This window comes from Xenorhabdus anantnagensis, assembly GCF_028598555.1.
Lineage (GTDB): Bacteria > Pseudomonadota > Gammaproteobacteria > Enterobacterales > Enterobacteriaceae > Xenorhabdus > Xenorhabdus anantnagensis.
Genome location: NZ_JAQRFN010000023.1, coordinates 1 through 55,196 on the forward strand (window position 1 = coordinate 1; position 55,196 = coordinate 55,196).

41 protein-coding genes, 1 pseudogene and 1 riboswitch are annotated in these 55,196 nt (G+C 44.6%); of the genes and pseudogenes, 27 read left to right on the plus strand and 15 right to left on the minus strand.

From position 1 onward, the window contains the following. The 9 genes from PSI14_RS15200 to rpoC form a co-directional block, all read left to right on the plus strand. Positions 1–749, plus strand: a 749-nt coding sequence (locus PSI14_RS15200) for an elongation factor Tu (RefSeq protein WP_273576677.1), incomplete at its 5' end; no start/stop codon positions are given. A gap of 336 nt (positions 750–1,085) precedes the next feature. Next, positions 1,086–1,469, plus strand: coding sequence for a preprotein translocase subunit SecE (gene secE / locus PSI14_RS15205; protein ID WP_273576678.1), 384 nt, complete (start codon positions 1,086–1,088; stop codon positions 1,467–1,469). A gap of 3 nt (positions 1,470–1,472) precedes the next feature. Next, the gene (gene nusG, locus PSI14_RS15210; protein WP_092519796.1) at positions 1,473–2,018 is read left to right on the plus strand and encodes a transcription termination/antitermination protein NusG; all 546 of its coding nucleotides are present in this window, start codon (positions 1,473–1,475) and stop codon (positions 2,016–2,018) included. Between the two features lie 207 nt (positions 2,019–2,225). Beyond that, complete coding sequence (gene rplK / locus PSI14_RS15215; protein WP_273576679.1) at positions 2,226–2,654, plus strand: 50S ribosomal protein L11; 429 nt, start codon at positions 2,226–2,228, stop codon at positions 2,652–2,654. Positions 2,655–2,657: 3 nt separating this feature from the next. After that, positions 2,658–3,359, plus strand: a complete 702-nt coding sequence (gene rplA, locus PSI14_RS15220; RefSeq protein ID WP_273576680.1) for a 50S ribosomal protein L1 — start codon at positions 2,658–2,660, stop codon at positions 3,357–3,359. A 336-nt stretch (positions 3,360–3,695) separates the two neighbouring features. After that, positions 3,696–4,193: a 50S ribosomal protein L10 gene (gene rplJ / locus PSI14_RS15225; RefSeq protein WP_273576681.1), complete on the plus strand. Its 498-nt coding sequence runs from the start codon at positions 3,696–3,698 to the stop codon at positions 4,191–4,193. Between the two features lie 63 nt (positions 4,194–4,256). Further along, positions 4,257–4,622 carry a 50S ribosomal protein L7/L12 gene (gene rplL, locus PSI14_RS15230; RefSeq protein WP_273576682.1) on the plus strand — a complete coding sequence of 122 codons (366 nt, stop codon included), beginning with the start codon at positions 4,257–4,259 and terminating at the stop codon, positions 4,620–4,622. Positions 4,623–5,004: 382 nt separating this feature from the next. Further along, the gene (gene rpoB, locus PSI14_RS15235; RefSeq protein ID WP_273576683.1) at positions 5,005–9,033 is read left to right on the plus strand and encodes a DNA-directed RNA polymerase subunit beta; all 4,029 of its coding nucleotides are present in this window, start codon (positions 5,005–5,007) and stop codon (positions 9,031–9,033) included. A gap of 148 nt (positions 9,034–9,181) precedes the next feature. Further along, positions 9,182–13,405, plus strand: coding sequence for a DNA-directed RNA polymerase subunit beta' (gene rpoC / locus PSI14_RS15240; protein WP_273576684.1), 4,224 nt, complete (start codon positions 9,182–9,184; stop codon positions 13,403–13,405). A gap of 780 nt (positions 13,406–14,185) precedes the next feature. On the opposite strand, the gene malM is transcribed toward rpoC, so the two are convergent. The 3 genes from malM to malK are packed head-to-tail and all read right to left on the minus strand — an operon-like array spanning position 14,186 to position 17,611. Beyond that, positions 14,186–15,190, minus strand: coding sequence for a maltose operon protein MalM (gene malM / locus PSI14_RS15245; protein WP_273576685.1), 1,005 nt, complete (start codon positions 15,188–15,190; stop codon positions 14,186–14,188). Further along, the gene (locus tag PSI14_RS15250) at positions 15,190–16,467 is read right to left on the minus strand and encodes a maltoporin (RefSeq protein WP_273576686.1); all 1,278 of its coding nucleotides are present in this window, start codon (positions 16,465–16,467) and stop codon (positions 15,190–15,192) included. Before PSI14_RS15250 ends, malM begins: the two co-directional genes overlap by 1 nt. A 34-nt stretch (positions 16,468–16,501) precedes the next feature. Beyond that, the gene (gene malK / locus PSI14_RS15255) at positions 16,502–17,611 is read right to left on the minus strand and encodes a maltose/maltodextrin ABC transporter ATP-binding protein MalK (protein WP_273576687.1); all 1,110 of its coding nucleotides are present in this window, start codon (positions 17,609–17,611) and stop codon (positions 16,502–16,504) included. A gap of 427 nt (positions 17,612–18,038) precedes the next feature. On the opposite strand from malK, the gene malE reads away from it, so the two are divergent. The 3 genes from malE to malG all read left to right on the plus strand — a co-directional run bounded on the left by malE (position 18,039) and on the right by malG (position 21,816). Next, positions 18,039–19,238 carry a maltose/maltodextrin ABC transporter substrate-binding protein MalE gene (gene malE, locus PSI14_RS15260; protein WP_273576688.1) on the plus strand — a complete coding sequence of 400 codons (1,200 nt, stop codon included), beginning with the start codon at positions 18,039–18,041 and terminating at the stop codon, positions 19,236–19,238. 118 nt (positions 19,239–19,356) lie between these two features. Beyond that, positions 19,357–20,913 (plus strand): maltose ABC transporter permease MalF, encoded by a 1,557-nt coding sequence (malF, locus tag PSI14_RS15265; RefSeq protein WP_273576689.1) that lies wholly within the window; start codon positions 19,357–19,359, stop codon positions 20,911–20,913. A 12-nt stretch (positions 20,914–20,925) separates the two neighbouring features. After that, entirely contained in the window at positions 20,926–21,816 is an 891-nt protein-coding gene (malG, locus tag PSI14_RS15270) for a maltose ABC transporter permease MalG (RefSeq protein WP_273576690.1), read from the plus strand. Positions 21,817–21,961: 145 nt separating this feature from the next. Here malG and malQ read toward each other — a convergent pair whose 3' ends face one another. Together malQ and malP are read right to left on the minus strand one after the other, a co-directional pair. Next, the gene (gene malQ / locus PSI14_RS15275; RefSeq protein WP_273576691.1) at positions 21,962–24,130 is read right to left on the minus strand and encodes a 4-alpha-glucanotransferase; all 2,169 of its coding nucleotides are present in this window, start codon (positions 24,128–24,130) and stop codon (positions 21,962–21,964) included. Between the two features lie 9 nt (positions 24,131–24,139). Beyond that, complete coding sequence (malP, locus tag PSI14_RS15280; protein WP_273576692.1) at positions 24,140–26,605, minus strand: maltodextrin phosphorylase; 2,466 nt, start codon at positions 26,603–26,605, stop codon at positions 24,140–24,142. A 356-nt stretch (positions 26,606–26,961) separates the two neighbouring features. On the opposite strand from malP, the gene malT reads away from it, so the two are divergent. From malT to PSI14_RS15310, 6 genes are all read left to right on the plus strand, one after another. After that, complete coding sequence (malT, locus tag PSI14_RS15285) at positions 26,962–29,676, plus strand: HTH-type transcriptional regulator MalT (RefSeq protein WP_273576693.1); 2,715 nt, start codon at positions 26,962–26,964, stop codon at positions 29,674–29,676. 375 nt (positions 29,677–30,051) lie between these two features. Continuing rightward, complete coding sequence (locus PSI14_RS15290) at positions 30,052–31,308, plus strand: class-III pyridoxal-phosphate-dependent aminotransferase (protein ID WP_273576694.1); 1,257 nt, start codon at positions 30,052–30,054, stop codon at positions 31,306–31,308. Further along, the gene (locus tag PSI14_RS15295) at positions 31,302–32,363 is read left to right on the plus strand and encodes a zinc-dependent alcohol dehydrogenase (RefSeq protein ID WP_273576695.1); all 1,062 of its coding nucleotides are present in this window, start codon (positions 31,302–31,304) and stop codon (positions 32,361–32,363) included. Before PSI14_RS15290 ends, PSI14_RS15295 begins: the two co-directional genes overlap by 7 nt. A 78-nt stretch (positions 32,364–32,441) precedes the next feature. Further along, positions 32,442–33,125, plus strand: coding sequence for an HAD family hydrolase (locus tag PSI14_RS15300; RefSeq protein WP_273576696.1), 684 nt, complete (start codon positions 32,442–32,444; stop codon positions 33,123–33,125). Positions 33,126–33,277: 152 nt separating this feature from the next. Then, positions 33,278–34,393 (plus strand): MFS transporter, encoded by a 1,116-nt coding sequence (locus PSI14_RS15305; protein ID WP_370688867.1) that lies wholly within the window; start codon positions 33,278–33,280, stop codon positions 34,391–34,393. 14 nt (positions 34,394–34,407) lie between these two features. After that, the gene (locus tag PSI14_RS15310; protein WP_273576698.1) at positions 34,408–35,007 is read left to right on the plus strand and encodes a DUF1349 domain-containing protein; all 600 of its coding nucleotides are present in this window, start codon (positions 34,408–34,410) and stop codon (positions 35,005–35,007) included. A gap of 114 nt (positions 35,008–35,121) precedes the next feature. On the opposite strand, the gene thiH is transcribed toward PSI14_RS15310, so the two are convergent. The 6 genes and pseudogenes from thiH to thiC all read right to left on the minus strand — a co-directional run bounded on the left by thiH (position 35,122) and on the right by thiC (position 40,890). After that, a complete protein-coding gene (gene thiH / locus PSI14_RS15315; RefSeq protein ID WP_273576699.1) occupies positions 35,122–36,246 on the minus strand; it encodes a 2-iminoacetate synthase ThiH in 1,125 nt (374 codons plus the stop codon). Then, positions 36,243–37,010, minus strand: coding sequence for a thiazole synthase (locus tag PSI14_RS15320; protein WP_273576700.1), 768 nt, complete (start codon positions 37,008–37,010; stop codon positions 36,243–36,245). The genes thiH and PSI14_RS15320 overlap by 4 nt, the downstream gene beginning before the upstream one ends. A 20-nt stretch (positions 37,011–37,030) precedes the next feature. Beyond that, on the minus strand, positions 37,031–37,231 hold the full coding sequence (gene thiS, locus PSI14_RS15325; protein WP_273576701.1) for a sulfur carrier protein ThiS: 201 nt from the start codon (positions 37,229–37,231) through the stop codon (positions 37,031–37,033). Next, complete coding sequence (locus PSI14_RS15330; RefSeq protein WP_273576702.1) at positions 37,228–38,037, minus strand: HesA/MoeB/ThiF family protein; 810 nt, start codon at positions 38,035–38,037, stop codon at positions 37,228–37,230. Before PSI14_RS15330 ends, thiS begins: the two co-directional genes overlap by 4 nt. A 104-nt stretch (positions 38,038–38,141) precedes the next feature. Beyond that, a pseudogene (gene thiE / locus PSI14_RS15335) lies at positions 38,142–38,795 on the minus strand (thiamine phosphate synthase); the annotation flags it as partial. Between the two features lie 31 nt (positions 38,796–38,826). Next, positions 38,827–40,890, minus strand: coding sequence for a phosphomethylpyrimidine synthase ThiC (gene thiC / locus PSI14_RS15340; protein ID WP_273576703.1), 2,064 nt, complete (start codon positions 40,888–40,890; stop codon positions 38,827–38,829). 164 nt (positions 40,891–41,054) lie between these two features. After that, positions 41,055–41,179, minus strand: a riboswitch (TPP riboswitch). Between the two features lie 369 nt (positions 41,180–41,548). Between thiC and PSI14_RS15345 the strand changes: the two genes are divergently transcribed. The 4 genes from PSI14_RS15345 to nudC all read left to right on the plus strand — a co-directional run bounded on the left by PSI14_RS15345 (position 41,549) and on the right by nudC (position 45,353). Then, complete coding sequence (locus PSI14_RS15345; RefSeq protein ID WP_273576704.1) at positions 41,549–42,544, plus strand: ABC transporter ATP-binding protein; 996 nt, start codon at positions 41,549–41,551, stop codon at positions 42,542–42,544. Next, a complete protein-coding gene (locus PSI14_RS15350; RefSeq protein WP_273576705.1) occupies positions 42,528–43,334 on the plus strand; it encodes an ABC transporter permease in 807 nt (268 codons plus the stop codon). Before PSI14_RS15345 ends, PSI14_RS15350 begins: the two co-directional genes overlap by 17 nt. 4 nt (positions 43,335–43,338) lie before the next feature. Further along, positions 43,339–44,121 (plus strand): ABC transporter permease, encoded by a 783-nt coding sequence (locus PSI14_RS15355; protein ID WP_273576706.1) that lies wholly within the window; start codon positions 43,339–43,341, stop codon positions 44,119–44,121. Between the two features lie 464 nt (positions 44,122–44,585). After that, positions 44,586–45,353, plus strand: coding sequence for an NAD(+) diphosphatase (nudC, locus tag PSI14_RS15360; RefSeq protein ID WP_273576714.1), 768 nt, complete (start codon positions 44,586–44,588; stop codon positions 45,351–45,353). A gap of 185 nt (positions 45,354–45,538) precedes the next feature. Here nudC and dcp read toward each other — a convergent pair whose 3' ends face one another. Then, positions 45,539–47,746, minus strand: a complete 2,208-nt coding sequence (gene dcp, locus PSI14_RS15365) for a peptidyl-dipeptidase Dcp (protein WP_273576707.1) — start codon at positions 47,744–47,746, stop codon at positions 45,539–45,541. Positions 47,747–48,138: 392 nt separating this feature from the next. Between dcp and hemE the strand changes: the two genes are divergently transcribed. The 5 genes from hemE (at position 48,139) to PSI14_RS15390 (ending at position 51,801) form a co-directional block, all read left to right on the plus strand. Then, positions 48,139–49,203, plus strand: a complete 1,065-nt coding sequence (hemE, locus tag PSI14_RS15370; protein ID WP_273576708.1) for a uroporphyrinogen decarboxylase — start codon at positions 48,139–48,141, stop codon at positions 49,201–49,203. 4 nt (positions 49,204–49,207) lie between these two features. Continuing rightward, entirely contained in the window at positions 49,208–49,897 is a 690-nt protein-coding gene (gene nfi / locus PSI14_RS15375; protein ID WP_273576709.1) for a deoxyribonuclease V, read from the plus strand. 76 nt (positions 49,898–49,973) lie between these two features. Next, entirely contained in the window at positions 49,974–50,564 is a 591-nt protein-coding gene (locus PSI14_RS15380; protein ID WP_273576710.1) for a YjaG family protein, read from the plus strand. 185 nt (positions 50,565–50,749) lie between these two features. After that, the gene (gene hupA, locus PSI14_RS15385) at positions 50,750–51,022 is read left to right on the plus strand and encodes a nucleoid-associated protein HU-alpha (RefSeq protein WP_273555742.1); all 273 of its coding nucleotides are present in this window, start codon (positions 50,750–50,752) and stop codon (positions 51,020–51,022) included. Between the two features lie 47 nt (positions 51,023–51,069). Beyond that, the gene (locus PSI14_RS15390) at positions 51,070–51,801 is read left to right on the plus strand and encodes a DUF1481 domain-containing protein (protein WP_273576715.1); all 732 of its coding nucleotides are present in this window, start codon (positions 51,070–51,072) and stop codon (positions 51,799–51,801) included. Between the two features lie 42 nt (positions 51,802–51,843). Here the strand turns inward: PSI14_RS15390 and purD are convergent, their stop codons facing one another. From purD to PSI14_RS15405, 3 genes are all read right to left on the minus strand, one after another. Continuing rightward, the gene (purD, locus tag PSI14_RS15395; RefSeq protein WP_273576711.1) at positions 51,844–53,142 is read right to left on the minus strand and encodes a phosphoribosylamine--glycine ligase; all 1,299 of its coding nucleotides are present in this window, start codon (positions 53,140–53,142) and stop codon (positions 51,844–51,846) included. A 31-nt stretch (positions 53,143–53,173) separates the two neighbouring features. Further along, positions 53,174–54,763, minus strand: coding sequence for a bifunctional phosphoribosylaminoimidazolecarboxamide formyltransferase/IMP cyclohydrolase (purH, locus tag PSI14_RS15400; protein ID WP_273576712.1), 1,590 nt, complete (start codon positions 54,761–54,763; stop codon positions 53,174–53,176). A 90-nt stretch (positions 54,764–54,853) separates the two neighbouring features. Next, on the minus strand, positions 54,854–55,196 hold a 343-nt coding region (locus tag PSI14_RS15405), incomplete at its 5' end, for a hypothetical protein (protein ID WP_273576713.1).

Genomic DNA, 55,196 nt, shown 5'->3' on the forward strand with positions numbered 1-55,196 from the left:
TGCTGGAACTGGTCGAAATGGAAGTACGTGAGCTGCTGTCTCAGTACGATTTCCCAGGCGACGACACTCCAATCATCCGTGGTTCTGCTCTGAAAGCGCTGGAAGGCGAAGCAGAGTGGGAAGCGAAGATCATTGAACTGGCTGAAGCGCTGGATTCTTACATCCCAGAACCAGAGCGTGACATTGACAAGCCATTCCTGCTGCCAATCGAAGACGTATTCTCCATCTCCGGTCGTGGTACGGTTGTAACCGGTCGTGTAGAGCGTGGTATCGTTAAAGTTGGTGACGAAGTCGAAATCGTGGGCATCAAAGAAACCACGAAAACCACTTGTACTGGCGTTGAAATGTTCCGCAAACTGCTGGACGAAGGCCGTGCTGGTGAGAACGTTGGTGTTCTGCTGCGTGGTACTAAGCGTGATGACGTTGAGCGTGGTCAGGTTCTGGCGAAACCAGGTTCTATCCACCCACACACTCAGTTCGAATCAGAAGTGTATATCCTGAGCAAAGATGAAGGTGGCCGTCATACTCCATTCTTCAAAGGTTACCGTCCACAGTTCTACTTCCGTACTACTGACGTAACCGGTACTATCGAACTGCCAGAAGGCGTTGAGATGGTCATGCCAGGTGACAACATTAACATGATCGTTAACCTGATTGCCCCAATCGCAATGGATGACGGTCTGCGTTTCGCCATCCGTGAAGGCGGCCGTACTGTAGGCGCTGGTGTTGTTGCTAAAGTGATCGCATAATTTTTTTAATGTGTTCATTTTGGAAGGGCATCGACAGATGCCCTTTTTATACGTTGTCTTAAGAAGAACCTATCTCATCAATATTTGCTCATAATTAGCCATTTGATGGCAGATAAATTGCTATTTGATTGCTATTCTTAATTATTGGTGAGATAGGCTCTGATACAACGGGTGGACTTAAATATCATTAAGGTATAAAAGTCCTACTGAATTATGGCGCCGAGTCAGATACAATTACAATTATCTTTGGGTTCGGTCTGATTTGTTTTGCTCTTGCGAGGCAAGCTGGCTATCTATTTACATCATAGTTACTTACATAGAGTTACAGGTTGGTTTATGAGTGCGAATAGCGATGCTCAACAAAGCGGGCGTGGTCTTGATATAGCAAAATGGCTATTGGTAGCAGTGCTGCTGGTGGTTGCTATTGTGGGTAATTACTATTACCGAGAGTATAACCTGCCTCTGCGCGCGATAGCCGTGGTTGCTATTGCTGCCCTTGCAGGAGCAGTTGCATTGTGGACTGTAAAAGGTAAATCTGCATTAGCATTTGCCCGTGAAGCCCGCATTGAAATGCGTAAAGTCATTTGGCCAACTCGCCAGGAAGCACTGCAGACAACGTTGATTGTTGCAGTTGTGACGGCTGTCATGTCTCTTATTTTGTGGGGGCTTGATGGTATTCTGGTGCGTTTAGTTTCATTTATTACAGGCCTGAGGTTTTAAAAAATGTCTGAATCCCCAAAAAAGCGTTGGTATGTCATCCAGGCATTTTCTGGGTTTGAAGGTCGCGTCGCTCAATCTCTGCGTGAACATATCAAATTACAAGAGATGGAAGATTCTTTTGGCGAAGTGATGGTGCCGACAGAAGAGGTTGTTGAGATCCGCAGTGGTCAGCGCCGTAAAAGCGAGCGTAAATTCTTCCCGGGCTATGTCTTGGTACAGATGGTAATGAACGATGCGACTTGGCATTTGGTTCGTAGTGTACCTCGCGTAATGGGTTTTATCGGTGGCACTTCTGACCGCCCAGCACCAATCAGCGATAAAGAAGTTGATGCGATCATGAATCGTCTTCAACAGGTTGGTGATAAGCCAAGGCCAAAAACTCTGTTCGAACCAGGAGAAATGGTTCGAGTCAGCGATGGTCCGTTTGCAGACTTCAATGGTGTGGTGGAAGAAGTCGATTACGAGAAGAGCCGTTTGAAAGTATCGGTTTCTATCTTTGGTCGTGCTACACCAGTTGAGCTGGATTTCAGTCAGGTAGAGAAAGCCTGATCTGACGCTTAATTAAGCTGCTCTGCTTGCAAAGGGTGTGAAATTAGCATACAATTTCGCGCCTTTTGTTTTTATCTAGGTGTCATTTTAGATGATGTTTCCTAGGTAATTTAGGTAATATTTTAAGTGGCTTGGTCTTTTAGACGGGGCCTAAATTGTCAGGGGAGCCTCATTTTGAGGCGATAACACCCACACAGAGGAAATATAATGGCTAAGAAAGTACAAGCCTACGTTAAGCTGCAAGTTGCAGCTGGTATGGCTAACCCAAGCCCACCAGTTGGCCCAGCTCTGGGTCAGCAGGGTGTTAACATTATGGAATTCTGTAAAGCGTTCAATGCTAAAACTGAAAGCATTGAGAAAGGCTTGCCAATTCCAGTTGTTATTACTGTTTATGCAGACCGTTCTTTCACTTTCGTTACTAAAACCCCACCAGCGGCTGTTCTGCTGAAAAAAGCAGCAGGCGTCAAATCTGGTTCCGGCAAACCGAACAAAGATAAAGTTGGTAAAGTAACCAGCGCTCAGGTTCGTGAAATTGCTGAAACTAAAGCTGCGGACATGACTGGTGCTGACGTTGACGCGATGATGCGTTCAATCGAAGGTACTGCTCGTTCCATGGGCCTGGTAGTGGAGGATTAATCAATGGCTAAACTGACCAAGCGCATGCGCACTATCCGTGAAAAAGTTGATGCAACTAAACAATATGACATCAACGAAGCTGTTGCTCTGCTGAAAGAACTGGCTACTGCTAAGTTTGTAGAAAGCGTTGACGTAGCTGTTAATCTTGGCATTGATGCTCGTAAATCTGACCAGAACGTTCGTGGTGCAACTGTACTGCCACACGGTACTGGTCGTTCAGTACGTGTTGCTGTATTTGCTCAGGGCGCAAACGCTGAAGCGGCTAAAGCTGCTGGCGCTGAACTGGTAGGTATGGAAGATCTGGCTGAACTGGTTAAGAAAGGCGAGATGAACTTCGACGTAGTTATCGCATCTCCAGATGCAATGCGCGTTGTTGGCCAGCTGGGCCAAATCCTGGGTCCACGTGGTCTGATGCCAAACCCGAAAGTGGGTACTGTAACTCCTAACGTTGCTGAAGCTGTACAGAACGCTAAAGCAGGTCAGGTTCGTTACCGTAACGACAAGAACGGTATCATCCACACCACTATCGGTAAAGTTGACTTCGACGCTGACAAACTGAAAGAAAACCTGGAAGCTCTGCTGGTTGCGCTGAAAAAAGCTAAACCAGCTTCCGCTAAAGGCGTTTACATCAAGAAAGTTAGCCTGTCTACTACCATGGGTGCAGGTGTTGCGGTCGACCAGTCTGGTCTGAACGCATCAGCTTAATTATTTAAGCTGAGAATAACGCTTTACCTTAGCGTCAGATTTGTCTAAAATCTGACGCTTCAAATTTGCCTGATAGTGTGCTCTATGACACACAACCTTTGAAAGACAAGGCTGTATCGGCAAATAACAAGTTTTCGGTTGGAGCTTGGCCTAATCCAAGCCCCGTCCAAGACCGCAGGCGTAAGTAATTACTTAATATCCTGCGTAGACGGTGACAGAGCCAAATGAAATTTATTTTCTGGATTCTGCTCACCGTGTTTTAGCGCTCATGCACATTTTGTGCCTTGAGTGAAGTGAGTTCCGGGTTTTCCCGGTTAATCCAGGAGCAAGAAGCTAATGGCACTAAATCTTCAAGACAAACAAGCGATTGTTGCTGAAGTCAGCGAAGTAGCCAAAGGTGCGCTGTCTGCGGTTGTTGCGGATTCTCGTGGCGTTACCGTAGATAAAATGACTGAACTGCGTAAAGCATGCCGTGAAGCTGGCGTTAACGTACGTGTTGTACGTAATACTTTGCTGCGTCGTGCTGTTGAAGGTACTGAGTATGAGTGCCTGAAAGAAGCGTTTATTGGTCCAACCTTGATTGCTTTCTCTTTTGAACATCCGGGCGCAGCTGCTCGCTTGTTTAAAGATTTCGCGAAAGCGAACCCAGCATTCGAGATTAAAGCGGCAGCCTTTGAAGGTGAGTTTATCCCAGGATCAAATATCGATCGTCTGGCAACACTCCCAACTTACGAAGAAGCAATCGCACGCCTGATGGCAACCATGAAAGAAGCCTCTGCAGGCAAATTGGTTCGCACTCTGGCTGCGCTACGCGATCAGAAAGAAGCAGCTTAATTGTCTATTTCCTTCGTTGCTTTTTAACGTATAAACTTTTTCTGAATTTTAGGAACACTTGTTATGTCTATCACTAAAGAACAAATTCTGGACGCAGTTGCAGAAATGTCTGTAATGGACGTTGTTGAACTGATCAGCATGATGGAAGAAAAATTCGGCGTTTCTGCTGCTGCAGCTGTAGCTGTAGTGGGTGCTGCTGCTGAAGCTGTTGAAGAACAAACTGAATTCGACGTCATCCTGACTGGCGTTGGCGCTAACAAAGTTGCTGTAATCAAAGCAGTACGTGGCGCAACTGGCCTGGGTCTGAAAGAAGCTAAAGATCTGGTTGAAAGCGCACCAGCAGCTCTGAAAGAAGGCATCAGCAAAGACGACGCTGAAGCTCTGAAAAAATCTCTGGAAGAAGCAGGTGCTTCTGTTGAGATCAAGTAAGATCTGTTTGAAGTTCGCAGCCTGATTCATTAAGGCTGGCGGCTGGCGATTTTTTAATCGCCAGCCTTTTTGCGCTGTAAGGGCATTGCCTACAGCCATATTGCCTGAAAGGCATTATGTAGGGAGTTAGTAGCATTTCACACTGTTTGGCTACTAATGAACCCAGAATACTTTTTCCTATTGACGCCTTAATATACTGCGTTCTCAGCTACGATCCACTCGGGTAGCTCGGTAGTAAGGTAACGCAATGAAATGATTTAAGAGTAATAGCAATGAGTATTACGGAAAATATTCTATTTTCTGTTCGAAAAAATAGTGTTGCAGAGCGCTGTCCTTCAAGGGCGGGCAGAGTGGGTCACTTGTCAGCGAGCTGAGGAACCCTATGGTTTACTCCTATACCGAGAAAAAACGTATTCGTAAGGACTTTGGTAAACGTCCACAAGTTTTGGATGTTCCATACCTTCTTTCTATCCAACTTGACTCGTTCCAGAAGTTTATCGAGCAAGATCCTGAAGGCCAGAATGGACTGGAAGCGGCCTTCCGTTCAGTGTTTCCAATTCAGAGCTACAACGGCAATTCTGAGTTGCAGTATGTAAGCTACCGTCTTGGCGAGCCTGTCTTTGATGTTAAAGAGTGTCAGATCCGTGGTGTGACATATTCAGCACCGCTGCGCGTTAAGCTGCGCCTAGTGATCTATGAGCGCGAAGCGCCAGAAGGCACAGTTAAAGCCATCAAAGAACAAGAAGTCTACATGGGTGAAATTCCACTCATGACTGATAACGGTACTTTCGTTATCAACGGTACTGAGCGTGTTATCGTATCTCAGTTGCATCGTAGCCCAGGCGTTTTCTTTGACAGCGATAAGGGTAAAACCCATTCATCCGGTAAGGTACTGTATAACGCACGTATTATCCCTTACCGTGGTTCATGGTTAGATTTCGAATTCGATCCAAAAGATAACCTGTTTGTGCGTATCGACCGCCGCCGTAAGCTGCCGGCTTCGATTATTCTGCGTGCGATGAATTATTCTACTGAAGACATTCTAAATCTGTTCTTCAACAAAACCGTATTCGAAATTCGTGGCAATAAATTGCAGATGGCTCTGGTACCAGAACGTCTGCGTGGCGAGACTGCTTCATTTGATATCGAAGCAAACGACAAGGTCTATGTTGAAAAAGGCCGCCGTATCACAGCTCGTCATATCCGCCAGTTAGAAAAAGATCAGGTAGACCGTATTGAGGTACCTGTTGAATATATCGCGGGTAAAGTTGTAGCAAAAGATTACATTGACCAGAACACAGGTGAAATCATCTGTGCTGCTAACATGGAACTCTCTTTGGATCTGCTGGCACGTTTGAGTCAGTCCGGTCACAAATCTATCGAGACCCTGTTTACCAATGATCTGGACCACGGTGCGTACATTTCCGAAACTCTGCGTGTTGACCCGACCAATGATCGTACTAACGCATTGGTTGAAATCTATCGCATGATGCGTCCGGGTGAGCCACCAACACGCGAAGCCGCAGAAAACCTGTTTGAGAACCTGTTCTTCTCTGCAGATCGTTATGATCTGTCTGCGGTTGGTCGTATGAAGTTCAACCGTTCGCTGGATCGTGAAGAGATTGAAGGTGCTGGTATCCTGAGCAAAGAAGACATCACTGATGTGATGAAGAAGCTCATCGATATCCGTAACGGTAAAGGTGAAGTCGATGATATCGACCACTTGGGTAACCGTCGTATCCGTTCCGTTGGTGAAATGGCCGAAAACCAGTTCCGCGTTGGTCTGGTTCGTGTAGAACGTGCAGTGAAAGAGCGTTTGTCTCTGGGCGATCTGGATACTCTGATGCCTCAGGACATGATCAACGCCAAACCAATTTCTGCGGCGGTGAAAGAGTTCTTTGGTTCCAGCCAGTTGTCCCAGTTCATGGACCAGAACAACCCACTGTCTGAAATTACCCATAAACGCCGTATTTCTGCGTTGGGTCCAGGCGGTCTGACCCGTGAGCGTGCAGGCTTTGAAGTTCGAGACGTACATCCAACTCACTACGGTCGTGTATGTCCAATCGAAACGCCTGAAGGTCCAAACATCGGTCTGATTAACTCATTGTCCGTTTATGCGCGTACCAATGAGTATGGTTTCCTTGAAACGCCTTATCGCTTAGTTCGTGATGGTGTAGTGACTGATGAAATTCATTATCTGTCTGCGATCGAAGAAGGTAACTATGTCATTGCACAGGCGAACACCGTATTGGATGAAGAAGGTCACTTCGTTGAAGAATTGATCACTTGCCGTCATTACGATGAATCCAGCTTGTTCAACCGTGATCAGGTTCAGTACATGGACGTTTCGACACAACAGATCGTGTCCGTCGGTGCTTCTCTGATCCCATTCCTTGAACACGATGACGCCAACCGTGCATTGATGGGTGCGAACATGCAACGTCAGGCAGTTCCAACTCTGCGTGCTGATAAGCCGCTGGTCGGAACAGGCATGGAACGTGCGGTAGCGGTTGACTCCGGTGTAACCTCTGTTGCTAAACGCGGCGGTATGGTTCAGTACGTTGACGCATCCCGTATTGTAATCAAGGTTAATGAAGATGAAATGTACGCGGGTGAAGCGGGCATTGATATCTATAACCTGACCAAATATACCCGTTCCAACCAAAACACCTGTATCAACCAGATGCCATGTGTTTCTTTGGGCGAATTGGTAGAACGTGGCAACGTACTGGCTGATGGCCCATCCACCGACTTGGGTGAACTGGCTCTGGGTCAGAACATGCGCGTGGCATTCATGCCATGGAATGGTTATAACTTCGAGGACTCCATCCTCGTATCTGAACGTGTTGTTCAGGAAGACCGTTTCACTACCATTCACATTCAAGAACTGGCTTGTGTGTCTCGTGACACCAAACTGGGGCCTGAAGAGATCACTGCTGACATCCCTAACGTGGGTGAAGCTGCGCTGTCTAAACTGGACGAATCCGGTATCGTTTATATCGGTGCGGAAGTGAAAGGTGGCGACATTCTGGTTGGTAAAGTGACACCAAAAGGTGAAACTCAGCTGACACCAGAAGAAAAACTGCTGCGTGCGATCTTCGGTGAGAAAGCGTCTGATGTGAAAGACTCCTCACTGCGCGTACCAAATGGTGTTTCTGGTACTGTTATTGACGTACAAGTCTTTACCCGTGATGGTGTAGAGAAAGACAAGCGTGCGTTGGAAATCGAAGAGATGCAGTTGCGTGAGGCTAAGAAAGACCTTACAGAAGAACTGCAAATTTTCGAAGCTGGCCTGTTTGCTCGTATCCACTCTGTACTGGTTGCCGGCGGTGTTGAAGCGGAAAAACTCGCTAAACTTCCTCGTGGGCGTTGGTTGGAACTGGGTCTGGCTGATGAAGAAAAACAGAATCAGCTGGAGCAGCTGGCAGAACAGTATGACGAACTGAAAATTGAGTTCGAGAAAAAACTGGATGCTAAACGCCGTAAGATCACCCAAGGCGACGATCTGGCACCTGGCGTGCTGAAAATTGTCAAAGTGTATCTGGCTGTGAAACGTCAGATTCAGCCTGGTGACAAGATGGCAGGTCGCCACGGTAACAAAGGTGTTATCTCCAAGATCAACCCGATCGAAGACATGCCTTACGATGAAAACGGCACACCAGTAGACATCGTACTGAACCCGCTGGGTGTACCATCACGTATGAACATCGGTCAGATTCTGGAAACTCACTTGGGTATGGCGGCAAAAGGCATTGGTGACAAGATCAATGCAATGCTGAAACAGCAGCAAGAAGTTACCAAACTGCGTGAGTTTATCCAGAAAGCTTATGATCTGGGTGATGATACTCGTCAAGAAGTTGACTTGAACACTTTCACCGACGAAGAAGTAATGCGTCTGGCAGAAAACCTGAGAAAAGGTATGCCTATCGCAACGCCTGTCTTTGACGGTGCAAAAGAAACCGAAATCAAAGAGTTGTTGAAACTGGGTGGCTTGCCGACTTCCGGTCAGATCACTTTGTTCGACGGCCGTACAGGTGAACAATTCGAGCGTCAAGTAACCGTCGGTTACATGTACATGCTGAAATTGAACCACTTGGTTGATGACAAGATGCACGCCCGTTCTACCGGCTCTTATAGTCTGGTTACTCAGCAGCCGCTGGGTGGTAAGGCACAGTTCGGTGGACAGCGCTTCGGTGAGATGGAAGTGTGGGCATTGGAAGCATACGGTGCGGCGTACACCCTGCAAGAAATGCTCACAGTTAAATCCGACGATGTTAACGGTCGAACCAAGATGTATAAAAACATCGTGGATGGTAACCACCAGATGGAACCAGGCATGCCGGAATCTTTCAACGTATTGCTGAAAGAAATCCGTTCGTTGGGTATCAACATCGAGCTGGAAGACGAATAAATCGTTTTCCCGCTGGTACTGTCCGGCATGAAAATGTCGGGCGGTTTACCAGCCAGTGGTTGCACTGGTCCCAGTGGTTATACTGGTTATAGAGGGGAGTGGCATGGGCCACTCACCTAACAGGTCTAACTCCGACAGGAGCCATTTCGTGAAAGACTTATTGAAGTTTCTGAAAGCGCAAACCAAGACCGAAGAGTTTGATGCGATCAAAATTGCTCTGGCCTCTCCAGATATGATCCGTTCGTGGTCATTCGGGGAAGTAAAAAAGCCGGAAACCATTAACTACCGTACGTTCAAGCCTGAGCGTGACGGTCTTTTCTGTGCGCGTATTTTCGGGCCAGTAAAAGATTACGAATGTTTGTGTGGTAAATACAAACGTTTAAAACACCGTGGTGTGATTTGTGAGAAGTGTGGCGTTGAAGTAACCCAAACTAAAGTTCGTCGTGAACGTATGGGACACATTGAGCTGGCATCTCCGACCGCCCACATCTGGTTCCTGAAATCTCTTCCATCCCGCATCGGTTTGCTGCTGGATATGCCTCTGCGTGACATTGAACGCGTACTGTACTTCGAATCCTATGTTGTTGTCGAAGGTGGTATGACTAATCTTGAGCGTGGAAAAATCCTGTCTGAAGAAGAGTATCTGAACGCACTGGAAGAGTTCGGTGATGAATTTGATGCAAAAATGGGTGCAGAAGCAATCCAATCTTTGCTGAAAAGCATCGAATTAGAAAACGAATGTGAAAACTTGCGTGAAGAGCTGAACGAGACTAACTCTGAAACCAAGCGTAAGAAGCTGACCAAGCGTATTAAACTGCTGGAAGCTTTCATTCAGTCTGGTAACAAGCCAGAGTGGATGGTTCTGAACGTTCTGCCAGTTTTGCCACCGGATTTGCGTCCACTGGTTCCACTGGATGGTGGTCGTTTCGCTACATCAGATCTGAATGATCTGTATCGTCGCGTCATTAACCGTAACAACCGTCTGAAGCGCCTGTTGGATCTGGCTGCGCCAGATATCATCGTACGTAACGAAAAACGTATGTTGCAGGAAGCGGTTGATGCATTGCTGGACAACGGTCGCCGTGGTCGTGCGATTACGGGTTCCAACAAGCGTCCTCTGAAATCCTTGGCAGATATGATCAAGGGTAAACAGGGTCGTTTCCGTCAGAACCTGCTGGGTAAACGTGTTGACTACTCAGGCCGTTCTGTAATTACCGTAGGTCCATACCTGCGTCTGCATCAGTGTGGTCTTCCTAAGAAGATGGCACTGGAGCTGTTCAAGCCATTCATTTATGGCAAGCTGGAATTGCGTGGTCTGGCGACGACCATCAAAGCAGCCAAGAAAATGGTTGAGCGTGAAGAAGCCATTGTATGGGATATCTTGGATGAAGTTATCCGTGAGCATCCGGTTCTGCTGAACCGTGCACCGACTCTTCACCGTCTGGGTATTCAGGCATTTGAACCGGTCCTGATTGAAGGTAAAGCGATCCAGTTGCACCCATTAGTGTGTGCGGCTTATAACGCCGACTTCGATGGTGACCAGATGGCTGTTCACGTACCGTTGACTCTGGAAGCCCAGTTGGAAGCGCGTGCGTTGATGATGTCTACCAACAACATCCTGTCTCCTGCGAGTGGTGAACCAATCATCGTTCCATCTCAGGACGTTGTATTGGGTCTGTACTACATGACTCGTGACTGTGTTAACGCGAAAGGCGAAGGCATGGTTCTGAGCGGTCCTAAAGAAGCAGAGCGTGTTTACCGCGCAGGTCTGGCTTCTTTGCACGCTCGTGTCAAAGTTCGTATCCATGAAGAAGTGAAAGACGGTGAAGGCAATGTAACTGTCAACACAGGTCTGGTTGATACGACTATCGGTCGTGCCATCCTGTGGATGATTGTACCGAAAGGTCTGCCATACTCACTGATTAACCAGGCGCTGGGTAAAAAAGCAATTTCCAGAATGCTGAACACCTGTTACCGCATACTGGGCCTGAAACCAACCGTTATCTTAGCTGACCAGACCATGTACACCGGTTTTGCTTACGCTGCCCGTTCCGGGGTTTCCGTAGGTATCGACGACATGGTAATTCCTGAGAAGAAAGAAGGCATCATCGCGGAAGCAGAAGCAGAAGTGGCCGAAATTCAGGAACAGTTCCAATCAGGTCTGGTAACTGCTGGCGAACGCTATAACAAAGTTATCGATATCTGGGCTGCGGCGAACGAACGTGTTGCTAAGGCGATGATGGAAAACCTGTCTACTGAAACTGTTATTAACCGTGACGGTGAAGAAGAGCAGCAGGTTTCTTTCAACAACATCTTTATGATGGCCGACTCAGGTGCGCGTGGTTCTGCTGCCCAGATCCGTCAGTTGGCGGGTATGCGTGGTCTGATGGCAACTCCAGATGGTTCCATCATCGAAACCCCAATTACCGCGAATTTCCGTGAAGGTCTGAACGTACTCCAGTACTTCATCTCAACCCACGGTGCTCGTAAAGGTCTTGCGGATACCGCATTGAAAACCGCGAACTCCGGTTACCTGACTCGTCGTCTGGTTGACGTTGCTCAAGACTTGGTCGTGACTGAAGATGACTGTGGTACTCACGACGGTATCATGATGACTCCGGTTATCGAAGGTGGTGATGTTAAAGAACCACTGCGTGAACGTGTATTGGGCCGTGTGACGGCTGAAGACGTTCTGAAACCAGGCACAGCGGACATTCTGGTTTCACGTAACACCTTGCTGAACGAAAAATGGTGTGATCTGTTAGAAGAAAACTCCGTTGACAGCTTGAAAGTACGCTCCGTAGTAAGCTGTGAAACTGACTTCGGTGTTTGTGCTAAGTGTTACGGTCGTGACCTTGCTCGTGGTCACCTGATCAATAAAGGTGAAGCTGTTGGTGTTATCGCGGCACAGTCAATCGGTGAGCCAGGTACACAGCTGACGATGCGTACGTTCCACATTGGTGGTGCGGCATCTCGTGCGGCAGCAGAATCCAGCATTCAGGTACGTAACAAAGGTCATTTGAAACTGAGCAACGCGAAATTCGTTACGAACTCAGCAGGCAAACTGGTTATTACTTCTCGTAATACCGAATTGCGTCTGATCGACGATTTCGGTCGTACCAAAGAAAGCTATAAAGTACCTTACGGCTCGGTATTGGCGAAAGGTGATGGTGAGACAGTAACCGGCGGTGAAACCGTTGCGAACTGGGATCCACATACCATGCCAGTTGTGAGTGAAGTATCCGGTATTATCCAGTTCTCTGACATAGTTGATGGTCAAACCATTACCCGTCAGACGGATGAACTGACCGGCTTGTCTTCACTGGTGGTTCTGGATAGTGCAGAGCGTACCGGTAGCGGTAAAGACCTGCGTCCAGCACTGAAAATCGTTGACGCTCAGGGTAATGATGTTCTGATCCCAGGTACTGATATGCCTGCTCAGTACTTCCTGCCGGGTAAAGCGATTGTTCAGCTGGAAGATGGTATATCCATCTCCGCGGGTGATACATTGGCGCGTATTCCTCAGGAATCTGGCGGTACTAAAGATATCACCGGTGGTCTGCCACGCGTTGCGGACCTGTTCGAAGCTCGTCGTCCGAAAGAGCCTGCTATCTTGGCAGAAATCAGCGGTATTGTTTCCTTCGGTAAAGAAACTAAAGGTAAGCGCCGTCTGGTAATCAGTCCATTGGATGGCGGTGATGCTTACGAAGAGATGATCCCTAAATGGCGTCAGCTCAACGTATTCGAAGGTGAGGTTGTTGAACGTGGTGACGTGATCTCCGATGGCCCAGAATCTCCACATGACATTCTGCGCCTGCGTGGTGTTCACGCGGTTGCTCGTTACATCACTAACGAAGTACAGGAAGTTTACCGTCTACAAGGCGTTAAGATTAACGATAAACACATTGAAGTTATCGTTCGTCAGATGCTGCGTAAAGCAACTATCGCGAGCACGGGAAGCTCTGAATTCCTTGAAGGTGAGCAAGTCGAATACGCACGTGTTAAAGTTGCAAACCGTAAACTGGAGCAGGATGGTAAAGTAGCAGCTATCTTCCATCGTGATCTGTTGGGTATCACCAAAGCATCACTGGCAACAGAATCCTTCATCTCTGCGGCGTCGTTCCAGGAAACAACCCGCGTACTGACTGAAGCAGCTGTTGCAGGTAAACGTGATGAACTGCGTGGCCTGAAAGAGAACGTTATCGTTGGTCGTCTGATCCCTGCGGGTACAGGTTATGCTTACCATCAGGATCGCATCCGTCGTCGTCACGAAAACGAAGTGGTTGAAGCACCACAAGTTAGTGTTGACGAAGCCACTGCAAACCTTGCTGAATTGTTGAATGCAGGTTTTGGTAGCAGCAATAACGAATAATATCGTGGTAAGTACGTACAGCTAATTATGTATAGCTAATCGTGAAATGCCCTCTCTTTGTAGAGGGCATTTTTTTATCGGGTAGAAAAGATCTTGTTGCTGAAAACACGCTAAAATTAATAAAAACCACCTCATCGTGATATGCTTTATTTTTCCTTTGATTTTTTCCTATGATGTGTTTTGCCGTGAATGGTATTGAGACAAAAATATTTCTTATGAGTGAATGGTACTCAATCGTATTTATATTGAAAAATAGCAACTTAATAAATAGCAATTTAACAAATAGCAGTTAAAGCACTTAAGATAATATACTCCATGGATTTCAAGGTGCGTAGCCAACAAAGAGGCAACTTGAAAGACGAAGGGTATAACATTAGCGATTTATATAGGATTATAGTTATGGATATATTGGTAGACTTCTTTTTTACAATATTTGAAATATTTTATAAAATCATAAAATATACTCTCAAGTTTTTAGCTTGGATATTTAAGATTTCAGTTAAAAATATCACTATTTCATTACTTTCTATAAGTATTTTACTCCTCATTATATTTTCAGCAATGATGATGAGGTTTTTGTTCAATATATTATTATTATCAATATTGGTTTGTTTTATTTATAAATTTCGGGGAAAAATAAAAAATTACCTTAATAAAAAAGGGATTATGGATTATTTTAAGTAAATACACTAATAGTAATGAAATGTTGTCAGGAAGATAGGGTTATAGCCTGTAAAGTTCCAAAAATAAATATAACTATAACCCTTTAATAATTGAAAATTATTTCTTACTTTTTATCGTTTTGATAAAAGTTTCCCGTGCAGTTGGTGAGCCAAGGCGCTCCGCTTCATCCAATAGTTTCAATGCCTTATCTATATCGCCATGACTAATGGCTTTCTTGATGGCGTCATTGAAATATTGTTCCGTATCGTTCAGTACAGGTTTAACTGTAGGCGATATGATGGAGTGAGGGATAGCAGTAGGAGCTGTTATTACAGGTGCAGATATTGCCTGTGTAGAACCGACTGTGACCGGTTTGGACGTAGTTGTAGAAGTAGAGGTAGAAAATACCTGACCAATCAGAATATTGCCTGCATCGCGTTCTGATTTTACTTTTAGCGTTAATGTTCCTGTTTCTGTATGACGTGCGTTCGGATCTGGAATATTCGGGATAGAATTACCCACTCCTTTAGCATAAGCCTTAGCAGGATCGATCATTTGTGTTGAAGTTTGTAAATCTGAACGGGTGGTATAAATCAGCAAATAAATTCGCTGTTGCCCCAATGCAGGTGTTAGCTTTAATACACCCTCAAGCCTATCCGTGGACATAATGCCCGGTTGTTGATAACGAAAATAGTGACTTGGATAAAAGGCAGCGGGATGGAGTTGTTCATCAAGCACTAAAACATTCGGTGAGTATACCTGCTTATCTTTTATCAGGCTGTTCAGAGTGATTTCCAATGAACCTTGATTGGCGGGTAAAGCAAATGCAGCTATCGCTCCGCGAATATTCCCGTTATTAAGCTGCTGTGACGTGCTATTAAGAATAATAGTCTGTGTGCCATGAGTGTTAATTGGCTGCCACTGTAGTTTCTGCAAAGTGGGCAAAGACAAAGTTGGCGCGATAGCGTTGGTTGTTTCTGGATCTACTCCTGCTTTATGAGTTATTACAGAATGGGATTCTGTTGTATCAGACAGAGCGATATCTGATGCGGCATAACTCGCTATAGGAATCATGTTGCAGAGTAGAGCACTGAGACAAAGTGAGAGTAATTTCTTTTTCATTACCACCAAGCCTCAAATTGGGCACCAAACGTAAATTCATCATTGTTCCCACGACTGAATCGGTGTGCTGGTGTATCACGGTAAGCTACACCACTGACGTAACCGGATTTGTCATCGGCATAACCCCATTTTTCATTCCATTTGGTGTAAGTGGCAAATAAACGAATGGCAGGACGTGACCAGATACTGTCGCCAGCTTGCCACTGTTGAGCCAGAGTGATCTTATACTGGTTGTTGTTTGCCTTAGTACGCTGAGATTTGACATTGTCATAACCCACTTCCATCAGGGTACTCATTATTGGTGTCCATTTGTACATTGGGCGGATACCTACGGTGTACCATGTGTTACCGTTGTTATTGTCGCGGTCAATGTTTTGATACATGGCGACATACATGAGATCCCATTTTTTTGCGAGGTTGATTGCACCATGATTCATAACTCGCAGCATATGCCCGTTGTTGTCTACATTGGCTCCTTCGGAACGACCATTATTGTTGGAGATCATTGCGTCAGTTGCGTATTGCAAGACAAATTTGTTGAAACCACCTAACATACTTTGAGTATGTTCGGCAGTCAGCATCACACCATCTTTGGATGCCTTGTTATCAAGCTGATATCCCTTGCGTGCATTAGCACGCCCATAATCAATGCCAAATTCCAATGTGCCTCCGGCATTGACAGGTAAGTTTGCTAGTCGTATATCAAAAACATCATTAGAGGTTGGGGTTTCATTTTTTTTGCCGGCGATCCAACCATGAGAGCCACCGGATTCTGTATTACGGGTAACGGCAAGAGACAGTTTGCCAAAACCGAGATCAATATCTTCCAAACCTGCACCGGGGCCGGAAATATCCCAGTAATAGAAATCGATCATATGTATATCGTGACGCTGATAAAAGCGTTTACCAGCCCACAGTGTTGAGTTGGGCAGCCAGTCAATGATATTGGTTGCTTTTACGTTTGCTTCACGTAAAGCGGGATTGGTGGCTTCCCAGTCTTTTTCCTGACTGACGGAGTAGGCTAAATTGGTATCAAAATAGAAACGTTTGTTCCCATCTTTCCATAATTCTTGCCCTAGTTTAAGTTCAGCGTAGGTTTCACATTCGTTGCCGAGGCGGTATTTACTCGGCGCCCCAGTGGCCTTAGAACATTTCTGATCACCGCCACTACCTGTCCAGCCAATGCCTGAACGGGCATAGCCGTGGAAGTCAACAGCAATAGCCTGCATGGATAATAAACTAGTTAGCATAGCCAATGAGAGAGACAATATACGCATAATGATTCTCCTGTTATTTTTTATGGCCGCGGATTTAGACTCCGGGTTCTTTATGTAAACGCTGACATGCGGTTCCATCTTCGCGGAAAAGATGGCATCGGTGAGGAGCTAATCCGATAGTGAAATCAGCACCTTCTTTTACGAGAACGATATCAGGTTGGCGGTAAACCAGATTTTGATGAATAGCAGGTATGCGGATGTGAATCTGGGTTTCATTCCCCAGTTGTTCCACGATCTGTACTGTCCCCTCTAACGTAACATCAGCGATATCATTAGGCAAAAGGTGTTCGGGGCGAATTCCCAACGATACATTACTACCGACAGTTAACCCCTTACTTTCAACGGGCAACCAAACAGGCTGACCGTTCGGCAGGATAATCTGTACCTGATCGACGGCAATCGCTGATACTTTGACTGGCAGGAAATTCATTTTTGGTGAACCAATGAAACCCGCGACAAAGCGATTGGCAGGATAGTGATAAATTTCAAGGGGTTTACCAACCTGAGCAATATTTCCCCCATCCAGCACAACAATCTTATCTGCCAGCGTCATGGCTTCAGTTTGATCATGGGTTACATAGACCATCGTACGTTGCAGTCGCTTGTGTAGACGTGAAATCTCAATTCTCATCTGTACACGCAAAGCTGCATCCAGATTGGAAAGAGGTTCATCCAGCAGAAAGATATTGGGTTCAGCAACAAGAGTTCGACCAATGGCGACTCGCTGGCGTTGGCCACCGGACAGTGCCTTGGGGCGGCGATCCAGTAGATGGGCAAGCTGGAGGGTTTCTGCAACTTGTTGTACTCGCTTTTGGATATCGTTCTTTTTGGCACTAGCCAGTTTCATGCCGAATGACATATTGTCTGCAACAGAGAGATGGGGATATAGCGCATAAGATTGAAAAACCATGCCGATACTGCGCTTGGCTGGTGGAACATCATTCATTCGTTTTCCTGCTATCAGCAAATCACCGGATGTGATGTCTTCTAATCCCGCAATCATTCTCAGTAACGTCGATTTTCCACATCCTGACGGGCCGACAAATACGACAAATTCTCCTTCCTGAATATCAAGATTAAGATCTTTGGAGATGACCGTTTCACCATATGATTTAGATACATTGTGGAATGTGACACTAGACATTTTTTCCCTCTCTCGGATTTGCCACCTCAGTTTTCTGTTCGCTTCCTATTTCGTCTTCGTTTCCTATTCGCCATAGCGAGAAACTTAGTGAAAAACTGATGGCAAGATTGTGTATAAAATAACAGGCGTGAGAATCCTCCATCCCAGAATTTTTGATGGTGGAGGAGTCAGGAGGACGAGATTAATGTGATTAATAAAGGAGGGAAAAAATTGTCAGGTAAGATGTGACTTAAATCTCAAAAAAGGATGCCTGCTTGATGTTAACGTTCTGATTTTAATTGTTTTTGTAAGCCAGTTCACACTCATGCGGTATGAGGCGTAGAGCGGGGGAGGATGAGTCTTTTTTACATTGATTGCACACTGGTGCCATTTTATCGCTATGTAATAAAGATATTTATCTTGAATTAACAAATGAAAAGGCGGAATGATGACCAAGAAAATTTTAAAAGCGGGGACTTGTACCCTGATGCTTTCCGTTTTAACAACATGTGTACTGTCTGCTTCAGCCTTCGCGAAGCTGGAGGAAGGCAAGTTGGTAATTTGGATCAATGGTGATAAAGGCTATAACGGGCTGGCACAGGTCGGTGAAAAATTTGCAAAAGAAACGGGAATTTCTGTCATTGTTGAGCATCCTGATAAAATGGAAGAAAAATATACCCAGATTGCGGCCAGTGGAGACGGGCCAGATATTATTTTCTGGGCGCATGATCGCTTTGGTGGTTATGCTCTATCAGGGTTAGTAGCTGAAATCACACCTGATAAATCGTTTATTGATAAGCTATTCCCCTTTACGTGGGATGCTGTTCGTTATGACGGAAAATTGGTAGGGTATCCTGTCGCAGTTGAAGCTCTTTCTCTTATCTACAATAAAGATTTAATTAAATCCCCCCCTAAAACATGGGAAGAAATCCCCGCTTTGGACAATGAACTGAAAAAGCAAAATAAAAGCGCAATCATGTTCAATTTGCAGGAACCGTATTTCACTTGGCCGCTGATTGCTGCTGATGGCGGGTATGCCTTCAAGGCAGAGAACGGTACTTATAATGTTAAAGATAGCGGAGTGAATAATTCAGGTTCTAAAGCGGGAATGCAATTCTTAGTTGATTTAGTCAAAAATAAACATCTCAATGCGGATATTGATTATTCCATTGCCGAAGCTGCCTTCAGTAAAGGCAAAACAGCGATGACTATTAACGGCCCTTGGGCTTGGGCGAATATAGATAAAAGCAAAATTAATTATGGTGTGACTTTATTACCAACTTTTAAAGAAAATCCCTCTAAACCTTTTGTTGGTATTTTAACTGCCGGGATTAATGCGGCCAGCCCCAATAAAGAGTTAGCGAAGGAATTTTTGGAAAATTACCTGATTACTAATGAAGGATTGGCAACGATAGACAAAGATAAGCCGTTGGGAGCGGTGGCTTTGAAATCCTATCAGGAAATCCTCGCGAAAGATCCACGTATTGCCGCTACGATGGAAAACGCTCAAAAAGGTGAAATTATGCCGAATATTTCCCAAATGAGTAATTTCTGGTACGCAATGCGTAGTGCTGTTCTTAACACAGTCAGCGGTCGTCAGGCGGTAGATGCTGCTCTTGAAGATGCGAAAACGAGAATAACAAAATAAACGAATGACCAGCTCCTGATTCTAAGGAGCTTTAGCACCTTATTGTGATAGGTTCTGATTGTGATAGGTTTTGGGTGGTTGGGATTCAATCACAATTATTGGTAACAGGAAGTGCAAGATGTCAGCAATATTAGAAAAAACAGTATGGTGGCAGAATCCTGCCCTGAAATGGTTTTCTGTAGGTTTTTGCCTACTTTTTACTGGGTATCTGGTTGTGTTGATGTATGCGCAGGGAGAATACCTGTTTGCGATGTTAACACTGGTATTACTGGGGAGTGGTATCTATGTTTTTTCCAACCGGAAGACTTATGTTTGGCGCTATACCTACCCTGGAATTGCTGGAATAGGACTATTTATACTGTTTCCACTTATCTGCACGATTGCTATCGCTTTTACAAATTATAGCAGTACCAATCAATTGACATTTGAACGTGCTCAAACTGTATTAATGAGTCGCCATTATCAGACGGGAGAGCCATTTAATTTCAAACTCTATCCTGCATCTGAACAATGGCGTTTGGCATTAAGCGTTCCAGATAGTGATAATTTATTGATATCTGAGCCTTTTTCTCTATCGGGAGCGGAAGGGATAGTATTGCCTCTCCATCAGCAGGATAAAAAACTTGAAGGCGATGCCGCGACATTACGCACCATCACTCAGTATCGGCAGGCATTGGGTCAATTGGTGGTAGTTCTTCCTGATAACAGTAAATTGAGAATGAGTTCTTTACGCCAGTTCTCTGCTATCAATCCCCTTTATTCTCTTGATGAAGATGGGGTTACGCTGACTGATAAACAAACTGGTTTACGGTATCGACCGAATATGGATATAGGGTTCTACCAATCCATTAATGCAGAAGGAGGGTGGACGGAGGAAACGTTAAGCCCTGGGTTCACAGTTTCTATTGGTTGGAAAAACTTCTTAAGAGTGATACAGGATGAGGGTATTCAAAAACCTTTTTTGTCCATTTTTATCTGGACAGTGGTTTTTTCTCTATTGACAGTGGTACTGACTGTTGCGCTGGGTATGATCCTCGCTTGTATTGTGCAATGGGAAGCGCTCAAGGGACGGGCAATTTATCGTGTATTGCTTATTTTGCCTTATGCTGTTCCATCGTTTATTTCCATTCTGATTTTCAAGGGATTGTTTAACCAGAGTTTCGGTGAAATTAATTTGGTGCTGAATGGACTGTTTGGCCTTAAACCGAATTGGTTTACAGATCCAACACTCGCTCGAACAATGTTGATTATTGTAAATACGTGGTTGGGCTATCCCTATATAATGATTCTTTGCATGGGGCTGCTGAAATCTATCCCTGATGATCTTTATGAGGCATCAGCACTTGATGGTGCTGGGCCGTGGCAGAATTTCACCAAAATTACTTTTCCATTATTAATTAAGCCATTGACACCATTGTTGATTGCTAGCTTTGCTTTCAACTTTAATAACTTTGTCCTGATTCAGCTGTTAACTAACGGTAAACCTGATCATATTGGTACAACGACACCTGCGGGCTATACCGATCTTTTGGTTAGCTATACCTACCGTATCGCATTTGAGGGTGGTGGTGGACAGGATTTTGGTCTGGCGGCAGCAATTGCAACATTGATCTTCTTGTTGGTAGGCGCATTAGCCATCATCAATTTGAAAACCACCCGCATTAAATTTGATTAAGGAGGAAAGAAGATGGCGATGGTACAGACCAAATCGCAACGATGGCGGGTATGGGGAACACATGCATTTATGCTGGCTTTTATTGCCCTGATTTTGTTCCCTTTGCTGATGGTAATTGCCATTTCTTTGCGCCCAGGTAATTTTGCTACGGGTAACTTTATTCCAGACACTATTTCATGGGAACACTGGAAGCTGGCACTTGGCTACAGTGTGGAATCTTCTGATGGACAAGTCATACTCCCGCCATTTCCTGTCATGCAATGGCTCTGGAATTCTGTAAAGGTTGCATTCATTACTGCCACTGGCATTGTGGCACTATCAACGACGTGTGCTTATGCATTTGCCCGCATGCGTTTTCGTGGAAAAAGCCCCTTACTCAAGGGAATGCTTATATTTCAGATGTTCCCTCCAGTACTTTCGTTGGTGGCACTCTATGCCTTGTTTGATCGATTGGGAGAATATATTCCTTTCCTTGGTCTCAATACCCACGGTGGTGTGATTTTTGCTTATATGGGCGGAATTGCTTTGCATGTCTGGACGATCAAAGGTTACTTCGAAACGATAGATCGCTCTCTGGAAGAAGCCGCTATGTTGGATGGGGCGACATCGTGGCAAATTTTCCGTTTGATACTGCTGCCACTTTCTGTACCTATATTGGCTGTTGTATTTATTTTATCGTTTATTGGCGTCATTACGGAAGTACCTGTTGCATCTCTGCTATTACGTGACGTGGACAATTACACGTTGGCAGTGGGAATGCAGCAATATCTTCATCCACAGAACTATCTCTGGGGAGATTTTGCTGCGGCGGCTGTACTTTCTGCTATTCCTATCACGGTGATTTTCTTACTTGCTCAACGTTGGTTGGTGGGTGGATTGACATCGGGAGGAGTGAAGGGCTGAGAGTTGTTTTATATATATTCGCTTTTGTTGGTTTGGTTCTTTGTTGGTTTAGCTTTCCCCCAATCACATTTGTTTATGTGATTGGGGATTTTTTTCTTTGCCACCACCTGAAATTTATTGGGTATATAGTGGGTGGCTTAACGAATTATGCGCTTTGTTTTCGGCACCCTTCTACGGTTTGTAACAAATGGTTGATATGGGTATCCGCAAACATATTTTCCAACGTGATGGTGAGTTTTCGTCGCCAGTTAGGGTATTCTTCTGTTGTGCCAGGGATATTAACGGGGCGTTCCATATCCAGCCAGTCTTCAGGTTGTAATCCTAATAAGGCACAAGCGCTATGGGCTATATAGCGATGTATGCTTTGATTTATGTCAGTTGACATCAAATGTTCAGTTTGTGCCAGAGATATTGGTTTCTGCAATGAGGAAAGGGTATCAGCCTTGCTCAACTCTTCTGATGTCTTACCTAACTCTTCTAATAAATAACCGTGACGACTTAAACTGGCTAGTAATTCCTGCTTGCAGCGTTTACGTTCAGAATACAAATCGGCAAGAAGCGCTTTATCAGGGTATAAGCCGATGGCTTCTCCTAAGGTTAGATCTTCATTTTGCCAGAATCCGCGTAAGGTAGGTAAGTCATGGGTAGTAATGGTTGCCATTGCTTGCACGGGATATTCATCAGGGGAGCGATATTCACCTTGTTCGTTGCGTTCAAAATAAAATACCTTATAGGAATAAACACCTCTATCCCGTAACTTATCGACAATTTCTTCCGGCACGATCCCCAAATCTTCACCTATCACCAAACAACGATTACGTTGGCTTTCCAGTGCCAATATTGCTAACAAATCATCAACTGGATAATGGACATAAACGCCTTTATCGGCAGTTTCTCCCTGTGGTATCCACCAGAGCCTGAGAAGAGACATCACATGATCGATACGCAATGCCCCGCAATGGCGCATGTTGCTACGTAGTAACTCAATGAAAGGTTGATAGGCTTGAGCTTTTAAAACATGGGGATTCATTGGTGGAAGCCCCCAATTTTGGCCTAGTGGCCCTAGAATATCAGGGGGCGCTCCTACAGATGCTTTGGTGCAATAGATGCTTCGGTTACACCAAGTTTCTGAGCCACCTTGAGCAACACCGACGGCGAGATCACGGTAAATGCCAATCGACATATGACTGGTTTGGCTGGCAGTGAAGCATTCGGCAAGTTGAATATCAGCCAGCCATTGTAGCCAGAGGAAAAACTCTATCTCCTGTGGATGTGAATGACAGAATGCTTTAACCGCGTTACTTTCCGGTTCACGATATTCTTCCGGCCATACAGGCCAGCCCCAATAAGCATGATTTTCCTCGTATAGCTTATGGTGCAGCGCATCATAAACAGCTTGAGAGTAAAGATTCTTGCCACTTTTGGTTACAAATTGCTGGAAAGCGATCTGTTGGGGATCATCGTCAGACCGAAACTTAAATTGCCGGTAAGCCAGACGTAATGCCGCCATTTTTAATGTCATGACAGTGGCGTAATCGACCCATACTGCTTGGCGGGCTTGCTGGAGTTTGCTCTGTGTTTCCGTTGAGTGCCACCACTCTTGTGCTTCAGCGCTGTAATTAAAGTCTTCCACCTGATGCACGGCAATGTAAATAATATTGAGCCAGTGGCGGGAAGATGGGCTGTAAGGGCTGGCATTTTCAGGCATTGCAGGATATATGGCATGAAGAGGATTCAGGCCAATAAAGGCGCCACCACGTTGTGCCAGTTCTTGCAACATATATTTCAGATCGCCAAAATCACCAATTCCCCAGTTATTTTCTGATCGCAGGGTATAGAGTTGAACGCAAGCACCCCAAAGTTTTTCGCCACGTGTTATGGCATCGGGTTCGTAACAGCGTTCTGGAGCAACGATAAGCTGTATAGAGTATTGCCGAGAGTGAGTTTCTGGTTTCACCTTCGGTATTAGGAGCAGTGTGTGATATCCCAAGGGGAGATCGGTCGGTAAAATAAGTTGAAGTTGGCAGTAACCATGAAATATTTCGCCTTGCTCAGTATGTATCTGCCATTGGTAATTATTGGTATCTTCCAGAGGCAGAGTCACTATTTGCCCCTGAATAACCACTTTAACATGAGGTAAAGAAGAAGCATGTAAATGAGAAACCGGTCTTCCGACCGGTATATCTGTATTCATGGCTTCCAGTATTCGATGCCTGGTTTCAGCGGGGATCGCCTGCGGTTTCCCATAGGCATTAATATATTCGCTGACAATGCCGGCCTCAGTTGCCAAATCATTGAGGCGTTTGTTTTCCATACTAAATCCCTATTTAGTTTGCCAGATATGTTGTTGATAATCTTGGATAGCACGGTCAGAACTAAATTTACCCATTCGAGCGGTATTTAGTACAGTACTTCGTGTCCAACCTTGGGCATCGCGATATCGAATATCAATTTGCTTATGGGCATGGCAGTAAGAGGCAAAATCAGCCAGAACTAAATAAGGATCACCACCGTCAGTCAGGCTATGTAACATGAGATCAAATGAGTGCGTATCTCCGTGGCTGAACTCACCGTTGGCGAGAGAGGCAAGAATATCTTTCAGATGGTGATCCTGTTGGAGTACATTTTGTGGATTGTAGTTGCTGTTCAGTAAGGCTTTGGCTTCTTCCACGGTTTTTCCGAAGATAAAGATATTGTCGTTGCCAACTTGTTCCGCGATTTCGACATTCGCTCCATCCAGTGTTCCGATGGTTAGTGCACCGTTTAAGGCTAATTTCATATTGCCTGTACCAGAGGCTTCTTTGCCCGCCGTGGAGATTTGTTCTGATACATCGGCAGCCGGGATCATCAGTTCTGCTGCGGAAACATTGTAATCGGGGATAAAAGCAATTTTGATGCGATCACGGACGATAGGATCATGATTGATCTTTTCGGCTGCATGATTGATGGCTGAGATGATGTTTTTTGCCAGATAGTAGCCGGGAGCTGCTTTGGCACCGAACAGGAAGACGCGGGGATGGATATCCAAGGCCGGATTTTCCTGAATCTGCCGATAAAGTGACAAGATATGGAGCAGGTTCAGATGCTGACGCTTGTATTCATGCAAACGTTTTATCTGTATATCGAAAATAGCATGGGGATCAATCTTGAGTCCCATTACTTTATTGACATAGTTAGACAGGCTAATTTTATTGTCTTGCTTAATGGTTCGATAGGTTTCACGGAAAGCAGAATCGTCGGCATAAGGTTCGAGCTTCTTCAAGGCAGCAAGATCATGAATCCATTCATGGCCTAATGTTTGGTCAAGTAGTGAAGAGAGTGCAGGATTACACTGTTTTAACCAACGACGAGGGGTTACACCATTAGTCACATTGTGGAATTTAGTTGGCCACAATTGATGATATTCGGGGAACAAATCTGTCACGATAAGGGATGAGTGCAGTGCTGCGACCCCGTTGACAGCAAAGCAGGCGACAACACAAAGGTTAGCCATTCTTACTTGATTGTCGTGAATAACCGCCAATTTTTCCCAGACTTGTTGGTTATCAGGCCAGATTTGTGCCACGGTTTTTTTAAAGCGTCGGTTGATTTCTTGAATAATGCGATGATGACGTGGCAGAAGTTCACTAATAAGTTGTTCATCCCAACGTTCTAAGCCCTCTGGCAGCAAGGTATGGTTGGTATAGGCGAAAGTTTTCCCTGTGATTTCCCATGCTGTTTCCCAATTCAATTGATATTCATCAAGCAGAAGACGCATCATTTCAGGAATAGCAATGGTTGGATGTGTATCGTTAAGCTGGATAACTTCGTATCGCGCCAGCTCTTCTATTTTGCGTCCTGCTTGTTGATGGCGACGCAGAATATCTGCCACGGCACAAGCACACTGAAAATATTGTTGCATCAGGCGCAGTCGCTTACCTACTTGGTGATTATCATTAGGGTAGAGCACTTTAGTCAGGCTGCTAGCTTCAATACCTTGCTGTTCGGCATGCAGGAACTGCCCATCATTGAAAAGTGATAGATCAAAGGGGCTATCGTATGTTGCTTGCCATAGACGAAGGGGTTGAGTTACACCGTTGTTATACCCAATCACAGGTAAATCCCACGCTTCGCCAATCAGACTAAATGCGGGAACCCAAGTTTCATGGCCATCGGCAGTTGTCACGATTTCACCACCAAAACTGACGCCAACTTTTAATTGTGTGTTATGGCGGAACCAAGGATAAGACTCGCACCCCCAATCGTCAGGGGCTTCAATTTGTTGACTCTTTTTAAAAGATTGGCGGAAGAGACCATATTGATAATTGAGGCCATATCCCGTAGCGGATTGATTGAGGGTCGCCATTGAATCGAGAAAACAGGCTGCCAGTCTTCCCAATCCACCATTGCCTAAAGCGGGATCGGTTTCTTCTTCCAGCAAGTCACTCAAAATGATGCCATATTCTGCTAAATAAGACTGAATATCGTCATGCCAACCAAGATTTAACAAGTTGTTAGCTGTCAGTCGACCTATCAGAAATTCCATCGAGATATAATTCACATGACGTTGGCTGTCAGGAGCTGAATTAAAAAGATTCTGCTGTGCGGGAAGAGGGAGTAATTCAGAAACTGCTGCACTAATGGCTTGCCACCATTGATGCGGAGTCATTTCCTGAGCGGAGTTGAGCCCGAAACGCTGCCACTGGCGTATAAGTGCAGCCTGAAATAAAGCTTTATTGAGCTTCGGGTTTTTATCTAATTCGCATTTTTTATTTAATGTGGACTTTTGATCTAATGTAGATGGTTGCATGGCGTCGTCATCCTGTCACTGAATGAAGAAAATTGGGGAAATTATTTAGAGGGATATGCTGAAGGTTAGTGACATGGGAAACATCATCCCGTAAAAATATTCACGGGGAGGAGTGCAAGGGCGTAGCTATTTCTTTCGAGTTTTTCCGCAATTTCATAGAGAAATAGCAAAATTGCAATCAAAGAATGTGACAAGGTGCAATTTAACACAATGAAATTAATCAACTTGTTTGCAAAAGATGAGTGTTTCTCTACATTTGTTGGGCGTTAGCGAATGCTAATGGCACAAGTGACTTAATAATATCAAACAGAATTCAGGTATCAGTTTTATTCATTGCATGTGAGGGGAGAAAATTAATGCTTATCCCATCGAAACTCAGCCGTCCCCTTCGGCTCAATAATATGGTTATGCGGAAGCGCCTGCTAGAAAAGTTCAATGAAGTTCAGGGTTATCGGCTGGTCTTGGTAACCAGTCCTGCTGGGTATGGCAAAACGACATTGATGTCACAATGGGCTGCCGGGCAGGAGCGCCTTGGGTGGTATTCTCTTGATGATAGTGACAATCAGCCGGAGCGCTTTGCCAGCTATTTGATTGCCGCTATTCAGCAGGCAACGCAGGGACACTGTGTAAAAAGTGAAGTGCTGGCCCAGAAACACCAATACGCCAATTTACCTGCGTTGTTTGCGCAATTGTTTATTGAGCTTAGCGAATGGCAGCAACCGATTTTTCTGGTGATCGACGACTATCATCTGATAATGAATGGGCTTATTCATGAAGCAATGCGTTTTTTCCTGCGCCACCAACCAGAAAACTTAACATTGGTGATCCTATCACGCCATTTGCCATCCTTGGGAATTGCTAACTTACGTGTCCGCGAGCAGTTATTGGAGATTGATAGCCAACAGTTGGCTTTTGATTATCAGGAAACGCAGCAATTTTTTGCCAAGCGGTTAACCAATCCATTGGAGCCTGAGCACTGTAAACAGTTATGCAATGATGTTGCTGGATGGGCAACTGCCTTGCAGCTGATTGCCCTTTCTGCCCGTCAATCTGGCAATACGACTGAAATGTCAGCAAAGCGCCTTTCGGGAATTAATGCCAGTCACCTTGCGGATTACCTTGTGGATGAGGTTTTAAATCGGGTGGATCAGACGACGCGGAATTTCTTGCTGCATAGTTCTATTCTGCGTTCCATGAATGATGGTCTGATTGTTTGCCTGACGGGAGAGGACAACGGACAACAACGTCTGGAGGATATTGAGCGTCAGGGGTTGTTTATTCAACGAATGGATGATTCTGGAGAGTGGTTCTGCTTTCATCCTTTATTTGCTTCATTTCTGCGCCAACGTTGCCAATGGGAAATGGCAGCAAAATTGCCCGAATTACATAGGGCAGCCGTAAAAGGATGGCTGATGCAGGGATATCCGGGGGAAGCTATTCATCATGCCCTGGCGGCGGGAGATACAACTTTGTTGCGGGATATTTTGTTGCAACATGCTTGGGAGTTATTTAACCACAGCAAACTATCCCTATTGGAAGAGTGCATGAATGCGCTGCCATATGAACAACTATTGGAAAGTCCTCGCCTGGTTCTGCTACAAGCATGGCTGGCGCAGAGTCAGCATCGTTACTATGAAGTAAATGCGTTATTGAATCAGACTGAGCAATCATTGAAGCAGAAGCAAATAGCCATCAAGCCGGAATTGCTGGCGGAATTTGATGCCCTGAGAGCCCAAGTAGCGATTAACGATGGTTGTCCGTCGGATGCCGATGCCTTGGCTGAAAAAGCTCTGGCGACCCTACTGCCAGACAATCAATATGGCCGGATTGTGGCAATGTCAGTGAAAGGAGAGGTATTGCATTGCAATGGTCAGTTGGTTGAGGCATTGGCTTTGATGAAGCAAACGGAGCAACTTGCCCGTCTTTGTCATGTTTACCACTATGCTTTATGGGCGTTGTTGCAACAAAGCGAAATTTTACTGGCACAAGGTTATTTACAGGCGGCTTATGATACTCAGACCCATGCTTTTGATTTAATACGTGAGCAGCATTTAGAACAATTGCCGATGCATGAGTTTCTGCTTAGGATCCGTTCACAACTTTTGTGGTGTTGGGCCCGTATTGATGAATCAGCAGATGCAGCCCGTCGAGGATTGGAGGTGTTGACCAATTACCAGCCACAGCAGCAATTACAATGTCTTACTCAACTGGCAAAGTGCTCTTTGATCCGAGGGGATATTGATAACGCTCGTCGCTACTTGACCCGCTGTGAAAATTTATTGAGTAATGGACAGTACCATCGGGATTGGCGGACAAATACTGATAAATTGCGTGTCATTATTTGGCAAAGTTTGGAAGATAGCAGTTCGTTGACACAATGGTTGGCACAAGCAGAACGGCCAGAAAGTTTTTGTAACCATTTCAATCAAAATCAATGGCGAAACATTGCACGAGCACAAATCTTACTTGGTCAATATGAGGAAGCCGAATCGGTTTTGGAGAAGCTGAATACCTATGCAAGAAAATTGGCCTTGGTCAGCGATTTAAATCGTAATCTCCTGCTGTGTAATTTGCTTTATTGGCAGCTTGAACGTAAAGCTGAGGCTCAGGATGTTTTGATGGAAGCCTTGAGTCTGGCCAACCGCACTGGGTTTATCAGCCATTTTGTCATTGAAGGTGAGCTGATGGCTTTGCAACTGCGCCAGCTTATCCAGCTTAATATCTTGCCTGAGATGGAACAGCACAGGGCTCAGCGTATTCTCCGGGAAATCAACCGACAGCACCGACATAAATTTGCCCATTTTGACGAAACGTTTGTAGAACAGTTACTCACTCATCCTGACGTGCCTGAGCTTATTCGTAATAGTCCACTTACTCAGCGTGAGTGGCAGGTGTTGGGGTTGATTTATTCTGGTTACAGCAACGATCAAATTGCCGCGGAACTGGATGTGGCTGCAACCACTATAAAAACCCATATACGTAATTTATATCAGAAAATGGGAATTACTCACCGACAGGAAGCTATTCAGCAGGCACAGAAATTGATGCGAATGATAGGGCTAGGAGTTTAATGATTATTTCTAAATGCGATTTATTTTGTCTTTAATATGAAGAATAAATATTAATAAACAAATATATGATTTTTCAAATTTAAATTTTTTTTAAATTTATTTAATATTTTTTATTACATTTTTGTGATCGAAATAAAATTTAAATGCGCTTAATCTGATTTCATCGCAATAAGTATGTTTTTTCATTGTTTAATACGACTAATTGCTTAATACGAATAATTGTTTAATGAAGTTAATTGTTTGACGTAATTAATTGTTTAGCGATGTTAGTTTTTCTATGCAATTAATTGTTCCATATAAATAATTATCTTATGCAATTAGTTGTTTAATACAACGAATTGTCCAATACAAACTAACTAATAGTGGTGAATGATTATGGAAAATAAAGAGCACCTTGAAGGTATGCTTTCTCGCTTTATTGGTCATGGCCCTTATTTGATCATTGATGGTGAAAAATATATTGACGCGGCATCAGGAACTTTTAATTTGCCGTTAGGCTACACGAATGATCGGATTGCAAACAAACTTAAACAGCAGATTGATAGATGTACACATTTGAGTTCAGCTTATACACATAAAATGTCTCAATATATTTTAAGTAAATTACTTAAGCATACACCTGAAGGAGTCGATCGTATTTGGCTGAGAGATGTATCTGGATCTGGTGCAGTTGAATGTGCTATCCGCATAGCGCAAAAATCAACGGGACGTTCAGGAGTTATTTCGTTCTTTCTTGCCCATCATGGGCAATCTCTTGCAACAGCACAGATTTCCGGCAATGCGTTCAGAATTAAGGACTTCCATGTAAATATTGATGGTTCGATAAAAATTCCTGCGCCAGCCAGTGTCCTGTCAGAGCCACAATCACAGTCGAATGAAGAGCAATTTGTCGATTTAGAACAGTTTATTCAGTTAGGTTCTAATGACAATATTGCATGTCTGATTATTGAACCGATTCAGGGGAATGGCGGAAATATTGTTTTCCCTGTGTCTTTTTACCGGAAGATCAGGGAAATCTGTCATCAGCATGGCATCATCATTATTGCGGATGAAGTACAGACAGGTTTTGGTCGTACAGGCACGTTCTTCGCTTCGACGGGTTATGCCAAGGAACTGGAGCCGGATATCATCGTTTTCGCCAAAGGGGCTGGAGGCATCGGTATTCCGACTGGCGGCGTATTGATGCGCCATTCACTGGATATTTTGGAATCGTTCGAACATTCCAGCACTTCTGGTGCCAATCCGCTCTCTTTGGTTGCCCTCAATGAAATCATCGACATTATTGAAGATGAGCACGTTTTGGAAAATGTGCAACAAAATGAAGCCTACTTGCGTGATGGTTTGTTGAAATTACAGCGTCAATACCCAGAGATCACGGGAGTCAGAGGTGTGGGATATATGTATGGCTTTGATACACCAAATCCAGATTTTGCAGCGCAGGCGATAGCCACTGCCAACCGCCATAATTTGATCTTACGTGGTTCCCGTTATGGTAAGGGAAAAACAATCAAAGTTCGTCCACCGCTGATTTGTACACAGGAACATCTGGCGGAGATCCTGCATAAACTGGATCTGACTTTCTCAGAATTAACGGCTACCGCACAGGTATATAAGGAGGCTGCATCATGCTAGCGCTTAAATATCATCAAGCTTGGGATGTTGAAATCCAGCAAGTTGAATCTTTGTCTTGTATTGAACCCGATGATGTTGTTGTTGATATTGCAGTGTGTGGTATTTGTGGCACGGATGTGGGAATTATCACAGGCGCTTACCCTGTTGCAATACCGGGAACCACTTTGGGGCATGAAACTACTGGCGTGGTATCGCAAATTGGCAGCGGTGTTACTCAGTTTCAGGTGGGAGATCGTGTTGTGGTCAACCCGACCTACTTTTGTGGACATTGCCGGATGTGTCAGACGGGAAGTCCTAATCATTGTGAGAGAAAACTGGGAACAGAAGCAGGGGTTTCCTATGATGGCGCGTTCGCAGATCAATATTTGGCAAAAGAAAATTTACTTATCAAGCTGGATGATCATGTCAGCATGGAAGAAGCCTCACTGACTGAACCACTGAGCTGTACACTAACCGGAGTGGATAAACTGGGGATCACCCATACTAATATTCGTGCAGCGGTAGCAGGGGCTGGCCCTATGGGGATGTTGTACATTTGGGCGCTGTATGAGCGGGGCGTAAAAGCCTTTATGGTTGAAAAGAATGAGAGTCGAATTCAGTTTGCAAAAGATAATTTGCCTCCAGGAAGCCAGTTATATTCTGGCTTTGATGAAGCACTGATTCAGGAATATGGTGATACATCAGCTCTGTTTGATTTATGTGTGGATACAACGGGGCAGTTGACCGAATATATTTTTAACCATTTGGCACCGGGTGGGAAGTTGCTGAATGTTGCCCTGAAAGACAAGCATGCCAGTTTGGACATTATGAAAATTGCGGATAAAAGTCTTTCAGTGATAGGTTCCATTGATTCCCTGAATAACAGTTTTGAACGTGCCTATGCCATGATCCGTGATGGTGTCATCCCTGCGGAGCGTTTGATTAGCCAAGTCTTTGATTTTAAGGATTATCAGCAGGCTTTTCTTACTGTTGGTTGTGATATTGCATCAAAAGCTCAGGTTCCTCTCAGCGCACCAAACTGCAAGGTGTTGATTCGTATCTCTGACCTAAAGTAATTGATTGCTCTGAATAATTGATTGCTCTGAATAATTGATTGCTCTGAATAATTGATCGTTTTGAAGGACTGCTATTTGATGAATAGATGTGAACCAGTAAATAAATGCAATGTCATTTTTGATATTGACGGCGTGATTGTCGATAGTGAACAACTGCACTTTGATGTATTGCTTGATGTATTAGCTGATGTATCGGGAGAACAGGTATCTGCTCAAACACGTGATATTCAACCTCAGCAATTGATCGGGTTAAGCCTGACGGAAACGTTGAATGAGGTTGGCCTTCCTTCATCAATGCATGAAAGCATTACGGAAAAAATTATTTCTCGTTATCAAGAAAAATTGTCTGCACATTACTTGCGACCGGGGATCACTGACTTGATTGCTGTTTTGCAACAAAATGGCACTAACTTTGGGTTTGTTTCCACCGCGCCGCGTAATGTGTGTTTGGCAAATCTTGGTTTGTTGGATCTACATGAACCTCCTGCCTTGATTTCTGGCGATGATGTGGAAAGAACTAAACCCTTCCCTGATCCTTATTTGGCTATGCTGAAATTGAAAGAGATGGATATTCAGCAAACTTTGGTGATTGAAGATACTGATTTGGGGATTGCGGCGGCAAAACAGGCGGGTATTCCGTGGATATATGCTTGGCCTCATGCTTTGTCGGGAGCGGAGCAGTATGGACAGGCTTCCTGTGTCATCGGGAAGTTAACGGATATTCCCCAGTTTTCAGAAATAAGTGCAAATATAGAGCAATAAACATGGAACAATCAACATAATGTGATGCCTTATTAAAGGCCAATATTGGGAGCCTTCCGCCCGAACTGGCGGAAGGCTTTGTTTGGAGGATATCGTTTGGAGGAATTAAGTTGTCTGAAGAATATGCAGTCTCTTCAATAAAACAGCCTGTCATGGCAACGCGAATTTCGTTTTTTATTGCGGGATTCAGTATTGCAAGTTGGGCGCCACTGATCCCTTTGGTAAAAGAACGACTGGGGCTGAGTGATGGCTCAATGGGGATTCTGATACTGATGTTTGGTATTGGTTCTTTCATTATGATGCCAATAGCTGGAATGTTGGCGACGCGCTTTGGCTGCCGGAAGATTTTTACCTTTTTTGCCTTGTTGGCTGTTTTGATATTGCCGAGCCTGAGTGTGTTCTCGACTCCATTGACCTTGGCTTGTGCTTTATTTGTGTTCGGTATGGGAATTGGAGCGACAGATGTGGTCATCAATATCCATGCGGTCAATATTGAGAAACGAGTACATCAACCGATTATGTCAGGCTTCCATGCATTGTTCAGCTTAGGTGGAATTGCGGGAGCAGGTACAGTCAGCCTATTGTTATTTCTGGGAGTTCCACCATTTCAGGTCACAATTGCTGTAGCAGTATTCGTTATTCTACTGTTGTTGCCAACATGGAGTGGAATGCTGGATAACGCTGAAACGGAAACGGAGGACACACCATTTTTTGCTTTACCTCGTGGCATTGTTATCTTGATTGGTTCCCTTTGTTTTGTTGTTTACTTGATGGAAGGTTCCATGCTGGATTGGAGCGGGATCTTACTGAGTAGTGTGCATAACATGAGTAGTCATCAGGCAGGTTTTGGCTATACTCTTTTTGCCATTACCATGACTGCGGGGCGATTTTTGGGCGATAAAATCATTGCGGTGTGTGGATATCGGCGCGTGTTTTTAGGCAGCGCGATTTTGGCAACGTCAGGTTTTGTCCTAATCTATCTGGCATCCAGCATGACTCAGTTGGGAATTTCTTTCCTGATGATAGGAGCAGGGTTATCCAATTTGGCCCCGATGTTTTTCACTGCATCAGGCCAGCAGAAAGTGATGCCTGATGCAGTGGCAGTTTCTGCCGTTTCGACAATGGGATATTCAGGGATTTTGCTTGGGCCGGCAATTATTGGTGGTTTGGCGCATCAGGTCACGTTGCATGGTGCTTTTGCCTGTATTGCTGTGCTTTCCCTTTCATTGTTAGCAGGATATGGTTTGATTAATCCTACCAAAAAATAACAGGGTAAATATTGATGAATTTGCAGCAATGTCATTGGTTGAATGAACCTGCTTCATGGCAGTGTCAGGATGATGAGCTTCATGTCATGACGGACAATAAAACCGATTTTTGGCGTGATACATGGTATGGTTTTCAGCGTCATAGTGGTCACGTATTTGGTGGCTATATCGATGATTTTAAATTTGAAGAAGGTTTCACTTTCCAGTTTTGTATCGAAGGCCAGTTTGAACAACTGTATGATCAGGCCGGCGTTATGTTGTTGGTGGATGAGCAACATTGGTTAAAAGCGGGCATTGAACATTCTGATGGGCAGGCAACTATCGGTAGTGTATTGACAAATGGAGGTTCTGACTGGGCCATGGGGATTTTCCCCGGTAATCCAGATAAGTTCTGGTTACGACTCACATGCGGTGATGGGTCTATCAGATTGCAATATTCTACAGATGGCGAGACGTGGCCGTTACTGAGATTGTCTCCTTTTGCGATTGACAATAATCAGCGTGTTTTTGTCGGTGCGATGTGCTGCTCGCCAGAACGTGAAGGGCTACAGGTAAGGTTTTCAGATTTCAGGCTGACATCATCATTGAAAAAACACCTGCATGATTTAAGTTAGTGGATTAATTAAATATCCGGATGAAGATTCGATTCAACTTCTTCGATCAATGATACTGGTACTTCATTCTCTTTGGCCAACTCAGGCCAAAGAGAAACACTTTTCTGCTAAAAATTATCGACCTAAATAATTATCCCAATCCTTCCAAACCGGTTGTAACCCTGATTTAACCAAGGCTTCCGCGACCTGAAAAACAGAACGATTGTCGTGGGGAGCGAATTGTTCTAACTCGTGATGCTTATCGGCATAGCCACCCGGCTGGGTTTTTGAACCTGCGCTGATGTTATTGATAGCGAGAGGGACAACGTGATCACGGAAGAACGGGGATTCACGGGTGGAGAGGGAAAGCTCTACATCGGGTGCCAGCAGGCGGAAAGCGCAAATCAGTTGTACCAGCTCGGCTTCATTCATTAAAGAAGCCGGTTCTATGCCGCCTGCACAGGGGCGCAGTCGTGGAAAAGAGATGGAGTAACGACTTTTCCAGAACTGTTTTTGCAGGAAAAAGAGGTGCTCCGCCACCATATAGCAGTCTGTTCGCCAATTGTGGGACAGGCCAATCAAGGCTCCTAGCCCAATTTTGTCTATTCCTGCCCGCCCAAGGCGTTCCGGTGTTTCCAGGCGCCAGTGGAAATCCTGCTTTTTGCCTTTCAAATGATGTAATTGATAACTGGGTTGATGGTAGGTTTCCTGATAGACCATCACGCCATCCAACCCCAGAGTTTTCAGTTCAGCATATTCCTCTTGCGCCAGTGGCTGGACTTCCATTGAGACAGAGCTGAAATGGCGGCGGATTAGGGGAAGATAGCGACGAAAATAATCCATACCAACTTTGTTTTGGTGTTCACCTGTCACCAGCAGGATATGCTCAAATCCTAGTTTTTTCAGCGTGAGACACTCCGCCTCAGTCTCCTGTTCGTTGAGTGTTTTACGCTTAATGTGATTACTCATGGAGAAGCCACAATAAGTGCAGTCGTTGGCGCATAAATTGGAAAGATAAAGTGGGATAAAAAATCCCACAGTATTTCCAAAACGCTGGCGAGTGAGTTGTTGGGCACGTTGGGCGAGCGGTTCAAGATAAGGCAATGCCGCAGGGGAGAGCAGGGCCATGAAATCATCTAAGGTCAGGCGAGCACGGGTTAGTGCATGTTCAACGTCCTGTGATGTTTTACTGTTGATGCGTAGGGTGATGTCATCCCAATCCAGTTGTTGCCAGCGCTTGCTGAATGCTTGGTCTGTCATAGTACCCCCAGAAAATCAGTCAGCGGGCTGGAAGCCTCAGCATGGGGTTTTTGGTTTGCCAAGCCTGCTTGATATGAAAGTTCACCTGCTTCAATAGAGGTTTTGAATGCTTGGGCCATTTTCACTGGATTGCGGGCAACGGCGATGGCGGTATTGACCAGCACGGCATCCGCACCCATTTCGATGGCTGCCAATGCATGGCTCGGCGCGCCGATCCCAGCATCCACAACAACAGGCACGTTGGCCTGTTCGATAATAATTTGTAGAAAATCGCGAGTCAGCAGCCCCTGATTGGAGCCGATGGGAGCACCCAGTGGCATGACAGCAGCACAACCGGCTTCTTCCAGCCGACGGCACAGGACAGGATCAGCGCCACAATAGGGCAGGACGATAAATCCCTCTTTCACTAGTTGTTCCGCGCCTTTCAGCGTTTCAATCGGATCGGGCAGCAGGTATTTTACATCGGGGTGGATCTCCAATTTAATCCAGTTCGTTCCCAATGCTTCCCGTGCAAGACGGGCGGCAAATACCGCTTCTTCTGCGGTTTTTGCTCCAGATGTATTTGGCAGCAGTTTGATGCCCAACTGTTGCAGTGGTGCAAGAATGCCATCGTCGTTGCCGTGGAGATCGATGCGTTTCATTGCCATTGTCACCAGTTGGCTACCAGAGGCGCGGATCGCCTCGATCATTATGCCTGCATTGGCGAATTTGCCTGTTCCGGTAAATAGGCGGGAGTGGAAGGTGGTATCTGCAATTTTTAACATAAAATTAGCCTCCAGCAATATTAGCCACCAGCAATGGCCTGAAATAACAAGATATTGTCCCCGTCATTAATTTGATGGGTATGCCACTCTGAACGCGGAATGATGATTTGATTGATAGCCAAAGCAGTACCTGATTGAGTACGCTTTATATGTTCCAGCAATTGTTGCACCGTCATGGGCGCACTTAGTGTAATGGCTTGATCATTGACGATAATGTTCATGCGACTTCTGTTCCTGACCGTTTTTCATCACTATCATTTTCTCCTGCCGCTATTTCGTTGCCGATGGCCCTGCAAATGGGACATCGTGATGAGCGAGTAAGCTGTAGTGTGCTCCAGCTTTGTTGCTTACCATCAAACAGCCGGAGTTTTCCGTTTAATGGAGAAGGAAGACCTGCCAGCATTTTTATTGCTTCTAATGATTGCAATGTACCGATCACACCCACAATGGGACCTAAGATCCCGGCTGTCCGGCAGTTTCGGTAAGGTTCTTCTTGGTCGGGATAAAGGCAGGCATAGCAACCGTGCTGGTAAGGTGGTGTCAATACCAGCAATTGACCACTAAAACCGACGGCGCTGCCGCTGATGAGTGGCTTATTTTCTGCGATACAGGCAGCATTGATGGCATGGCGGGTTGCCATGTTATCGCAGCAATCCAGTACCAGATCGACTTGACTGACAGCATTCACCAAAGAATCATGATCTTGTCGCTCGGTTAGGTTAGTGATATTGATCTGCGGGTTCAGCTCAGCCAGTTGTTTCGCCGCTAATTGGGCTTTGTTGGCAGGAATATCTGCCGTGCGGTAGATAATCTGGCGTTGCAGGTTTGATATATGCAATTTGTCATCATCTGCAAGATAAAGGTTTCCCACTCCTGCCGCCGCGAGATAGAGTGCAGCCGGAGATCCTAATCCGCCAAGGCCGACAATCAGCACTTTGCTGGCTTTTAATTTCTCTTGTCCTTCCGGGCCAATGTCTTCCAGCATTAATTGGCGACTGTAACGCATGAATTCTTGATCGTTTAACATAAAAGCCCCCGTTTCTGATCTTCAGCCAAATTCCGACCTTCAATCAAATCCTGACCTTCAACCAAATCTTGACCTTCAATCAAATTTTGACCTTCAATCAAATTTTGACCTTCAACCAAATAAAGAAATTTGGCTGTTGCCTGCTGCCAGTCTTTTGCCTTTGTGATAGCACTGACCAATGCCACGCCACCAACACCCGTTGCAACGACATCCGGTACTCGCTCCAATGAAATACCACCAATGGCGACAGTGGGATATTCCGGTGTTATATCGACTTGGTGTTTGAGTGCTTCAAGACCCTGTGGTAGTGAGGGCATCTCTTTAGTGGTGGTGGGAAAAATATGCCCGAGTGCGATATAAGAAGGACGCAGAGATTTTGCCCGCATCAGTTCCTGTTGATTGTGGGTAGAAATGCCCAGACGCAATCCGGCTTGCTGAATGGCATTGAGATCAGCGATATCGAGATCTTCTTGCCCCAGATGAACGCCATAGGCTTGGTGTTTGATCGCCAGACGCCAATAATCATTGATAAATAAACGGGCGTTATAGTGATAACCAAGTGCAATGGCAGCTTGAATATCTTTCTCTACCTGTTCTTCGGGTTGGTCTTTGATGCGCAATTGCAGGGTTCTGACACCAGCTTCCAGCAATCGCTCGATCCACGTTAGGGAGTCCACAACAGGATAAAGCCCCAACCGACGCACGGTTGGAGCAAAAGGGGCTTGTGGGAGCACTCCGGCTATATTTACCACAGACATATTTACCACAGACACATTTACCACAGACGCATCAGGCTGGTTTTTTATGGGCTGACTTTTCATGGGTTACCTTCTCCACGCTGTGATAGAGTTCGCTGCCACGGGAACGGAATTCTTCTGACATCTGTTCCATACCCGATTCCTGTTCCAGTTTTGCGGCATAGTCACGCACGTCCTGCGTAATTTTCATTGAGCAGAACTTTGGCCCACACATGGAACAGAAGTGGGCAACTTTGCCTGATTCCTGCGGTAAGGTTTCATCGTGATAGGCGCGTGCGGTGTCGGGATCAAGCGCCAGATTGAATTGATCTTCCCAACGGAATTCAAAACGCGCCTTCGACATGGCATTGTCACGGATCTGGGCGCCCGGATGGCCCTTGGCAAGATCTGCTGCATGTGCCGCGATTTTGTAAGTAATTAGGCCTTGTTTGACATCTTCCTTGTTGGGTAAACCGAGGTGTTCTTTGGGAGTGACATAACACAGCATGGCACAGCCAAACCAGCCAATCATGGCGGCTCCGATGCCGGAGGTGAAATGGTCATAACCGGGGGCAATATCAGTTGTCAGTGGCCCTAAGGTATAAAATGGCGCCTCATGGCAATGCTCCAGTTCTTCCGTCATATTGCGGCGGATGAGTTGCATTGGAATATGCCCCGGCCCTTCGATCATGACTTGAACATCATATTCCCATGCGATTTTGGTCAGTTCACCGAGCGTATGCAGTTCTGAAAATTGCGCTTCGTCATTGGCATCCTGAATTGAACCCGGACGCAATCCATCTCCCAAAGAGAGGGAGACGTCATAGGTGGCACAAATTTCACAGATTTCACGGAAGTGGGTGTAAAGGAAATTTTCTTGATGATGGGAAAGGCACCACTTCGCCATAATTGAGCCGCCACGGGAAACAATACCTGTCAGACGCTTGGCAGTCATTGGCACGTAACGCAGCAATACACCCGCATGAATAGTGAAATAATCTACGCCCTGCTCAGCTTGTTCCAGCAAGGTATCGCGGAATATTTCCCATGTCAGATTTTCCGCAATGCCGTTGACTTTTTCCAGTGCCTGATAAATCGGTACAGTCCCGATCGGAACAGGACTATTTCTCAGTATCCATTCGCGGGTTTCGTGAATGTAGCGTCCGGTAGAGAGATCCATCACCGTATCTGCGCCCCAGCGGGTAGACCAAATCAGTTTTTCCACCTCTTCTTCAATGGAGGATGTGACGGAGGAATTACCGATATTCGCATTCACTTTCACCAAGAAATTGCGACCAATAATCATTGGCTCAGATTCAGGATGATTAATGTTGGCGGGGATAATCGCGCGACCAGCCGCAATTTCTTGGCGAACAAATTCTGGTGTGATGTTTTCCGGTAAGTTGGCACCGAAACTTTGTCCTGCATGTTGCTGGCGCAGGACTTCACTGCGGATGCGCTCGCGTCCCATGTTTTCGCGCAGTGCGATAAATTCCATTTCTGGTGTGATGATCCCTTGGCGCGCATAGTGCAATTGAGTGACACGTTTGCCCGGCTTGGCTTTCAGTGGATGCGGGCGATGGTGAAAGCGCAGGTGATCCAATCCCGCATCGGCAAGGCGTTGTTGGGTGAAATCAGAACTGAGTACCGGAACAGGTTCGGTATCGTTGCGTTCATCAATCCACGGCTGGCGGATCTTATTTAAGCCTATTTGTACATCCAGTATGGAAGCCGGATCACCATAAGGGCCAGAAGTGTCATAAACAGGAATCGGCTCATTTTCTTCAAATTGGGGATTATCTTTCGTGCCACCTACTGGTGTGGGAGATATTGGTGTGGGAGAAAGTAATGTGGGAGAAAGTTGGATCTCACGCATCGGGACTTGAATATCCTGACGCGAGCCTTCAAGGTAAATGCGCTTTGAATTGGGAAAAGCCACTCCTTGAATGGAGTTGATAAACGCTTGAGCAGCATCTCGCTGAGCCTTACGTGGCCTTGCTGGATGGGCTTTTGGCGAAATATCAGCCGTTGGAATAATGGGGTTGGAAATAGTGGCATTTGAAATAGCGCTATTTGAAATAACGGTATTGTTGGACTTAGACTTAGACTTAGACATAGCAAATTCCTGACTGTGTTATTGCCTATCTCATTGCTGAACAGGCTTAAGTTGAGAAAATTGCTTGTCTGGAGCTCGCAGGGAGTAATGGTTGGTGCTGACTAGTATTTGTACACGGTATTGGTATAACGGTATTGATATAAATGTACGATAATACTGGCAGTGGGATGATTACTCTTGTTCCCTTCGCGGGTATTAACCCGATCAGGTTCTGCGGATCCCGAATTAACGGTCTCAGCCTGTGTTCATCGTGATATACGTTGAACGCTAGGCACTCCGACAAGAAAACATCCAGAGTATAAAGGGGATTGTGAAAACTGCAACCGGAAAATCGGGGTGGTTTCTGTCTTCTATCGTAGTTTGCATTCCAAATGTAGTAGCGATTTTCTTAATAACAAAGGAAACGGGTTTGATTTTTGTTTCCACAAAAATTCATCAAATAGATGGATGAAGTCTATGCCAATGAGTGGCTTGCTGATAAGCCCAGCCAGCCTGTATCATCATAACTTCATCAATATTTTCCGACAGGGGATCCCTAAGCAAGCCTGGAAAGATGTTTTTTGTGATAATGCCCTAAAATTATATGGGTTCGTAATGGAAAAAGAATCCAATGGGCAATTAATATGTGTGCCAAAATGCCAACGGAAAAATCCAAATAATGTCCATTATTCAAGTAAATGATTTATGTAAGTCCTATGAGGTTTATACTAAAAATCCAGGATTATTAGGAAGTTTGAAATCATTCATTAAAAGAGAATACGCGATAGTAGAGGCAGTAAAATCAATAGATTTTTCTATTGATAAAGGTGAGGTAGTGGGTTTTCTTGGCGCTAATGGGGCAGGAAAAACAACCACAATGAAAATGTTAACTGGTATTATTAAACCATCTTCTGGGAATGTTAGCGTATTAGGCTATACGCCTTATGAACGTAAGAACGAATATTTAAAATCCATATCATTTTTAGCAGGACAAAAACAGCAACTGGCTTGGGATCTAACACCTAATGATTCTTTTATACTACATAAAGTTATTTATTCTATTAGTGAAAAAGATTTTTTAAAATATCGTGATCAACTTGTGGATATGCTTTCTCTTCATTCCATTATCGACAGGCCGGTTCGTCATTTATCTTTAGGGGAAAGGATGAAATGTGAACTTGCTCTGTCATTATTGCATAAGCCATCTGTGTTATTCTTAGATGAGCCGACGATTGGGTTGGATGTGAATATGCAACGTGCAGTTCGTGAATTTATTGCACATTATAATCAGGTAAATAATGCAACCATTCTTTTGACATCTCATTATATGGCGGACGTTGAAGCTCTTGCTCAACGGGTCATTATCATTAACTCTGGTGAAATTGTTTATGACGGAAAGTTATCACACTTAATAAAAAAACGATCACCAAAGAAAATATTGAAAGCAACCATCTCAGGGTCAATAGGACCAGAATTAAGATCTTTAATTAATTTATCTTCTGTTGATGATCAGAATATTGAATTGACTGTAGAACGTGATTTACTTCCTTCTGTGGTGGCAAAGCTAATGGAAGAAAAAATAATACTTGATATCTCTATTCATGATGAGCCAATCGAAAAAGTTTTAGAAAGATACCTATCTTCATACGGTGAAAATCATGTTGAAGCGCGTTAAGAGAAGTCTATCGTTATGGCGAGTACTCATAGGTCTGTCTTTTTCAAGAGTGATTGCCTATCGTGCTCAATCAATCATTTGGTTATTAGGTGGTATTATGCCTATAGCTGTAATGTTTGTTTGGCTGGGGCTGGCAAAAGAAGGGAGCGTCGGTGGTTATACTGCAAGTGATTTTGCGATTTATTTTCTTTCAATCTATCTTGTTCGCCAGTTAACCGCAATTTGGGTTATGCGGCGTTTAGATAGTGATATTCGAAGAGGAGAATTATCAATGCTGTTACTGCGGCCAGTTTCTCCTCTCTATAGTTATATATCTGATCATACAGGTGAGATGATGGTCAGAGGGCCGATTATTTCACTGGTTTTTATATCAGGAATTTTATTGACAGGTAATTTTTATCGTTTAGATATTATAAAGTTACTGACTTTTATTCCTGCTCTTGCTTTTGCGTGGATTATTATATTTCATCTTTATTATTGTCTTGGATTACTGGCATTTTGGATCAATAACTCGATGGCATTCGATCCACTGCTTTGGGCACTTTATACCATTTTAGGCGGAGTGTTAATTCCACTTGATTTATATCCAGAAAGTATCACTTTCTGGTTGAAATTATTACCTTTTGCCTCAGCATTAGATTTTCCGGTTCAGATAATATTGGGAAAACTGGATCGTTTTCTCCTGTTGGTTGGGTTTGGCGTACAGCTATTCTGGGTTATCCTACTGACATTTTTCAGAATATTATTATGGAATACAGGGCTAAGAAGGTATTCAGCATCTGGAGCTTAATGTAATGAGATACATTTTATTATTTTTAGTTTTACTAAGGCATTCTTTTTTGCTGGAATTTGAATTTCGTTTCAATGCGATAGTGAATTTAATAAACGCTAGTCTTTCTTGTTTATTAGCATTATTAGTGCTGACCGGTTTTTTTGGTCAGGTATCTCAGGTTGGAGGTTGGACTTACTATCAAATGATCGCTTTATTAGGAGTGACACTGGTTATTGAGTCTTTTATAGATAGTTGGCTATTTCCAAGTGTACATTCGCTTTCTGAATATATCAGGCGTGGAGATTTGGATTTAATTATCATTCGTCCTGTCGATACTCAGTTTTTTATTAGTTTTCATCGTTTTAACATATGGGATGGCGCTAATTTTATTGTTGGCTATGTAATCGTATTATTTGCAATGCATCAGCAGGATGTATTAACTATTTGGAATTTTTTAAAATTTAATTTTTCCATGCTATTAGGTGCTTGTGTTTTCTATTCCCTGTTCATGTGCTCAAATCTGATTGCTTTTTGGTTCACTAAAGTGTCAGATGTATGGGTTATTTGTTATTCATTAATGGATGTCGGGCGTTTTCCGGTGAGTGCGTATCCGGGTGTTTTACGTTTTTTGTTAACTTTTTTATTACCTGTTTTCTTTGTTAGCAATGTACCCGCTCAAGCCGCTTTGGGAATATTAGAAATGAAAATATTATTATTGGCTTTCTTATATGCTATTTGTGCTCTTATTTTAACTCGTTTATTCTGGCTAAAAGCTATTTCAAAATATAGTAGTGCTAGTAGTTAATTTATGAATTCTAATTTCTATTTAATATAGTTATCTATGTAACATTGAAATTAATAAAATTGAGTTATTGGAAAGTTTATGACAAATATTTCACCAAATTTAACTAATAAGTTACCAGATATTATTTCACTGGAGCGAGTAGATAAACATACAAAGTCCTCACATAAAATACGTATTTTACTTTTAACAGTAGCGCCAGCGCTGGTTTTTCTGACTCCCGACAAATGCCCCTTCTTCACCCAGTTTGCATAAGCTGAATCTCACTTCCTTCAAGCGGCAGGGTCGTCACGTTCTGGGGTAAGGGAACATTACAGTGGCATGATCCCACCGTGATACCAACAGATTACAGACAGAATACGATGAAGCGGAGTATGCTGTACTTATGTTGATTTTCCATAACATTTAATTAACCTTTCGATGTGGCTATAAAACAAAATACGGTGCAACACATGATGGAATCAATGATGCAAAAAAAATTGACAGGTACAGAACGAGGCTGGTGGATTGTCAGTCAGGAAAACAGGGTATGGTTACCACAAGGGGAGTTGCCGGTAGGAACAGCCAGTCAGTGGTCATTGCAAGGTTATGTGGCTTATGTTATTGGTGAATGGTCGGGAGAAACTGTTTGGTTGATACGTCATAAGATGGAAGCAGATATGTCTTCTCCTCGTCGGATTTCGGAACAAGATCCCAGATTATTTCAATTGGCAGGACGTGGGATTCAATTGGCTGAATTCTATCGTTCACATCATTACTGTGGTTACTGTGGCCAAGAAATGCAACAGAGTCAGCATGAATGGGCTTGTTTGTGCCGGCACTGTAATGAACATTATTATCCGCAAATTGCACCTTGCATTATTGTCGGCATTCGTCGTGATGATCACATTCTGTTGGCACAGCATCAGCGCCATCGTAACGGTATCCATACGGTACTTGCCGGGTTCGTTGAAGTGGGGGAAACGTTGGAAGAAGCTGTACATCGTGAAGTGATGGAAGAGAGCAGGATAAAAATCCGTAACTTGCGTTATGTTGCTTCTCAGCCGTGGCCTTGCCCAAATTCATTGATGATGGGATTTCTGGCGGATTATGATAGTGGTGAAATTGTGCATGATCCCGTCGAACTTATCAGTGCAGATTGGTATCGTTACGATAACCTTCCCCTGATCCCTACGGCTGACACGATCGCCCGCCGCTTAATTGAGGATACAGTTGTATTATGTCGTCAGCAATGACGTTAATTGATTAATAAGATGATTAAATAAAGTGTAAAAATATATTTAGAGTTGTACGGAAGTAGCCAGTAACGGCGGGTTTTAATGCGACTGTAGTGATTGTATAAAGTATGAGAGTTACCTTGTATTTTGTATGAGAATTCGATACCCATACCAAAATGGTAACTCTCAATCTTTAATATACCTTATTGTTTTTGCTCCTCTAGACCCCGGTTTTTCAGCATATGTTTAATGCTCGGTGGTTTACCACGCCAGTCGATATACAGTTTTTCCAAGTCTTCGCTATTACCACGTGACAACACCTTGTCGCGGAAACGTTGACCATTCTCTGCCGTCAGACCTCCGTGTTCGGTAAACCAGGCAAAAGCATCATCTGCCAGCATTTCTGTCCACAGATAAGCATAATAACCGGAAGCATAACCGCCGCCCCAGATATGTTTGAAGTAACTGGAACGATAGCGTGGCGGCACGTAGCTGAGATAGATGTTGTCTTGTTGCAGAGATTCGGCTTCGAATTTATCCACGTCCTGCTGTGGCTGAGCTGCGGTCAGCATATGCCAGTGCATATCCAACAACGCGGCTGACAGTAACTCGGTCATACTATAACCTTTGTTGAATTTTTCAGCCTTATTGATCTTATCCACTAATGCTTGGGGCATTGCCTGACCGGTCTGGTAATGCTTGGCATAATGGGCAAATACCTTTGGATCAAGCGCCCAATACTCATTAAATTGTGATGGAAACTCCACAAAATCACGGGCGGTATTGGTGCCGGACAGACTCGGATATTCCTGAGTAGCAAACATTCCATGCAGGGCATGTCCAAACTCATGAAACATTGTTATCACGTCATCATACGACAATAGCGCTGGTTGACCCGGTGCTGGTTTAGTAAAGTTGGCGACGTTGTAAATCACTGGTTTGGTTCCGAGGAGTTTTGACTGATCGACAAAATTACTCATCCAGGCTCCACCATTTTTGTTATCGCGCTTAAAGTAGTCGGTATAAAACAATGCCAGCGGCTTCCCATCTTTATCGAAAACTTCATACACACGGACATCGGGTTGATAAACCGGAAGATCTTTGCGCTCTTTAAAGGTAAGGCCATACAGCAGATTGGCGGCATAGAACACGCCATTGTTCAGAATGTTATTCAGCTCGAAATACGGTTTAATCTGTGATTCATCTAAATCATATTTTGCTTTGCGTACTTGCTCGGCATAAAAGGGCCAGTCCCAGACTTCCAGCTTAAAGCCCACTTTTTGCTGGTCAATCACTGCCTGAATATCTTTGGCTTCGCGTTCAGCGCGTGCAGTTGCTGCGGGTACAATATCCTGCAAAAATTTTAACGCGGCTTCAGGCGTTTTTGCCATCTGACTTTGTAGCTTCCACGCTGCATAATTCGGGAAGCCCGGCAGCTTTGCCTGCTCAGCACGGATCTTCGCTAATCGGGCCAGAATTTGACGTGTGTCATTATCGCCACCTTTTTCGGCCCGGTTCCACGATGCCTCAAAAAACGCTTTACGTGTGTCACGATCTTTCAGGTTTTGCAGACTCGGCTGCTGGGTGGTGTTTTGCAATACTAACAGCCATTGTTTGCCCAGCTTGCGTTCACCAGCGGCCTGTGCAGCCGCAGCAATTTCACCATCGGACAGTCCATTCAAACTGGCTCTATCTTTAATTGCCAGCGCGCCATTTTTGGTTGCCGCCAGCAGTTTGTTGGTAAATTGGGTACTGAGTGTTGCTGCTTCCTGATTCAACGCCTTTAGTTTTACTTTATCCGCATTAGACAAGTTGGCTCCCGATAACTCGAAGTCTTGATAAATCACTTCTACCAATCTGCGTGATTCAGGAGTCAGTTTTAACGTCTCGCGCTGCTGATAAATGGTTTTGATACGGTTGAACAGTTTACTGTTCAGCATAATCTCATCATTCATCGCTGCCAGTTCTGGTGAGATTTCCTCATCCAATTTTTGCAGCCTGTCAGTGGAGTTGGCCGACGTAATTGCCCCAAATACGTTGATCACCCGTATCAACATTGCGCCCGATTTCTCCAGCGCGACAAATGTATTTTCAAAATCAGGTGCGGCGGGATTATTGGCAATCTTCTCTACTTCCTCCAGTTTCTGTTTAATACCAGCAGCAATCGCAGGCGCATAGTCCGTTTCTTTTATCTTATTGAACGGAGGGGCTTGGAATGGCAGTACACTTGGGGAAAAGAAAGGATTTTGGTTCCTCTTGTATTGCTGTTGATTAGCTTCATCGGTCACACTCAGCTCCTTTGCCTGATCACTTGATACATCCGTGTGGCCAGATCCCGGTTTATTTTCCTCGGCCTGCGCCTGAGTGCTTAGTGCCAAGCCAATAGCCAGTACTAAAGTGGATAAACGCATCAGTCGAAACTCCTCCAGATTATTTATCAATGAAAATGATTTCATAAACGTTTTGATACAACCAATTAACTAACGTGAATCAATTTATCTTAACGATTAACTAAAGAGCATGAATAATGAAGGGTTATGGCAACGTGAGAAACGACACCACCTTTACATAACTCTTTGTGTAACACTTAAGTAACATGGATGTAACATAATGGGGGCGGTGAGTGGGTGTGCATAGTCCTTGTTCCGGGTTTTGTGACTGTGCACATAAATTTTTTTCATCTGGCGTCGTTCATTATTGGGGATTGGTGCTTGAGTGTTATTTGTCAGTGGTCGGGACGGAAGTTAGGATTCCGACGTGTTATCATGCGTGCGATTTTTGTCAATAATCAAGGGAGCTTGCCATGAATGAGTTGAAAAACGACCGCTATCTGCGAGCGTTATTACGTCAGCCTGTTGATATTACACCTGTATGGATGATGCGTCAGGCAGGACGCTATTTACCTGAATATAAAGCCACGCGTCAGGAGGCGGGGGATTTCATCTCGTTATGCAAAAACACTGAATTGGCTTGTGAAGTCACTCTTCAGCCCTTGCGTCGTTTTCCTCTGGATGCGGCTATCCTGTTTTCTGATATTTTGACTATTCCCGATGCCATGGGGCTGGGGCTTTATTTCGAAGCGGGTGAAGGGCCACGTTTTCATTCTCCGATCCAAAGTCATGCTGATGTCGAAAAATTACCTGTACCTGATCCAGAACTGGAACTGGGCTATGTGATGGATGCAGTACGTGCTATTCGCAAGGCATTGGCGGGGCAAGTTCCTCTGATTGGTTTTTCTGGCAGCCCGTGGACATTGGCAACTTATATGGTTGAGGGTGGAAGCAGCAAGGCTTTCACCAAAATTAAATCCATGATGTATGCGGAACCTGCTACGTTGCATATGCTACTGGATAAATTGGCAAACAGCGTTATTCTATATCTGAATGCGCAAATAAAAGCGGGCGCTCAATCTGTCATGATTTTCGATACTTGGGGAGGCGTTTTGTCTCAGCGCGATTATCTGGAATTCTCCCTGCAATATATGCATAAAATTGTTGATAGGTTGATCCGCGAACATGAAGGACGTCGTGTGCCGGTCACCCTGTTTACAAAAGGGGGAGGGCAATGGCTTGAAGCAATGGCAGCAACTGGTTGTGATGCCCTTGGTTTGGATTGGACGACGAATATTGCTGATGCACGTCGGCGCGTTGGCGATAAGGTCGCTTTGCAGGGCAATATGGACCCCTCCATGCTATATGCTCAGCCAGCACGAATTGAAAAAGAAGTTTCGACAATTTTACACGATTTTGGTGTGGGCAACGGGCATGTTTTCAATTTGGGGCATGGCATTCATCAGGATGTTCCACCAGAGCACGCAGGTGCATTTGTCGAAGCAGTACACAGACTTTCAGTAAAATACCATCAATGATTCTATGATTAAAACAAAAGCATTGCGTCAGGAACAGATAGAAAAATCACGGCTGGTTATCCGCCATGATGCTTTTTCTGCATCTTTTACGCCAGATTTTACGCCAAAGTTCATTGCGGGTGCTGATGTTGGGTTTGAAGAGAGCGGTACGGTGACTCGTGCCGCAATTGCGGTGTTGCAGTATCCTTCACTTGAATTGGTCGAATACCAAATTGCCAGAATTGATACGGTTCTTCCCTATATCCCCGGTTTACTCTCATTTCGTGAATATCCCGCACTGATGGCTGCATGGCAAAAATTAAGCTTGCGGCCTGATTTGGTGATGGTGGATGGTCAGGGCATTGCCCATCCTCGGCGTTTTGGTGTTGCTAGCCATTTTGGAGTATTAGCGGATATTCCAACAATTGGAGTGGCAAAAAGCCGTTTGTGTGGTGAGCATGCACGGGTAGGCGAGATTCAGGGAAGTCGTCAGCCGCTGATGGATCATGGTGAACAGATCGGTGTCGTACTGAGAAGCAAAAAAAGATGTAATCCACTTTATATTTCCCTCGGTCATAAGGTCAGTATTGACAGTGCGGTATTTTGGGTTGAGCAATGTATAAGGGGATATAAGCTGCCTGAACCAATCCGTTGGGCGGATGGGATTGCCTCAAATAGGCCATTTTTTAAGCAAACAATGCAGAAAAATCTATAATTTTGGTGTAAAAGTGTGGATATTCTTGATTTTCAGGTAAACTTCGACGCAAATTAGGCATTATGAGTAACGACCAATGTTAAGAAACCCGATCCACCTAAGGTTGGAGAAACTCGAAAGTTGGCAACATTTGACTTTTATGGCTAGTCTATGTGAGCGAATGTACCCGAATTATCAGGTGTTTTGTCGCCAAAGCGAGTTTGTAGATCCTGCTCAATATCGACGCATTTTGGATCTTGTGTGGGAAGTATTGGTCGTTAAAGATGTAAAAGTAAATTTTGATAATCAGCTGGAAAAATTGGAAGCCATTATCCCATCATCAGAAGATTATGATATTTATGGTGTGTACCCAGCGATTGATGCGTGTATTGCATTGGGTGAAGTAATTCATTCTCGTCTGAGTGGCTCGACGTTAGAGCATACAATCGCTGTCAGTGAAATATCTATCCGTACTGTTGCTATGCTGGAAATGACGCAGGCTGGTAGAGAAATGACTGAGGATGAGTTGAAAATATTACCTGCCATTGAGGAAGAGTGGGATATTCAATGGGAGATTTACCGTTTATTGGCAAATTGCGAAGAACGGGATATTGAATTAATTAAAGGATTAAAGGCTGATCTCCGTGAGGCGGGGATTAGTAATATCGGCATAAATTTGGAGCAATAACTCATAAAACGTGACTTAATGCTTGATTTGCCGCATTTAAAGGCTTCACTTTTGCCCTCACTCTGTTCTACATTGGGGGGCGAAAAGAAGTGGCTATCGGTGCGTGTATGCAGGGGTGCTGTCAAATCGGCATATCCGTCGCACTCGATGCTTTGCAAACGATAAACACACTGTAAGGATAATCTATGAATAAGACTGAATTAGTTGATGCAATTGCAGCAGGCGCAGATCTGAATAAAACTCAGGCTAAAGCTGCCCTGGAATCAACGTTAAATGCAATCACTGAATCACTGAAAAATGGTGATGCTGTGCAATTGGTAGGCTTTGGTACTTTCAAAGTTAATCACCGTGCAGAGCGCACAGGTCGTAACCCACAGACTGGTAAAGAAATCAAAATTGCAGCAGCAAACGTACCTGCTTTCTCCGCTGGTAAGGCACTGAAAGACGCAGTTAAGTAATCGTATTGCTAAAAAAAATCAGAGGGGGGAATAAACCCCTTTTGTTGATTCTACAGGGGCTGTTAGCATTAGGGGTCATCTCTTTGCTCAGCGCCTGCTCGATTCAACCAAAAACACCTCTTTTCAGCGCCACTGCTTCTGTAATTGACAGCGGAGGCGTTGTTCGCTTATGGCGTTTGAATGATCAAAATGGTAAGCCTCAGGTTATTATGAGTGTTTACAGTCCTTACCATAATAGCCCTTACCATAATAGCCCTTACCATAATAAAGATATCCGCAATCAAAATATCCATATTGAAGATACTTATAGTAGAAACACTATGGTAACTTTCTACGAATATCGTCATGGTAGCTTGTGGCAAATCCGCCGTAGTGTGCTTGATAACCCTCCAATCGCAGAGACATTACGTATCGATCAAGATAACTCTGTCATTTTTAAGCTGCGTCAACTGCAAAAACGTAATGAACCGTTATCCGATGATGATATGGCTCGTCTGAAATCTGATGCTAAGCAGATAGAGAAAATTAGTGGCGCTTTAATTGTAGATAAGGTTGAGTTATTACAAGGGCACTGGCTGAATGGAAGAGTGACTACCTGCTCAGGAAAACAATTGTTCATTGAATTTGAGCCTCATGATCAGAAGTGGCTCGAAGAAAGGAGTAGTAACAGCGCCACTTTGCTGACTATTGCATGGCTGGATTCGCCTAAAGGAAAACAGTTATTGTTGGTCGCCAATGATGATTTTTGTCGTTGGGAGCCGACGAAAGATAAGCTGTAATTCTATAAACTTCCGTCGGCTTGGGCTGATCTATTTTTGGAGCTATTTCAAACGAGCAATTGCCCGGTAGCCAATATCTTTACGATAAAAACAGCCTTCCCAGCTAATTTGTCCAGCTCTCAGATAAGCTTTTTTCTGGGCGTCTGCAATATCACAACCTAAAGCAGTAACACATAAAACACGCCCGCCTGCGGTGATAACATTTCCGTCCTTAAAAGCCGTTCCGGCATGAAAGACCTTTTCATTTATATCTGATTCACTGATATCTGATTTTTGTACCAATCCACTAATGACATCACCTTTGGAATAACTGGCCGGATAACCTCCCGCTGCCAGTACTATCCCTATGGCAGGGCGTTCGTCCCATGCAGATGTTTTTTCATCTAACAGGCCTTTGGCTCCAGCAAGGCACAATTCGACCAAATCAGAGCGTAGACGCATCATGATAGGTTGAGTTTCAGGATCACCAAATCGACAGTTAAATTCGATCACTTTCGGTTCACCCTGTTTATCAATCATCAATCCCGCATAAAGAAAACCAACATAGGTATGGCCTTCGGCTGCCATTCCTTCCACAGTAGGGTAAATGATTTTTTCCATCACACGCTGGTGGATTTCATCCGTTATTACCGGCGCTGGCGAATAAGCTCCCATTCCTCCAGTATTCGGCCCTGTATCAGCGTCACCCACGCGCTTGTGATCTTGACTGGTTGCCATGGGAACTATGTTTTTGCCATCCACCATGACAATAAAACTGGCTTCTTCCCCATCCAGAAATTCTTCAATGACAATACGGTGCCCTGCATCACCAAACGCATTACCAGCCAGCATATCTTTGACGGCGCTTTGTGCCTCTTCCATGGTTGTGGCAACCACTACGCCTTTACCCGCCGCGAGGCCATCGGCTTTAATGACGATTGGTGTGCCCATTTTTTCCAAATAAGCCAGTGCGGGGTCAATTTCTGTGAAATTTTGGTAGGCTGCCGTGGGTATATGATGGCGAGCAAGGAAATCCTTGGTAAAAGCTTTGGAACCTTCCAATTGGGCAGCCGCCTTGGTCGGACCGAAAATAGTCAACCCTGCTTGCTTGAAAGTATCAACCACACCGATAACCAGTGGAGCTTCAGGCCCTACAATAGTCAGGCCAATCTCATGGTCTTGGGCAAATGCCAGCAATCCTTCAATATCTGTCGCGGCAATGTCTACATTTTCTAAATTTGCTTCCAACGCGGTGCCCGCATTACCCGGTGCGACATAAACTTTGTTTGCCAGAGGTGACTGTGCCGCTTTCCAGGCTAATGCATGTTCTCTTCCGCCATTGCCAATAATCAATATGTTCATCTGAGACTCCTATATAATAAGGCAGAGGTTGTTAATGGCGAAAATGACGCATGCCAGTGAAAATCATGGCAATACCGTGTTCATCGGCGGCGGCAATCACTTCATCATCACGAATGGAACCACCTGGCTGGATAATACAGCTCACTCCTACAGTAGCTGCGGCATCAATACCATCCCTGAATGGGAAAAATGCATCTGAAGCCATGGCACATCCCTGAACTTCCAAACCTTCATCTGCTGCTTTAATACCAGCGATTTTGGCAGAGTAAACACGACTCATTTGCCCAGCTCCAATGCCAACGGTCATATTATCCTTGGCATAAACAATAGCATTGGATTTAACGAATTTAGCGACTTTCCAGCAGAACAGGGCGTCTTGCATCTCTTGTTCCGTTGGCTGGCGTTTGGATACAACAACCAGATCATTTTCTGTCACCATGCCCAAATCACGATCTTGTACCAGCAAACCACCATTGACCCGTTTGAAATCTAAGTTGGCAACAGGAGAGTTCCATTCACCGCATGCCAAAACGCGGACATTTTGTTTGGTTGCCAGAATTGGCAGAGCTGCTTCATTAATAGAAGGAGCTATGATGACTTCAACAAACTGACGCTCAATGATGCTCTGGGCAGTATTGGCATCTAGTTCACGGTTAAACGCAATGATGCCTCCGAATGCGGAAGTAGGATCGGTCTTAAAGGCGCGGTCATAGGCGGTATGAATGTCAGTATCAATGGCAACACCACAAGGATTGGCGTGTTTGACAATAACGCAGGCAGGTTCAAAGAAGGTTTTGACACATTCCAGTGCTGCATCAGTATCTGCGATATTGTTATAAGAGAGTGCCTTGCCTTGCAACTGGGTTGCTGTAGCAATTGAAGCCTCCGCGATTTGTTCTTCTATATAGAAGGCTGCGCCTTGGTGGCTGTTTTCACCATAACGCATATCTTGCTTTTTAATGAAATTCAGATTTAGCGTGCGAGGGAAGCGCCCAGATGGTTGATCAATTTCGCCATAATATGGCGGAACCAGTTTGCCAAAGTAGTTGGCAATCATGCTGTCATATGCGGCGGTATGCTCGAATGCTTTAATGGCTAAATTAAAACGAGTGGATTGTGTTAGTGAATTTTGGTTGTTATCCATCTCCTCAATAATTTTGGCGTAATCTTGGCTATTAACAACAATCGACACATCTTTGTGATTTTTGGCAGCGGAGCGAACCATTGTCGGGCCGCCGATATCAATATTCTCTACGGCATCTTCCAGAGAGCAATCTGGTTTTGCCACAGTTTGAGCAAAGGGATAAAGGTTAACAACTACCATATCAATCTGCGAAATTTGATGTTGTGCCATCACTTCATCATCCTGCCCACGCCGACCCAAAATGCCGCCATGAACTTTGGGATGCAATGTTTTAACGCGCCCATCCATCATTTCGGGGAAACCTGTGTAGTCAGAAACTTCAGTGACATTCAATCCTGCTTCGGCCAACAGACGAGCAGTACCACCCGTTGAAAGCAGTTCGATACCGCGACTGGATAAGGCTTTGGCGAATTCAATAACCCCCGCTTTGTCAGAAACGCTTAGCAGGGCACGACGGATTGGACGAAGCTGTTGCATTGGTGTGATCCTTCGAATTTCATAAAACAAGAATGTGTTATTGGGGAAAATCCACTGATTTATAGAAAAAATGGTTTCTGCAATAACATTTCAAAACAATCTGAAAAAAATACTTGGTGATTTTTCCTTCGAGATTGTAACGAAAACGTTTGCGTGATGCTCGATAAATTTCATCAAAATATTGCTCTGTGGATAATTATGTATATAACTTGGTATAAATAGGGGTTTTGCTGTGTAATTAATCAAACGATAATTTTTTTCAAAAAAACTATTGCCACATCCGTAAAACTCCCTATAATGCGCCACCACTGACCGACGCTGAGCTGAGACACGCCGCGGCGGGCAGCGAAGAAAAAGCGAAAATAAGCGCTTGACTTCGGAGGCGAAACGCGTAAGATACGCAGCCTCGCAACCCGGAAGGACTTCCCGGTTG

Bases quoted from the DNA above. Each gene is read 5' to 3' on its own strand.
- PSI14_RS15310 (WP_273576698.1), top strand. From the start codon at position 34,408: ATGAATTTGCAGCAATGTCATTGGTTGAATGAACCTGCTTCATGGCAG.
- purH (WP_273576712.1), bottom strand. From the start codon at position 54,763: ATGCAACAGCTTCGTCCAATCCGTCGTGCCCTGCTAAGCGTTTCTGAC.
- nfi (WP_273576709.1), top strand. From the start codon at position 49,208: ATGATTAAAACAAAAGCATTGCGTCAGGAACAGATAGAAAAATCACGG.
- malM (WP_273576685.1), bottom strand. From the start codon at position 15,190: ATGAAAAAGAAATTACTCTCACTTTGTCTCAGTGCTCTACTCTGCAAC.
- purD (WP_273576711.1), bottom strand. From the start codon at position 53,142: ATGAACATATTGATTATTGGCAATGGCGGAAGAGAACATGCATTAGCC.
- PSI14_RS15355 (WP_273576706.1), top strand. From the start codon at position 43,339: ATGAGATACATTTTATTATTTTTAGTTTTACTAAGGCATTCTTTTTTG.
- thiS (WP_273576701.1), bottom strand. From the start codon at position 37,231: ATGAACATTATCGTCAATGATCAAGCCATTACACTAAGTGCGCCCATG.
- rplJ (WP_273576681.1), top strand. From the start codon at position 3,696: ATGGCACTAAATCTTCAAGACAAACAAGCGATTGTTGCTGAAGTCAGC.
- nusG (WP_092519796.1), top strand. From the start codon at position 1,473: ATGTCTGAATCCCCAAAAAAGCGTTGGTATGTCATCCAGGCATTTTCT.
- PSI14_RS15330 (WP_273576702.1), bottom strand. From the start codon at position 38,037: ATGTTAAACGATCAAGAATTCATGCGTTACAGTCGCCAATTAATGCTG.
- rplL (WP_273576682.1), top strand. From the start codon at position 4,257: ATGTCTATCACTAAAGAACAAATTCTGGACGCAGTTGCAGAAATGTCT.
- rplA (WP_273576680.1), top strand. From the start codon at position 2,658: ATGGCTAAACTGACCAAGCGCATGCGCACTATCCGTGAAAAAGTTGAT.
- PSI14_RS15300 (WP_273576696.1), top strand. From the start codon at position 32,442: ATGAATAGATGTGAACCAGTAAATAAATGCAATGTCATTTTTGATATT.
- PSI14_RS15250 (WP_273576686.1), bottom strand. From the start codon at position 16,467: ATGCGTATATTGTCTCTCTCATTGGCTATGCTAACTAGTTTATTATCC.
- PSI14_RS15320 (WP_273576700.1), bottom strand. From the start codon at position 37,010: ATGTTAAAAATTGCAGATACCACCTTCCACTCCCGCCTATTTACCGGA.
- thiH (WP_273576699.1), bottom strand. From the start codon at position 36,246: ATGACAGACCAAGCATTCAGCAAGCGCTGGCAACAACTGGATTGGGAT.
- secE (WP_273576678.1), top strand. From the start codon at position 1,086: ATGAGTGCGAATAGCGATGCTCAACAAAGCGGGCGTGGTCTTGATATA.
- PSI14_RS15305 (WP_370688867.1), top strand. From the start codon at position 33,278: ATGGCAACGCGAATTTCGTTTTTTATTGCGGGATTCAGTATTGCAAGT.
- rplK (WP_273576679.1), top strand. From the start codon at position 2,226: ATGGCTAAGAAAGTACAAGCCTACGTTAAGCTGCAAGTTGCAGCTGGT.
- malQ (WP_273576691.1), bottom strand. From the start codon at position 24,130: ATGGAAAACAAACGCCTCAATGATTTGGCAACTGAGGCCGGCATTGTC.
- PSI14_RS15290 (WP_273576694.1), top strand. From the start codon at position 30,052: ATGGAAAATAAAGAGCACCTTGAAGGTATGCTTTCTCGCTTTATTGGT.
- hemE (WP_273576708.1), top strand. From the start codon at position 48,139: ATGAATGAGTTGAAAAACGACCGCTATCTGCGAGCGTTATTACGTCAG.
- nudC (WP_273576714.1), top strand. From the start codon at position 44,586: ATGCAAAAAAAATTGACAGGTACAGAACGAGGCTGGTGGATTGTCAGT.
- malF (WP_273576689.1), top strand. From the start codon at position 19,357: ATGTCAGCAATATTAGAAAAAACAGTATGGTGGCAGAATCCTGCCCTG.
- PSI14_RS15350 (WP_273576705.1), top strand. From the start codon at position 42,528: ATGTTGAAGCGCGTTAAGAGAAGTCTATCGTTATGGCGAGTACTCATA.
- PSI14_RS15295 (WP_273576695.1), top strand. From the start codon at position 31,302: ATGCTAGCGCTTAAATATCATCAAGCTTGGGATGTTGAAATCCAGCAA.
- PSI14_RS15345 (WP_273576704.1), top strand. From the start codon at position 41,549: ATGTCCATTATTCAAGTAAATGATTTATGTAAGTCCTATGAGGTTTAT.
- dcp (WP_273576707.1), bottom strand. From the start codon at position 47,746: ATGCGTTTATCCACTTTAGTACTGGCTATTGGCTTGGCACTAAGCACT.
- malK (WP_273576687.1), bottom strand. From the start codon at position 17,611: ATGTCTAGTGTCACATTCCACAATGTATCTAAATCATATGGTGAAACG.
- thiC (WP_273576703.1), bottom strand. From the start codon at position 40,890: ATGTCTAAGTCTAAGTCTAAGTCCAACAATACCGTTATTTCAAATAGC.
- malE (WP_273576688.1), top strand. From the start codon at position 18,039: ATGACCAAGAAAATTTTAAAAGCGGGGACTTGTACCCTGATGCTTTCC.
- malG (WP_273576690.1), top strand. From the start codon at position 20,926: ATGGCGATGGTACAGACCAAATCGCAACGATGGCGGGTATGGGGAACA.
- malP (WP_273576692.1), bottom strand. From the start codon at position 26,605: ATGCAACCATCTACATTAGATCAAAAGTCCACATTAAATAAAAAATGC.
- malT (WP_273576693.1), top strand. From the start codon at position 26,962: ATGCTTATCCCATCGAAACTCAGCCGTCCCCTTCGGCTCAATAATATG.
- PSI14_RS15380 (WP_273576710.1), top strand. From the start codon at position 49,974: ATGTTAAGAAACCCGATCCACCTAAGGTTGGAGAAACTCGAAAGTTGG.
- rpoB (WP_273576683.1), top strand. From the start codon at position 5,005: ATGGTTTACTCCTATACCGAGAAAAAACGTATTCGTAAGGACTTTGGT.
- hupA (WP_273555742.1), top strand. From the start codon at position 50,750: ATGAATAAGACTGAATTAGTTGATGCAATTGCAGCAGGCGCAGATCTG.